We start from the raw sequence: 57,671 nt of genomic DNA, 5'->3' as shown, positions 1-57,671 counted from the left end.
TGGCCTCGCTATCAGGCGGCCATTCTAACACTCGGTGATTCACGCGGCATTCACATCGCGTAAGTACATTGAGCAGCAACAACTCAAATTCGAGCGAGAGCCACAGTGAAGCTAATAGGCCGTTTTTTTCTAATCTTTGTTCTGACCCTGATTATTTTGCTTGGTGCGGTGGTCGTTCTACTGTTTAGTTTTGACCTCAACCGCCTCAAGCCAGAGCTTCAACAGCTAGCCGCCGAACACGGCGCTGAGCTTCGTTTAGATGGTGATTTAAGTTGGCAGTTGTGGCCACACCTGGCTCTTAAAATTGCAGACAGCAGCCTGTACAACCCCGAGGCCCAACAGCTAGCCTCGATCGAACTGGCATCCTTGCAAGTCGCCATTGCACCGCTTTTAAAAAAGAAAATTGAAGTTGAAGCGCTGACTCTGCACGGGCTCGAACTCAATTACATTATTGACCAACAAGGCCAAAATAATTGGCAGACTCTGCTAACAGATAGCAGCACACCAGCAGCTTCGCACTCAAACAGCAGCGATAATAAAACATCGGGCAACACCGCTCTCGACCTAAGCATCGCCAATATCGACATTCAGCGCCTAAAAGCAAACTATGAAGACAGGCAAAGTTCGGATAAAGCCGGCTTAAATCTCAGCACCTTGCAGCTACGCAATGTCGGCCTCGACGGTAGAAAGATGCCAATTGACATTGTAGCCAGCGCAACCAGCTCTATGCTGCAGGCGCCGCTGCAGCTGCAGGCCAAAGGCCAGGCGAGCTACGATCAGCAAAGTGGTCACTATACACTCAAACTCGAAGCGCTAGAGCTGCTCTATCGTCAAGCTCAGGCAAATATCAAACTTGCCCTGCAACAAACTGCGTCTGCACTACCGGACCTGCAGATGGAACTAAGTACCGCTTCAGCTAGGCAGTGGATAAAAGCCTTTGACGCCGAGCCAAGCAGCTTAAAGGCGGGTGTGTTACAGCACACACAGCTCAATATTTTGGCAAGCAAGGATTTTGAGCTCATTGAGATCGACGGCAAGCTCGATAAAACCACCTTTGCCGGCAGACTCGCAACGTCGACCACCAGCCCCAAGCTGAGCAGCTCCCTCGCCTTAGGCAAATTCAATGCTGATGATTATCTGCTGCAAGCGGACGATAGCAGCTCAACAACTGAGGCCAGCTCTGACGAAGCAAGCGAGACGACCGCTCTGCCTTTAGAACTGCTGCGTGAATTGGATTTTGTCAGCGAGCTGACAATGGAGCAGCTGCTTTGGCGCGAGCAGCAAATAACCGAGCTGCAGGTTAAAGCCGAAGCTAAACAGGGCCTGATTGAGCTGCCTGTCGCGAAGTTTAAAATTAACGGCGCCCCGGCAAGCTTTCACGCCCTGGCTGATGCCAGGGGAAGCGAGCTGAGCAGCAAGCTCGGCGGCGAACTTAAGGCTCTGCAACTCAAAGCTCTGCTTGAAGAATTTGCAGACTTTCACAACATAGACGGCAGCTTTGATTTGCAGCTTCAGGCACAAACTCGCGGCAAAGACAGCCATCAACTCAGCCAAAACTTGAGTGCCCATATATTCGGCGAGAGCCCGGAGCTCAAACTCAGCCCGCTAAATCTACTGCAGGCCTTGTGCCAGAGCGCTGCTCGCCTCGAGGGTCGCGCTGTCGGCAATACCCAGTGGCCGGCCTACACCCTGTTTGATAACAGCCGCTTTGAAGCCGAGTATGCCGGGCAACAGCTAAAATTGCTTAAGCTCGACGCAGGCCTGGCCGAGCTGCGTACCGAAGCCAAAGGCCAATATTCGCTCGCCGATGGCAAGTTTGACTTCCCCATCCAGCTTCGCCTCGACAAAAGCTTTGCCGCGGTCGACGCCTGCCGCGAAGTCAGCTCAAAATGGGATAACCAGGTGCTGCCTTTGCGCTGCAAAGGCAGCATTGATCAGCTCGGTATCAAAAGCTGTGGTCTCGACCGCAGTTACCTGCAAGATATTGCCGAACAGCGCTTAAACAAAGAAAAAGAAAAGCAAATAGACAGGGTCGAGAAGGAACTGAGTGACGAAGCTGAAAAACTGCTAAAAAAGCATTTAGACGACGATAATATCAATAAACTCAAGCAGCTTTTTCGCTAGAATAGAAACATGAAATTTTTATTAAACTGCCTGCCCTGGCGCGTATTGCTACTCAACCTGCTTCTCGGCTTCTCTTTTTGTGTTGACGCCAAAAGCGACATTGAAGCCCAGCGCGCCAAAATAGATACCATGGCCGAACAGACTCTGGCCGAATTCTACGCTGCGGATCCCGCGAATAAAGAGCTGATCACAAACGCCGCGGGATACGGAGTATTTAGCAATGCTCATGTCAGTGTGGTTTTAGCCAGCTTAGGTGGCGGTAACGGCGTTGTTTATTACAACCAGGGCCAGCACAAGGTCTATATGAAAATGGCCGAACTCGGCCTCGGCCTCGGCGCCGGAGTCAAAGATCAGCGTTTTATTATTGTATTTTCGAACCCAGATACCATGGAAAGTTTTTGCGATAAAGGTTGGTTTTTTGGCGGCCGCGCCGATGCAACCGCACAAACCCTGGAAAAAGGCGGCTCGTTTGATATCGAAACCGCAAGCCACGGCATACGTATCTTTCAGTTCAGCAAACGCGGTTTAGTACTGGAAGCAACCGTCAAGGGCAACAAGTTCTGGCGCGATGAAGATTTAAACTAAAACGTTTTATTGGCGTTAAGCCGGCGCAAACACTTAACTCGCGTTGTTGCTTGCGGGCTTAAATACAAGCCACTCATTTCCCGCTTCTGGTTTAGATGGAATCAATAAGGCCAAGAACAAAGAGCACAGCGCAAAACCGGCGCCAACCCAAAACACCAGACTGTGGTTGTAGACCCACAGCACACCGAGTAAAGCCGGGATAAATACCGCAGCAATGTGGTTAATGGTAAAACTCACGCTGGCTGTTGCTGCAATATCTCGTTCATCTGCAATTTTTTGAAAATATGTACTGATGGCAATCGCCAGCGCAAAAAACATATGATCAATAACGTACAGCGCGGCGGCAACTTTTGAGTCATTTACCAAAGCGTAACTACTAAATACGGCAATAAGGCCGAGGTATTCAATAATCAGTACACGCCGCTCACCCCACTGACCAATAAAACGGCCGATACGGCGAGCAAAAAACAGGTTAAACAAATAGTTAACAATAAAAAGCGCACTGATATCGCTGACACTGTAACCAAATTTTTCAACCATTAAAAAACCGGCAAATACAACAAAAATCTGCCTGCGCGCACCACTCATAAAGACCAGCGCATAATACAAACCGTAGCGCTTCCTAAAAATAAGCTTTTTGTGCTGCTGAGCTTTTTGCTCAAATAAAGGAAAGCGTGCCCAAAGCAATAACACAGCAATAAGGCCAAGGCCGCCGACACTTGCGTAAACCCAAAGGTAATCAACGCCCCAGTAGCCCATTAGCAGCCAAATCAAAGCGTAAGCACTCAGCGATGCAAGGGCTTTTACACTCAAAGCTTTGCCCATAAATTCAGCAGTGTGCTCTTTTTCCAGCCACTGCAAAGTCAGGCTTTTATTAATTGTCTCGTAGTAGTGAAAACCAATGCTCATCAGCACGGTTGTACAATAAAGGCCAATGGAGAACGGGAAGAAGCCGGTCAGCAGTACTCCGAGCATCATCAGCACCAAGCTCAATAAGGCCAGGCGCTGTTCGCGAATAATCAGCAGTAGAAACACCGCTGTAAAGGCTAGAAAACCGGGCACCTCGCGCAAACTCTGCAAGATGCCGATTTCGACCCCGCTAAAGTTTGCGCGCTCAATAACAAAGTTATTCAGTAATACCTGCCAGCTCGCAAATCCAAAGGCCATCAAAAAAACCATGGCCAATAACAGCTGTTGGGGCTTTAGCTTCTTGTCACTTGGGCTTAACATCTCGACCTCCCACTTAGGCCGGCCATGCTAACAGCTACTGGAACTTTAGACGATGCGTATTTTTTGTCTCTGCCTGACACTTATACTGTTTGCTTGCAGTCAAAACCCTAACAAAGTTGAACCTGTAAGTGCTGAAGACGTAGCGCTCAACAAGTATCAGCAACAAATTGAACAAATAAAAAGCGATGCAGCGCACGCAGACTACACTGCCCTGCGCAAAGCTTATAGCCTGACAGCGCTCTACCAACCCTGGGACAGCAGCGAGCACGAAGCGGGCCTCGCCATCTTAAATACACTTGCTGAAGACAACTACGGCTTTTGCCTGCAGCTGTCGCAGGCGTTGTTACAAAAAAACTACACTAGCCTAATGGGGCATTTTGGTGCATGGAACTGCAACAAGTTACAAGGCGACTTTGATCAAGCCAATTTTCACCGGCAGGTTATTCAAGGGCTGATGCAAAGCATTAGCGCTAGCGGCGATGGCAAACAGCCGGGCTCTGCTTGGCTTGTCTACAGCGAAACCGAAATGCGCGATTACATTCGCCTAAAAAGCCTGTTGATGTTTAACCAGGAAGCCTTTATTGAAAACGGCCGACACTTGCGCCGCGCCTGGTGTACCGACCCGAAAAACGCCGAAGCGGTGATCGAGCTTTATTTTGACTTAAGCCCGGCTTTATTTACTAAACTAGCGCCGCCAGAGTTTCCGGCTCCGAGTTTTCAGTAACTGCGCTGGGCTTACTGAAACTCGTTAAAAACGCCATCTTGCCATTCAAATAAGCGCGGCATCATTGACTCGCCGCGCCAGAACAAAGCCAGTTGCAACTCATTTTTTAAGGCCTTGCTGAAGTACTGATAGGCTTCTAACTCACTGAGGCCATCGCGACTAAGCAAAGCAGAAGGTGCAAGAAAGTGCTCTTTGAGTTGAAATATGCCCGAACCCTGCCATTTAACTTGCGCCTCCATCAGGGTCCAGAAACGATAAAAAGCCAACTGCTGCTGCATATCGTTGCGCAAAGCCACAATCTGCTCGGCAAGCTCCGCTGATAAAAACTTGTGTGGTCGGCGCCAGTGCTGCCCTCTGCGCTGCCTGTCTTCGATATCCAGGCCCAGATTAAATTCGGCAATGGCAAAAGCAATCGCTTTGTCGCAGTGACTCAAGCTGAAGTGCCAGCTCGAAGAAGGCAAAACGGGCTTGCCGCTTGCCTCTATTTCAATCACAACATCGCTAATGTCGCAGGCCTGTTTTTTAGCCAGCTGCTGTTTCAGCAACAAACGCGCAACGGCAAAAATCCAGCGTTTATCCGGTGAGCGCATGCACTCAAAACGCGTTAATTCATCTGGGCTCAAACAGGCTCGCGCCTGAGCTTTTAGCTCGTGCGACAAATGGCCATCTAAATAAAAAACATAAACACAGGGAAAATTCATCGAGCAAGGCTAACACAGCAGCTACAAAGCAGCGCAACAAGCAGCCAAACAAAGCATGCACAACCACATATTGCTGCCAAAAAAAACGCCGTAAATCAGCTAAAAATCGGGGATTATTTGAATAAATTGGAACTTTTGCCCAAGCAACGAGCACAATAACGAAAAGCGCGCCACTTTGGTTCAAAATGCTTAATTTTTCATTTAAACGTATGAGAAGCGGTGTTACATTTGCCCCGATTTAGGGCTAAGTTCTCTGATCACTATTAAAGCTCCACTCCAAAGGGCTTGCTCCAAAAGTTACAGAAAGGATGTAATGATGAAAAAAATTGCACTGGCTACAACCATCGCAGCTCTCACTTGCTCTGCTGCATTCGCTGATACCTACCGCGCTGAAGTTGGTCTGACCATCGACCAGTACTCTCCAGATGCCGGCGATGACTTCAATAAATACACTTTGTTTGGCGATGTTTATTTCCAAGATGTTGACGCAAGCGTCGGCCCCCGCAACGAAGCACCATTTTTGAATAAAGCATCGAGTGTTGGCCTCGACTACACCAATGTTGACCAAGACAATGTTGACGATGCTTTTGCTCTAGATGGCCGCTTTATCATTGGCGAAAAATGGATCGTTGAAGCCATGTACGGCGACAACGGCGGCGACGTTGTTGACTACGGTATCGGTTTTGGTTGGTACCTGAACGATATGATGGACCTGGTCTTTATTTATGACACCACCGATGCCGATAATGCGCCAGACAACCTAACGGCCAGAATGCACGGCGTGGCTGGCCAACTCGGCTATACCGCCTACCTCGGCTACATCGATACCGACGATGATTCAGGTAGCAAGATTGGTGGTGACCTGACTTATTACATCAACAACGATCTCGGCATTGGTGCAATGATCGACTATGCCTCTGTTGGTGATAACGACGCAACTGATTGGGGTATCTATGCAGACTGGTTTGTTGCCCCGGCCTTTGATCTGCGCCTAGACTACAGCACTGCGAATGACGGCGACGATTCAGAGATCGGTCTGACTGGCTCTTTCCGCTTCTAAGCGTTTCTATGTAAGCGCCCGCAAGGGCGCTTTTGTTTTATCTGAGTTTTTACTTCCCTTAAGCTTTAGTATTTAATGCGCCTTTGATGCTTGTATGGCCAAAGGATTGCTCGATGCCCTCCCGTCTTTTTAAACCCCTGCTGTTACTACTTATTGCGGTACTTACATCTGTACTGCTCAGCTGTCAAAATCAGCACTATAATTTGCCAGCGCTAAGCGAAGAAAAAAATCAGCTTAAATTACCCGGCAAGATTGTTTGGCACGACCTATTGACCGAAAGCCCGGAAAAAACTCAGCATTTTTATGAGCAATTGCTCGGTTGGCAGTTTGAGCCGGTGAGTCTAGAACTTGGCAACAGCGAACTGCCCTATACTCTGATTCGCAACAAAGGTCGCCTAATAGGCGGCATGATAGATCAGCGCAAAATCCGCGCTAAAGTCGATATCAGCCAGTGGTTTACGCTGATGTCCGTCACTGACATCAAAAGCGCTGTGGCTACGGTAAAGAGCATGGGCGGTCGCACTCATGGCAATATTGTTGAACTCGGTGAACGCGGCAAAATTGTCGTTATCGAAGATAAACAGGGCGCGCTCAGTGCACTGCTCGAAACGCGCTACGGCGACCCTGCCGACAAGGGCTTCCCGCGGGTTGGCGACTTTCTTTGGAATGAACTGTGGACAAGCGATATAAATCAAGCTCAGCAGTTTTATCAGAGCCTTGCACCGCTAAAAGCCGAACAGCATCATCTCAGCTACGCCTATACAAGCTTTAGCTCGCAGGGGCAAAAGCGCTTTGGCGTGATGGCCCAGCCTATTCCAGACTTAGAACCCGTGTGGGTTAGTTATGTGCGTGTGCAAGACGAAATCAGCCTCGACAAAATGCTGAGCAAAGTTGAACAACTTGGCGGCGATATTCTTGTAGCCAAACAAAAACGTGAAATCGGCGGTCATGTGGCACTGATTCGCGACCCGTCGGGCGCTGGCCTGGCTCTGCAAACCTGGCCCAAAGCGGGGGAAGAATAATGCTAAGCTCAATGTCCCGACTATTTGTATTGCTTGTTTTTTGTTTTGGCCTAAGCAGCTGCTCGCAGCCTCAGGTTTACGGCAGCATCACCATGAGCAAGGGTTTTAATTCCTACGGTGGCGGTTATCGCGGTTCCGGCGGTTATGGCAGTATCACAATAGGCGGGCGCATCCGTTAGATTTTTGCTAAGCATCTATGGGCGCTAGCTTGCGAGCTCACAGCGGTTGCGGCCGAGCTCTTTGGCTTGATAAAGCGCGGCGTCAGCGCGCTCAAAACAGTGCTCTATTTGCTCGTCACTGTTTAATTGTGCCAAACCAAAACTGATAGTTATTTGCAGCGGCTCACCTTTAAATTTCAGCGAGGATTTTTCAACCAGGGCACGAATTTTATCGAGTACTTTCAACGCTGCATCAAGCTCGGTATTGGGCAACAACATTACAAATTCTTCACCACCGTAGCGCGCAATAAAGTCCGTGTTGCGCAGGCGCTTGGCGATAACAGACGAAATAAGCTGCAGCACCTTGTCGCCGGCCTGGTGGCCATAGTTGTCGTTAATACGCTTAAAGTGGTCGATATCACACACCGCCAGTGTTAGCGGCAAACCATCGCGGGACGCACGCTGCCACTCCTGATAACTTCGCTCTGAATAGGCCTCTCGATTCGGCAACGAAGTTAGGGGGTCGTGAGTGGCCAGGTGACGCTGTTCCGCCAAAGCTTGTTTTGTCGCCTCGCTTTCCTTTTTGAAATGCTGCACTTGCTTGACCAGCGTTTGCAATTGCTCTTGCAGTGCATCTTTGGGTTGGGCTTGCCACTGCTGCAGCGCGTCGTGAATAAACTGCAAACTCGAGCTCACTTCGCACTTAAGCACATCAACTTTATCCGTTGCCTCAACCGAGGCTTTCATGCGCTCAACCCCCTGTTGTACTTTGTCGGCGAACTGCGCGGCTTCACCGTTTTGATTTTTCTCTTTTTCAACGGCGGCCGCGAGCGCTTCGCCAATATCGCCAAGCTCTTCTTTGAGTTGGTTTAGATACAGGCCGAACTCGTCTTCGGCCTGCAAATAACGCAAGGTCAGAATATCGCGTATATCTTCGAGGGTGATGGCCAATACGTACCAGTCCATGCCGCGGGCAAGGCGGTGGCGCACAATATCGATGCGGTGACGAATATTTTCATTCGGCTCAATATTATCGACAAGCTTGGCAAGCGTGCGATTGATACGCTCGGCAACGGCGGCATAACTGTCTTCATCCTGAACCAGTGTTGCAGCACTGTTAGCCAGCGCAGTGTCACTTATTGGGGGGGCTTGAGCTGGAGCCTGTTCTGGTATGTGCAAGGCTTGCTCGTCACTGTCGCCCTGTTCAGATATCGGTGTTTTCTGTGTTTCAGGCTGAGCTTGCTGCTCAACTCTGAGACTGCGCCCGCCTTTCAGGCGCTGCCAGAGACCCGGAGCATCGTCGCTGGCCGCTTCGAGCGCAAGTAACTGCAGTTTGGCTAGCTCCTCCAGAGCTGGCGCGTATTGGCGAAAATTACTCAGGCGCTTGTTTAGCGCTTTGTGAAAACCGGTTAAGCTTTTTTTCAGGTCGTTGGGCAGTTGCAGGCGTTGATATTGATCCAGCAGTAACTGCATTGCCTGCACCGCTTTGCTGTTTTCGTGGCTGCGCTGCTGCTCAAATTGCTGCACCGCGCGCTGGACTTGTTCGAGTTGCTCGATGGCTTGGGCGCCGCTGCCACCGCGCATAATTTCTCTTAAGCGCAGCACGGATGCATCGAGTTGGGTATCCATGCCCGATGCAGCCGTCGCCAACTGCAGCATGGTTTTCTTCAGTTGCTCTAATTGGTAAGCAAAGCGCTTCTCAGTTTTTTCCTGCTCATCAAGCGCACGTAGATATTTGTCTTTATAGCTGTTTGCGCTGCTCATGGCCCACCTAGCGAAACTTAACTTAATAAGTTTTAGCCCAGATCAGGGCTTGCTGCCTGTAGCAACTCAAATACAACACGTAAATACTCAAACAGTGGGCACAAAAAAGCCGCGACAAGCGCGGCTTTTTCGGTACACAAGGTTCAGTACAAAGGGTGCAGCGCTTATTGAATACCGCGCTCTGCGGCAATTTTAGCGGCAAGCCAGCTGGCAATATCGAGCATTTGCTCATAGCTTCCAGCCATAGACGTGGTAATGCGATAGCGGCCATCAACAAAGATCTCTGGTGTACCGGCAATAGCAAAGGCGCGCGCACGGCCATCGGCCTGGTTAACCATGCTTTTTACCGTCCAGTTGTTGTACATTTTTTCAGCTTTTTCGCGCTCGACACCGAGGCTTTCAAACATGGCAAAAATATCGTCTTCTTTTAACAGCGCTTTATAAGCGGCCTTTGGATCACTGGCCTTGTTGTGAATCGCTGCAAACATCGCATCGGCGGTTTCCTGGCCCACACCGAGCTTTTTACCAGTGAAATAAACTTGCGCGCGAATTTTGGTGTCTTTGTTCCAAACTACCGGGTTTTTCACCAGCTCGACGTAATCGGCTTTTCTCTCAGACCACTTTTTCGCAGCGACTTCAAAGCGTGCGCAGGCGGGGCAACCAAAACGAAACACCTCGGTCACTTCAACTTTGTCTTCGCCAACAATCGTGGGTACTGGCGCTAGAAGCTTGGTGTAGTGTTTGTTTTCAACATATTTTTCCGCAGCTATGGCCGAGCTTTTGTCTTCAGCACAGGCGGCTAGAGAGACAAAAAAACCAAGCAACAACATCCAATAACGCATAGGGACTCCTGAATCTTAGGTTTAGCGCTTGAGTATAAATATAAATAAGCTAAATGACGTCAAGCTGAACATAAAAATGCCCGCTTTAGCGGGCATTTGTGAGTTATATCTTAGACTCAGTAGAGACCGGAGATATAAGCTGAAACGGCTTTGATCTCAGCATCGCTCATATGTTCCGCAACAGAGCGCATAATTTTCGCTTCGCCATCGGTCGAACGCTCACCGGAACGGAAAGCCAGCAATTGCTTTTCAATGTACTCCGCGTACTGGCCGCTCAAACGAGGGAAACCGGCAGGCGGATTGCCCTGGCCACGCGGGCTGTGGCAACCGGTACAGGCCGGCACCTTGGTTTCGAGATTGCCGGCGCGATACACCTGCTCACCAAACTCAAGTGCGCTGACCACTTCACCCGAATTAAGCTTTAACTCTGCATCTTTGGCTCCGGCCAACTGAGTGCTTTTGCTGCTGAAAAACGCGGCCATATCGGCGAGTTGCTGATCACTTTTGCCGTCGAGCTGGCCCACCATCTCTGGGATATTGCGCTCACCATCGCGGATCATCTTTAACTGGTTAGTGAGGTACTTCTCACCGAGGCCCGCAATTTTAGGGAACATCGGAGAAGGGCTGTTGCCGTCGCTACCGTGACAAGCTGCGCAGGGCGCGGCCATTGCTTCGCCTTTTGCTGCGTCGCCGGCAGCCATGGCAGATGTAGCAGACATCAGCAGGCCTGCGCTTAGCAAAGAAGCAAAGAGTTTGTTTTTCATCGAATCTAGACGCTCTTAATAAAGGAAATCGGTTCTTCCACAGCCGCTGTTGCAGCGACTCTGCTTTCATTTTTATAGCTTGGACCGCATTATATACCGCCCTGACCGATACGGCTAAGCCCTCGACCCGCATGTCCAAGATTAAGTTTCAATCTGCGCAATATTTAACCAGCGCGCCGTCAATTCGTGAATGTCCGGCCGAAACCGGCGTTGAAGTTGCCTTTGCGGGGCGTTCAAACGCCGGCAAAAGCAGTGCCTTAAACAAGCTCACACGCAACGGCAAGCTCGCTCGCACCAGTAAAACCCCGGGCCGAACCCAACTGATCAACTATTTCAACCTCAATAAAAGCGAAGATTTACGCTTGGTCGACCTGCCTGGCTACGGTTTTGCCAAAGTGCCTTTGGCAATGAAAAAAGCCTGGGAAAAAAATATGAGTGAGTACCTGCAAAAACGAGAGAGTTTGCAGGGGCTGATTATTGTTATGGATATCCGCCACCCGCTGCAAGAAGGTGACGTGATGATCTTAAACTGGGCCGTTGAAGCCGAGCTGCCGAGCCACATCTTGCTAACCAAAAGCGACAAGCTAAAACGCGGCGCCGCCAAAAATACGCTGTTGGAAGTTGAGAAGAAGCTTCGCGAAGCTCAAGTTGAAGACCTTGTCAGCGCACAGACATTTTCATCGCTCAAGGGCGACGGTGTCGACAAGCTTGAGCAGCGCATTGCCAGCTGGATGATGGTAGAAGGTCTGTTTGACGAAAACTAAGCCGTGTTACACGCAGTACAACAGTTCGTTGGCAACACTGATGGCTTCGTCGTTGTGCTGCTCTTGGTCTTGCTCTTCTCGCTGTACTTGTTCGGCGGCCAACTGAGCGATAACGGCCTGCGCCTCTTGCTGCTCTCCGTAATATGGGACGTGCATCTCTAAATCTCCAAACTCAATATTTGTGCAGTTGATGCTAGTTACACTGTCAATTTGAGTTTTGATCCACATCACTGCGTTGGAGACAGTTTTTAAAGCAGCGCCCGGCAGAGAATATTGCTTGATTAAGCGCAAAAACGAGCTTTTATTGCGCTCTTTTGCATCCTTGCAAGCGGCTCAGTACCTAAGTTCCTGTAGGCACCGCTCTTTTGCGTCCTTGCAAGCGCTCATTACCTGAGTTCCTGTAGGCACCGCTCTTTTGCATCCTTGCAACCGCTCAGTACCTGAGTTCCTGTAGGCACCGCTCATTTGCATCCTTGCAACCGCTCAGTACCTGAGTTCCTGTAGGCACCGCTCATTTGCATCCGTGCAAGCGCTCAGTACCTACTTCCTGTAGGCATAAAAAAGCCCGCGTTTTTGGCGCGAGCTAAAGCTTACTTTGGGGGGAAGTACACGAAGTCATGGAGAAACTTCATGTTCTGCTTACTCAGATAGCTGCCGCTGAGAAAAGTTCACTTCTTTTTAAAAAATTAATGCGCTTCATCCCAGTTGTCACCGGACCCGGCTTCGACCAACAGCGGCACACTTAACTCTATCGCTGAGCTCATCAGTGCACAGAGTTTGTCTTTAACTTCTTCCAGCTGGGTTTCGGCGACCTCAAGTACCAGTTCATCGTGTACCTGCATAATCAAATTGGCATCAACTGTACTTTGCTGCAGCCATTGATCCACTTCGAGCATGGCCAGCTTGATAATATCCGCGGCACTTCCTTGCATCGGCGCGTTGATCGCAAGCCGCTCCGCCGCCTGCCGGCGCATGCCGTTGCGTGCGTTAATCTCGGGCAAATACAAGCGGCGGCCTTTAATGGTTTCAACCCAGCCCTGCTCCGCCGCTTTGACTTTGATATTGTCCATATAGTCGGCGACACCGGGGTAGCGGGCAAAATAGGTATCTATATACAACTGCGCATCGACTCGACTGATATGCAGCTGTTTGGCCAAACCAAAGGCACTCATGCCGTAAATTAAACCAAAGTTGATTGCTTTGGCATTGCGCCGCTGTTCAACACTTACCTCATCCAGTGCCACATCAAACACTTCGGCAGCGGTAGCTCGGTGAATATCGAGGCCCTGCTCAAACGCCGAGCAAAGGCCTTTGTCAGCACTTAAATGCGCCATGATGCGCAATTCAATTTGGCTGTAATCGGCCGCGACGATTTTGTAACCCGGCCGAGCGATAAAGGCCTGGCGTATGCGCCGCCCCTCTTCTGTTTTGATAGGAATGTTTTGCAGGTTGGGGTCGCTGGAGCTCAAGCGCCCAGTGCTGGTAACCGCCTGGTGATAGGATGTGTGCACGCGGCCCTCGGCATCGACCAGCGTTGGCAGCTTATCCGTGTAAGTGCTTTTTAACTTGGCTAAAGCGCGAAACTGCATAATCTGTGCAGGCAGCTCGTAATCCAACGCCAGTTCCTGCAGGACTTCTTCAGCCGTCGACGGCGCGCCCTTCTTGGTTTTTTTAATTACCGGCAAGCCGAGCTTATCAAATAAAATAGCGCCGAGCTGTTTGGTGGACGCCAGATTAAATTCTTCTCCGGCCAGTTCGTAGACCTTGGCTTCAATCTCTTGCATGCGCGCTGCATGTTGCTGGCTTTGCAGGCGCAGCTGATCAGAATCGAGCAAGGCGCCATTGCGTTCGGTGCGGCTCAACACTTCGAGCAGGGGCCGCTCAAGCTCTTCGTAGAGAGCGAGTAAATCCGGCTCTTTTTCTAAGGCTTCATAAAGTTTTAAGTGTAAACGCAAGGTGATATCGGCATCTTCGGCGGCATAAGGAGCGGCCTGCTCAAGATCGATTTGATCAAAGGTCAGTTGTTTCACACCCTTACCGGCAATATCTTCGAAGTGAATTGTCTTCAAACCGAGAATACGCTCAGCCAAGCTGTCCATATCGTGGCGCCCGGCGCTGCTGTTTAACACGTAGCTCTCAAGCATGGTGTCGTGGCGTATGCCTTGAAGCTCAATACCGTGGTTTAGCAGTACGTTCCTATCGTATTTAAGGTTCTGCCCAAGCTTAGCCAGGCTGGCATCTTCCAATACAGGTTTCAAAGCTGCCCACACCGTCTCTTCGCTGAGCTGTTCCGGAGCACCGACATAGCTGTGTGCAAATGGCACATAGGCGGCCTCTCCTGGCTCTACAGCAAAACTGACTCCAACCACTCTCGCTTGCATATAGTTAAGTGAGGTAGTTTCAGTATCAAACGCAAACAGCTCGGCAGACTTTAACTTTTTTACCCAAGCATGCAGCGATGCCTCATCTAAAACACAGTCATAGTGCTTGTCGATTTCTTCAGCCTGAACCACCTGCCCATCGGCGCCACTTTCTAACTCATCAATCCAGGTTTTAAATTCGAGCTCGGTAAACCAGCTCAGCAGGGTCTCTTTGTCGACGGCCCCGGGCTGCAGCTGCTCCACATCCTGCTCGAGCTCGAGGTCAGTTTTGATCGTCGCCAATTCGTAGGAGAGATAGGCGCTGTCTTTGTGCTGCTCGAGCTTTTTGGCCATGCTCTTGCTGCCGCGAAAGTCCAGGCTGGCAATTTCATCGAGGCGACTGTATATGCTGTCGAGACCACCCAAACCCTGCAATAAGGCCAGGGCGGTTTTTTCTCCAACCCCGGGAACACCGGGGATGTTGTCGACTTTGTCGCCCATTAGCGCGAGAAAGTCGATAATAAGTTCTGGAGCAATACCAAACTTTTGCTCGACACCGGCAATATCCATAACGGTTTCCGTCATCGTATTCACCAGGGTAACTTGCTCATTGACCAGCTGAGCCATATCTTTATCGCCTGTCGAAACAACAACCGGCAAACCTTTGTCACTGGCTTGGCGCGCATAGGTGCCGATAACATCGTCCGCCTCCACACCTTCAACAATGATTAGCGGTAAGCCCATCGCCCGAATAATGCTGTGCAGCGGCTCAACTTGCTCACGCAAATCGTCGGGCATCGGCGGGCGCTGCGCCTTGTATTCACTGTAAATCTCGTCGCGAAAGGTCTTACCTTTTGCATCAAAAATAACTGCAACAGGGCTTTCGGGATAATCCTTCTCTAGCCGCTTGAGCATCGCCACCACTCCTCTAATTGCTCCGGTTGGAAAGCCTTGAGCATTGCGCAGGTCCGCTTTGTACATTGCGTGAAAAGCGCGATAGAGATAAGAAGAACCGTCTACGAGTATTAAAGGGGCTTGCGACATAAAAAGAGAAGGCCTTAGTAAGTGGAGGCGCAAGCATATACAAAAGCGCGTTTAAGTCCGAGCACCGAAATTAAATGACAGACAAAACTGTGCAGAAACAGCGCAATGTGTGCATAGAATTTGTTTTTCTAAAGAAGGGTAACACTTGTAACGGTAACATTGATTAAATGTCACACAGATCACATTTTGAGCACCGAATTGCGCAGAACCCCACAAAATAAGGCCTGTAACGTTGATTCAACTTATAAAAATACCAGCCTGCATAAAAAACGCACTTGCAATAACCAAAAAAATCGTTACTATGGGTAACACAAGGTAACAACTTGTACGAGAAAGCTCACATTCGAGCTCATCGGTAACCAACCCAACTCTCACAAGGAGAATTTTTAGATGAAACTTTTAGCCGTACTCAGCGTCTTATTTGCCGCGAATAGCGTACTGGCTGGTGAGGTTGGTACCCCAAATCCTTCTAGCGAAGTGAAAGCTGAAAAAGTTGAACTCGCTCTGGCGGACAAAGGTGCCGGCACAAGCTGGTCAGTCGAGCCCCTGAAATTCCAGGCCACCGCTCATCAAACCGCTGAATTAAACAAACGCGTTGATCAAATGAATGCAGAGATCTCTGCCAACCTCGACGCGCTGATTGCTGAAAAAGTAGAAGCTTCTTTAGCAAATTAAGCACCCAGGGCGAGATCGCCCGGTAGCGTTTTTTAAGGGAAACAGAGGTCGACCGACTCAGTTTCCTCTTGCAGCCAGATTTATAGGTGTATGCAAGGAAGGGCAACTGCCTTCTAGGTCAAGTTGAGTTATACGTCTCCACGTCTCCGGGCCGCGCAGAGCTGAGTAGTACTGCAAAGCCCACCCCCTTGCTCAAGTAGAGCTGGTAGTGCTACTTAGGCAATTTTATAGAGGCCCCCATGGCAACATGCGGGGCCTTTTTTTATATCCATGGATGGATGGTATAGCGCGGAATCACGGATGATTGGAGCGCATATATCCACGGATGAAGGTATAGCGTGGAATCACGGATGATTGGAGCGCATATATCCATGGATGGATGGTATAGCGCGGAATCATGGATGATTGGAGAGCATATATCCACGGATGAAGGTATTTCGCGGAATCGCGGAGATTAGAGCGTGTCTACCTAAAAAGAAGCAGAGCAAGCTCAACGCAGAACCGGCTATACGGAGCTAAAGCTCTATGCAGCGCTGAAAACCATCGGCAATGCTCTTCATATAAGCAACGTAAGCACTGCCCTCAGCCGGCACTGAAAAACGGGCCGCAAGTAAATCTACTTCAACAAGCTGCATATCAATACGCGCGGCCAATTTCTGCGCCGCCTGAAACTCGTCGACATCGGCAATCAAACAGCTCAAGCCCCGGGCCTGGGTTTTTAGTTCGTAGAGCTGACGCGCGTGCAGCTGCTGATCGGGCAGTTGATTCACGGCAAACTTCTGTTTGAGGCCGAGTTCGTTTACATAGAGCCCCCAGGCATCGTGATAAACGGCAAAAGCCTTATCTGAACTGCTAAACAGAGTCTTCGCCCGGTGGTATTCGCGATCTAAGTCGCTGAGTAAATTGTCGAGCTTTTGTTTAATCTGTGCTTGCTGCTTAGGGTAGTGCTGAATCATCTTCTCAGCGATGCGCTCGGCAAACTGCCGGCTGTGTACAAAACTCAACCACAGATGAGTTTCCTGCCCGTGTTGATGGGCGTGGTTATTTGAAGAATGCTTATTTGCAGAATGCAGTTCCGCATCAGCAAGTTTGTCTAGCGTAAGCAAATGTTGATCATCAACCTGCTTCTCTACCGCTTTGGCAATTAGGCTTTCAAACTCGGGGCCAACCCAAATAAAAAGCTCCGCCTGCTGCAGTTTCAACAAGTCACGCGGTTTTAAGGCATAATGGTGAGGAGAGTCACTGGGGCCTAATAGTGCATCGCTGCGCACCGATTGCGGCGCTAAATCACTTGCGAGCAATTGCAATGGCCGTATCGAGCTTAATACGTCCGCACGAGACTGAGTAGAGAGAAAAAGCTGGCCGAGCAGCACAATAAGGCTAACAACCAGCCCGCGGGTTTCACTAAGTTTCAAAATCGAAGCCGTAAAACGATATATAATATCATAACCTGCCCTATTTTGAGCGACTCATGCCAAGCCAAGTTTTGCGCAGCCACAATTCTCAAAGCCTCGACCAAGCTCTGCGCGCCGCTCAAAAAGCCTGTGAGCAAGACGGTTCAAAATTCACCGAGTTGCGTGAACAGGTGCTGCGCATTATTTGGCAGGCGGGCAAACCGATAGGCGCCTACGAGATTATTGCCGAGCTAGAACAACTTAGCGGGCGAACAAAAATTGGGCCGCCTACGGTTTACAGGACCTTAGAGTTTTTACAGAGGCTCGAACTCATTCACCGCGTGCACAGCCTCAATGCCTTTCTCGCCCGAAATCAAACCAGGGCGGGCAGCATGCCGGCCCTATTTATTTGCCGCAAATGCAAGCAGGCAAACGAGGTCGTCAACAGCGTTTTTCAACAGGCTGTCAATTTGAGCGCCAACGAAATGAAATTTCAGGTAGACGAGCAAATGTTAGAGGTACTCGGCCTCTGTCAACACTGTCGCCGCAGCGACGAAGCGATAAAAACAAGTCAAACAAGTTTTCGAAACTCATGAGCCAAGCTGCTGAAACCCTTATCAGCCTCAAACAGGTGTGTTTGAGCTTTGCCGAGCAAACGGTGCTCGACAACATCAATCTAAGCATTCACCGCAATGAAATCATCAGCATTATCGGCCCAAACGGCGCCGGGAAAAGCTCGCTAATTAAGATTATGGCCGGGCTGGTTCCGGCAAGTTCCGGCACACGTGAACAACACGGTCAATTTGTGCTCGGCTATGTTCCGCAAAAACTGAGCATGGACAAATCCATGCCCATTAAAGTCAGCCGCTTTTTAAGCCTCTCGCGCGCGCCCAAAACAAGCTACCACGAGGCCTTAACTATCGTCGGTGCCGAGCAGCTGTGGTCCCGGCAGATGCACGACTTAAGCGGCGGTGAATTTCAGCGCGTACTGTTCGCGCGTGCACTCGCGCGCAAGCCCGACTTACTACTGCTCGACGAGCCGCTGCAAGGTGTCGATATCACCGGCCAGGTCGAACTCTATGAACTTATAGGTAAAATACGCGGGCAACTTAACTGCGGCATCGCGATGGTCAGCCACGACCTGCATTTAGTGATGGCGCAGACAGACAGGGTTTTGTGCTTGAATGGGCACATCTGCTGCGAAGGGCAGCCGGAAAGTGTCAGCCAGCACCCCGAATATTTGAGCTTATTTGGCCAGCACGGATCACAAAACCTCGCGGTCTACACCCACCATCACGATCACCACCACAACCTGCACGGTGATGTAGAGCGCTGCAATTCAAGTTGTCACCATGATTGAACTGTTTTTATTACCCCTACTTACCGGCTTGGTATTGTTATTTAGCCTCGCCCCGCTCGGCTGTTTTGTACTGTGGCGGCGCATGGCTTTTTTTGGTGACAGCATTGCCCACAGCATGTTGATCGGCGTCGCCTTAGCGCTCGCCTTCGAGCTGAATATCAGCCTCGCAACGCTGCTGTTGGCCGCCTTTATCGCCTTGTTAATGGCGGCCTTTGGCCGAGATGGAAAACTGCCCCGCGATACCCTGCTCAGCATAATTTCTCATTCGAGCTTAGCCGTCGGCCTGCTCGCGATGAGTGTTTTTGCCGATCAGCGGCTCAACCTGATGAGCTTTTTAGTCGGCGACATATTGAGCGTAAATAGCAAAGACTTACTTACCGTAAGTATCTCTTCATCCCTGTGCCTGGCTTTGCTTATCTATTACTGGCGCGCGTTGCTCGGGCTTGTGATCAGCAAAGAATTGAGCCAGGTTGAAGGCGACAACAGCGCTTGGCTCAACGCCCTGTTGATGCTGATTACCGCGCTGGTTATTGCCATCGCTGTGCGCATGGTTGGGGTCCTGCTAATCACGGCTTTGATGGTCATCCCAGCGGCCTCTGCGCGGCTTCTCAGCCGCTCACCTGAAGCGATGGCTCTACTCAGTGTTGCTTTTGCAACGGCGGCGCTGTGCTTGGGCATGGCGCTGTCGTTTGTATTTAACAGTGCAACTGGGCCAACCATCGTCAGCGTAGCTGCGCTGCTACTTTTGTGCACCGCAGCGCTAGGCAAAATTCGGCCCCGTTAACTTACGCCTCTGGCTCAGCGGCAAGATATTTATCTTTTAGCTCAACGTAGTTCGCTGCCGAGTAACAAAAAAAACTGAGCTCTTTTTCAGTTAGGGGCCGAGCTTTTTTTGCCGGGCTGCCGACATAGAGGTAGCCACTCTCAAGCTGCTTGCCCGGCGGCACTAAAGCCCCGGCAGCGATAACTGTCTCATCGGGGACAACAGCCCCGTCGAGTACGGTCGAGTTAATGCCGATTAACACTCTGCTACCGACAGTGCAGCCGTGCAAACAGGCGCCGTGGCCTATGGTGACATCGTCGCCAACAATGACCGGATGCCCTTCGGGGTTGTAGCTACTTTTGTGGGTAATATGGAGTACCGCGTTGTCCTGTACACTCACACGGGCTCCAATACGGATGTAGTTCATATCGCCGCGAATCACAGCGCAGGGCCAAATGGAGCAGTGATCGCCAATCTCAACATCGCCAATAACCACGGCCGAGTTATCGATAAAAACCGCCTCACCGAGTTTAGGTTCTGTGGATAAATACTTACGGATCGCGGCGACTTTTGGGCTATTACTCATTGTTTCAGGCATAAGGCTTATTTGCAGACAGTAAAACAGTTACTATGCCGAGCGAAATAAGAGCAGGCAAGAACAGAGGTCAAAAGTGCTGTTAGCTAATCACAAAAAGCGCTTTATCGCGGGCGCAAGCTGCCCGAGCTGCAAACAAATCGATCACGTTCAAGTGTGGGCTGAAGACGGTGTACCGGTTATGCACTGCGTAAGCTGCGGTTATACTGAAAAACAGAATCACGACAACAGCTCAACAAGCTCTGAAGGCGGTGATGTTGAGCCTCTGCGCTTTGTTGACCAATTTGTTGACGCAAGTGCTAAAGACTAGCACCGGCAAATACCAACAAGCGCTTTCGCCACTCAGTGCAGCGCGTAGTTTGAAGGGTTGTAACTGACCTTGAGTTCGATTGACGAGTCCCCCGCCAAGCAGGGCCAGTCTTCCAACAGATTGCGAAAACCATCAACCTTGTGCAGTTTGACATAGTTTAAAAATGCCTCGCCCTGAAGGGCTTGAGCGTCTTCAAACAAAACGTCGATATGGTAGTGCACAGCCAGATCCAGCTCATTTGAAAATTCTTCGCCGAGCAGGCTGTGCACAATGATGTTACTTAAAGTCATGTCCATCGGTGTCAGCGGCACGCCGTGCTGAAGCAAAATGCGGTCGTTGACCTCTTCCATCAGCCGGTGCGCGTAATAGGCCTCATCAATCAGCGCCTCTACACCTTCGTGTTGATCCATTAACTCTGGCGGGCGACTAAAAAACTGGTAACAGCTCTCTAGCATGGCCTCAACAAACGGCTCTATACCCGCCTGCACTGCCACGTCGCTTAGAGCTTCAAGAAAAGCCGGAACATGTTCGACATACTGTTGTAAAAACTGCTGCAGGGCGCTTTCACGCTTTTCTCCAGGCAGTTCAATCGAGCGATGCAGACGCGATAATCGCTCATTCACAAAGCCTTTTAAACTTCCCAAGTCTTTGTCTCTATCGTGAGCACTGCGGATAATCTGGCGAATTTTTTCTAATGAGTCTGTCTGCATAATTTTTACAAGGCTGTCTTGTACCCGAATCCGTGCACCGACCTCACATCCCTGTTAACAAGCTTTGATAATAATGTTCTGAACTTTAAGCCTCACTAAGCTTAATGCCTAAAGCCGTATCTGACAAAAAAGTCGACACTTATAGCGAATTGTACTTAATTTCCATTACAGAATAACCGTCACTGCAGCGCGACAAGTTCTCACTTTTGCAAGGCTCTGCCTATACTCGAATTAAGTTATCAACAAACCAGCATGACAATAATGCATACCGCTAGGTTTGTTGTAGAACAGTAAAACTGCACCTTCTAAAAACAATAAGAGATTTGGCCTAAATGGAGATGGCTAATGAGGTGGATCGTATCTTTGCCCTGCGGCTTGCTTTTGTTTCTGCTGAGCCTGTCTACACACGCCAGTGAGTGGCAACTAAATATGACCGAAGGCGTTACCTCTATTAGTAAAGAGGTATATAGCTTGCACATGCTCATTTTTTGGATTTGCTGTGCTATCGGTGTTGTTGTTTTTGGGGTGATGTTTGTATCGATGTTTCTACATCGAAAAAGTCGTGGGGTAAAATCCGCAAACTTCCACGAAAGTACAGTATTAGAAATCATCTGGACGACAATTCCATTTATTATCTTGATCGCAATGGCGTTCCCTGCGACAAAAAACCTAATTGATATTTACGACACCGAAGACGCTGATATCGAAATACTTATCACTGGCTACCAGTGGAAGTGGCGCTACGATTACCCCGCTGATGGTGTCAGCTATTTTTCCAACTTAAGCACACCGCTTGAGCAGATATATAAAAATGCTGCCAAAAACCAGCACTACTTACTCGAAGTCGATAACGCTCTGGTTATCCCCGCCGGAAAAAAAGTAAGGTTACTTGTTACCGCCGCCGATGTGATTCACAGCTGGTGGGTACCCGATTTAGCCGTAAAACGCGACGCCATACCCGGCTTTATCAACGAGGCGTGGACTAAAGTAGACAAAATTGGCACGTATCGCGGCCAGTGCGCAGAGCTCTGTGGTAAAGATCACGGTTTTATGCCCATTGAGGTAAAAGTCGTCAGCCAGCAAGACTACGAATTATTTATTCAAGAAAAGAAAAAACTTGCCGCAGATATTGCTGAAGCGGCAAACCAACAATTCGACTTCGATGAGCTCTACCGGCGCGGCGAAAGTGTTTATCAACAACACTGCGCCACCTGCCACCAACTAGATGGCAAAGGCCTGGGTATTTTCCCCGCCATCGCAGGCTCACCAATTGCAACTGGCCCCGTTAAAGAGCATTTGAATCGTGTTCTCAACGGCGCCGGCGCCATGCCCGCTTTTGGCGAGCAGTTAAGCCCCGTCGAAAGTGCTGCAGTCGTTACCTTTCAGCGCAACGCTTTTGGCAACAATATGGGTGAGCTTGTGCAACCTATAGATATCGTCGAATTTAAACAGGGCCGATGAGGAGAACACGATGGCACATGGTCCCGCACCCGGCATAGGTCGCTGGCTCTTCACCACCAACCACAAAGATATTGGCACCATGTACCTGTGGTTCAGCTTTGCGATGTTTTTTGTTGGCGGTTTATTTGCGCTGGTTATCCGTGCGGAATTGTTTGAACCCGGCCTACAAATAGTCGAACCAGAGTTTTTTAACCAAATGACAACCTTACACGGTTTGATCATGGTTTTTGGTGCAGTTATGCCAGCCTTTGTGGGCCTTGCCAACTGGATGCTGCCACTGATGATCGGTGCGCCTGACATGGCGCTTCCGCGCATGAATAACTGGAGTTTCTGGATACTCCCTTTTGCTTTTAGCATGCTCATAGGCACCCTTTTTATGCCTGGAGGTGCTCCCAATTTCGGCTGGACTTTTTACGCACCGCTATCCACAACCTACGCGCCACCTAGTGTGACTGTGTTTATCTTTGCCGTACACATAATGGGCGCCAGCTCAATTATGGGCGCTATTAATATAATCGCGACAATATTAAATATGCGTGCGCCGGGCATGAGCATGATGAAAATGCCGCTGTTTGTCTGGACTTGGCTGATTACCGCGTTTTTGCTGATTGCGGTAATGCCGGTCTTGGCAGGTGTGGTAACTATGATGCTGATGGATATCCACTTCGGCACATCATTTTTTAACGCTGCGGGCGGCGGCGATCCGGTTCTTTTTCAGCATGTATTTTGGTTTTTTGGCCACCCCGAAGTCTACATCATGATTTTGCCAGCCTTTGGTGTGATCTCAGCCATTATCCCCACCTTTGCACGTAAACCGCTTTTTGGTTATAGCTCGATGGTGTATGCGACCGCTTCTATCGCATTTCTGAGTTTTATTGTCTGGGCTCACCACATGTTTACTGTTGGTATGCCATTAGCTGGTGAGCTAATTTTTATGTACGCCACCATGCTGATCGCCGTTCCAACAGGCGTAAAAGTCTTTAATTGGATAACGACAATGTGGCGTGGCGCCATGACATTTGAAGCGCCGATGCTGTTTAGCATCGCTTTTGTAATTTTATTCACCATCGGTGGTTTTAGCGGCCTGATGCTAGCGATTGCACCGGCTGATTTTCAGTACCACGATACCTATTTTGTTGTAGCGCACTTTCACTATGTATTAGTTCCCGGGGCGATATTTTCAATCACCGCTGGCGTTTATTATTGGCTGCCCAAATGGTGTGGGAAAATGTACAACGAGACACTTGCAAAAACACACTTCTGGATTGCTTTCATTGGCCTAAATATTACTTTTTTTCCAATGCACTTTAGCGGCCTTGCAGGCATGCCAAGGCGTATACCAGATTACAACCCACTGTGGGCAGACTGGAATATGATTTCCTCGATCGGCGCTTTTTTATTTGGTGCGGCACAAGTTCTATTTTTATTTATCGTAATCAGAACAATATTCAGCGGTAGGCCTGCGAGCGATCAAGTATGGGAAAGCGCCGAAGGGTTGGAGTGGTCGGTAGCATCTCCTGCGCCCTATCACACTTTTATCAAAGCCCCAGAGATCTAGTGTGAAAACTCAGGCAGATAAGCATATACAGCGACTATCGTTCAAACTGGCTTTGCTGGCGTTTTTAATGTTTATGTTTTGCCTATTTGTTTTACCGCCGCTGTATCAACTTTTTTGTGAAGTTACTGGGCTAAATGGAAAGACTTCCAATCAAGCTTATATCGCAAAACAAGATATCGTAGACCATAGCCGAAATATTACCATCAACTTCATTGCTGTATCACATAACAATCACATCTGGACTTTCAGTGCCCCCGAGCAATCGCTTGTGGTACACCCGGGGCAAATTACCACTACAAAATTTCGTGTAGAAAATACAAGTGGCCGATGGATAGCCGTACAAGCCGTACCTAGTATGGTACCTATTAATGCCACTAACTATTTTAATAAAACAGAGTGTTTTTGTTTTAACCGGCAGATCCTCGCGCCAGGAGAACAGTCCGATCTTGGACTTCAGTTTATTGTTGACTCTGAACTACCCAAAGCAATCAAAAGTTTAACCTTAAGCTACACACTGTTTGATATTAGCGAAGCATCGAGTAAAGAAATTCAAGCCGAACAACAACATCGTATTGGCTTAAACCTAAGTCGTGTAGATAACTTAATTACACTACCGAACGCCAGCGAACAGAACACGGAAGGCAATGCCTATGGCCGATAACAAACCTGACTATTATGTTCCAGAGCAAAGTAAATTACCGATTTTTGCAAGCCTTAGCCTATTTTTATGTGTTGTTGGTTTAGCTAATTGGCTTATTGAGCTCGGCGAAGGCAAAAATGGTACTTCGTCAAATATCTTCCTTCTCGGCTTACTGATGTTTGTTTTTGTTTTGTGGCGATGGTTTGAGCAGGTTATTGAAGAAAACAAGCAGGGCCTAAACAGCGAGCAACTGAAACGCTCTTATATCTGGGCTATGGCCTGGTTTATTTTTTCGGAGTTTATGTTTTTTACAGCCTTTTTTGGCGCCTTGTTTTACGTTAGAACATTTTCACTTGATTGGTTGAGCACAGGCCCAAGCTCCGAGATGCTGTGGAACAACTTTGAAGCGCAGTGGCCGTTGATGCAAACACCAGATATGGCTCTGCAAGGTGAACAAGCCACCGTGCTTGGGCCTGAACAAAATATGGCGAACCCCGGATTTCAACATTGGATGTCCTGGTTACCATTTTGGAATACGGTACTGTTGTTAAGTTCAAGTATTACCGTACATATGGCTCACAGTGCTTTAAAGCGCGGAAAAAACGGCCGCCTGTTCAACTTCTGGCTTGCACTTACTGTTAGCCTGGGTTTGCTCTTCCTGGTTGTTCAAGCCGAAGAATATATTCATGCCTATAACGATCTCGGCCTTACTCTAAGCTCCGGCATCTACGGCGCCACATTTTTTATGCTAACCGGTTTTCACGGTGCACATGTGTGCCTTGGTACATCTATGCTGCTAGTGCAACTAATGCGAAATACGGGGTACTGGCGTTGGCGATTGTTTGCTGTAGCAGCTCTATTTATTGCTTTTTATATCGCATTTAATGTCAACGGTTTTTCGCTTGGCTATCGCCTCGCTTTAGTTGCCTTGGCGGGTCTGGTACTGACAGTTATTGCTGTAGTGAAGACACGACAAGTCTTTCAAAAAGATGACTGTTTTGGTTTTGAAGCTTCAAGTTGGTACTGGCACTTTGTAGATGTCGTATGGTTAGCGTTATTTATTTTTGTATATTTGCTGGCCTAACAATGTGTTGCTCCCACGGAGCCTTAGACACCAACCGGCCGCTACTTAGGCCCCATGCAACGATGCTTAATAACAACGAGGCCGATATAACTCTAAAGGTTAGGCTTTTTATGCATCGCTTATCAGTACCTGTATCTTTGATTAGGAAAAATGCTGCGCTGCTTAGGCTAACAACAGTGACAATAAATAAAACAACAACAAGCAGCTTAAGCATTTTCTATAGCTATGAATAAAAATTCATATAGGTATAAACACAACTGGCGCTTAACTTTTTTTGCGTTGATATTTTTCCCCATATTAATCGCCCTTGGTTTTTGGCAGATTCAGCGCGCTGAAGAAAAACTACAAATTCAAAAGCGCTGGTTAGATCAACAGAACACGGCTTCTATTGATTTAAATGTTACCGACCTTAACAGTGTAGCGAACTATACGAGGCTTACAGTAAGCGGGCGCTACATAGTTAACAATTATTGGCTCCAGGAAGGCCGAAGCTTAGCCTCTCGCCCGGGCTACCACGTAATTAGCCCTTTTGAACTAACAGACGGCCGAATTATTCTTATAGACCGGGGTTGGATCAAGGCCAATATGGATAGGCGTATTTATCCGCAAGTATCAAGCCCAAGTTCAATACTTCGCCTAAGCGGCCTTGCATATACACCAAGCTCTAACCCCCTGATTCGTGAAAACCTGGAGACTCAAACTCATTGGCCTAAACGTATCGTTCAGATAAATACAGAGCTGATGCAAAAGCAACTGCTTCGCGATCTGTTAACTTATGTACTTGTACTCGATGATCATCACCAGAGCGCCTATCAGTACAATCAAACTGTAGTAAATATCAGCCCCGATAAACACCGCGCCTATGCCATTCAATGGTTTATGCTTGCGTTAGTTTTAGTTGCTGCATGGTTCTACGCCTCTTGGGAGCGCCCCTGTGAAAAACCAAAACTCTGAGTTAAATATCAGTTTAAAAACTGCTTTCGCTTGCACAGATGAAGTCCGTACCGGCAAGAAAATACCAGTACTGTTAATACTTATTTTGATAAGTGTGCTGCCTATTGCACTAGCGTATATTAGTTTTTACACCGGCTTTTTATTTCCTAAGTCGACAGTAAACAGTGGCCGTTTTATCGACCCCGCGGTATCACTACACAGCTTACTCAATCAACAAGAGTGGCAACGATGGAACGATGACAAAAAATGGCGGCTTGCTTTTTTCATTAGCAATACGTGTGACGAATCGTGCCAACACCAACTATATACAAGCCGTCAGGTTCACATCCGCCTCGATCAGCGAAGTAAACGCGTCGAGCGAGTCGTATTTGCTTACCCCAGATTTTTTGAATCAATGCTCTGGCAAGCACTTAAAACAAAACACCCCAGGCTAAAGATGGTTAAGATTAAAAACATCGAGGATTGGTTAGCTCAACACCAACTACCTGAAAATCAATATTACCTTGTCGATCAGCAAGGCATGTTAATGATGGCCTATAACAAACAAACAGGTAATGAGCTGCTAAAAGATATTAAACGAGCACTAAAGTATTCCATTGACTACCAACAATGAAACACAACGCATTTAAGATAATCAGCTGTACTATTGTTGTACTCGCAGGCTGCGTCATTGTTCTTGGTGCTTATACCAGGCTTGTTGATGCCGGCCTGGGTTGTCCGGACTGGCCAACATGTTACGGCCACTTGTGGGTACCTATTACTGAACACGATATTACGCAAGCGACACTCAACTACAAAAACACCCCTGTCGATTCAAGTAAAACCTGGCCCGAACAACTTCACAGGATAATTGCTTCTTGCCTTGGGCTTATAATCTTCGCAGCATTTTTTATTGCCTATCGTTTAGAGAACCGCAAAGAACTTATTTATCTTCCAGTATTACTATTCAGTGTAATTATATCTGTTGTCGCCGCAGCACTTAGCAGCTTGCCATTTGAATACGTAAGTATTTTTTTACTGCTGTTATATGCAAGCGCTATTTACTGGCTAAACACAACAACGAATTTTAGTAAGTTACTATTAGCTTTGAGTGCGGTCGCCGGCCTGGTTCTACTGCAAGGTTTATTTGGTATGTGGACAGTGACCTTGAAACTTTGGCCTCAAGTTGTAAGTGCCCATCTACTCGGAGGGTTTTTAATACTTGCTCTGAGCCTATATTGCAGCAGCCTTTTATTTGTTAAAGAAAAACACAACAACAAAAGCTCACTGGTTTACGAGTTTTGGTGGCATCTTAGTTTAACGCTCTTACTTGTTCAGATAAGCTTGGGGGCATGGACTTCAAGTAATTACGCAGCACTTGCGTGCCCAGATTTCCCACTATGCCAGAACAAAATCTTTCCAGAAATGGATTTTTTTCAAGGTTTTAATTTTTTGCAGAATATCGGCCCGAACTACCTAGGCGGCCAACTCGATAACTTTGCTCGTACGGCGATACATTGGAGCCATAGACTTGTCGCGCTACTGCTCAGCGGCTCGCTTATTGTGCTCTGTGTTAAATTAATCAAACAGGGGAATAAATATACTTCCCGACTAGCGAGTGCCTTATTAGCGCTGTTGCTAACTCAGTTGGGCTTGGGCATAAGCAATGTTTTACTTGCCCTGCCCCTAACTATCGCCGTAGCCCACAACGCGGTTGCCGCACTGCTGTTTGCAAGCTACACCGCGCTGTACCTGCGCCGCCGTGAACTGAACTAGGGGCTCTTGTCGCTAAGATTTTTTCTGTAACGCTTCAATAACCGGGCTTGTGTCTGGCTCAATATGTCGCCAAATTTTAAAACTTTGCGCAGCTTGACCAACTAACATACCGAGGCCATCCGATTTTTTTTCTACGCCCAAAGCCTGAGCCCAGCGCAAACACGGTGTCGCTTCTTTTGCATAAAGCATGTCGTAAACGGCAGTTTCACTGTCAACAAGCTCTGCGGGCACTGGAGGCATTTCACCATCTAAACCGGCAGATGTTCCGTTAATCACCACGTCAAACTTGGCTTGATTTTCCAGCTCAGCATAACCCAAGCCTATGACATCGCCGTAATTTGAAAAACGCCGAGCTAAATCTTTGGCCTTTTCGGCGGTTCGGTTGGCAATAACAATTTGTGCAGGCTTTTGTTGCAACAACGGTAACAGAACACCTTTAACGGCACCGCCAGCTCCTAATAACAAGATTCGTTTGCATTGCAGCGGCCAGGCTAAACGCTTAACAATATCGTTAACCATGCCAAGACCATCAGTATTGTCACCGAGTATTCGGCCGTCTTGCTGAAAACTGAGTGTGTTTACGGCGCCAGCAAGTTGAGCGGCCTCGCTTAATTCATCGGCGATGGCAAAAGCTTCCTCTTTAAACGGTACGGTCACGTTCATGCCTTTGCCACCTACGCGGGCAAAGTCTCGCACGGCGGATTCAAAATCCGCCTCGTCTACTTTAAGTTTGTCATAGCGCAATTGCTGCTGACACTGCTCGGCAAACATTGTATGTATTTCAGGGCTGCGGCTGTGCTCTATCGGATTGCCGACAACAAGATACTTGTCCATTACAACCATTCCTTTGCTTGCAGATAATGCTCGTACAGACGCGCCTCTTCGCTGCCCTGCTCGGGTTGCCAGTTGTAATCCCAACGCACCAGAGGTGGCATACTCATTAAGATGCTTTCCGTGCGCCCCCCGGTTTGCAGGCCAAAAAGCGTGCCCCTGTCATAGACAAGGTTAAACTCAACATAGCGCCCGCGGCGGTAGAGCTGGAAATTGCGTTCGCGCTCACCCCAGGCGTCATCTTTTCGCCGCTCGACAATCGGTACATAAGCATCACAATATGAAGAACCCACGGCCTGCATAAGCGCAAAACTCTGCTCAAAACCGAGCTCATTAAGATCGTCAAAAAATAAGCCGCCAACACCGCGCGGCTCATTTCTGTGCTTTAGGAAGAAGTATTCATCACACCACTTTTTGTAACGGCTATAAACGTCATCACCAAAAGGGCTGACAGCGTCTTTAGCAACTTGGTGCCAGTGCCGGCAATCTTCATCGTTGCCGTAGTACGGGGTCAAATCCCAGCCGCCGCCAAACCACCAAATCGGCTCTGCGCCCTCGCGTTCCGCAATAAAAAAGCGCACGTTGGCGTGGCTTGTCGGCACCCTCGGGTTAAGCGGGTGAATAACCAGCGATACGCCCATCGCTTCAAAACTGCAGCCCTCGAGCTCGGGTCGATGAGCTGTCGCAGACTTAGGTAAAGATGCCCCCATCACGTGGCTGAAATTTACCCCACCTTTTTCTATCACTGCACCGTCGGTAATGACACGGCTTTCTCCGCCGCCACCCTCCTCACGCTGCCAGGTTTCAGCTGAGAATCTGGCTTTACCATCGAGTGCTTCTAAACGCGAACAAATTTGATTTTGCAGCTCGCGCAAATAGCTGAGCACCGCCTGCTTGTCGGGTTTACTCATGAGTATCCTGTTTAGCTTGTCTGCCAAGAAAAAACGTCAGCGATACCGCTCGCCACTGACCGCGTCGATTATACGGGAAGCGCCACTGTTTGAACCTATGCGCCCCGGAGCGATGTGAACTTTATCTGCAAAATAGCGCCGCACGCGCATCGCATTAACAGCCGAAGGCAAGCCGGCCGGGTTTGCAGAAGTCGATACGATGGGCCCTTCAAACGCCAAACTAAGGGCCCGCACAACAGGGTGCTCACTGATGCGAATAGCAACACTGCGGCTATTGCCAGATATGAAAGACGGCACTAAATTCAAGTGAGGAACCAGCCAGGTGGTAGCCTGCTGCTGAGGTGCGAGCACGCGCGCTCTGCTCACTGGGTCGAGCTTATCTAACAAAAATGCAAACTGTTGAGCTCGCGCAGCAATAAGGATAAGCCCCTTCTCCACGGGCCGCTGTTTGAGCTCCAGTATGCGCTGTACGGCGTGAGCATTAAATGGGTCACAGCCAAGACCCCAGACACCCTCGGTGGGATACGCAATCACCTCACCGTGCTTAATTGCGTAAACAGCTCGGCGCAGTTTGGGGTTGGAAAGATAGTTCATATGGCTCTGCGAACACTGACATCGCTTTGATCAAAAACACGCAGACGCTACTGTTAAACAAAATAAAACTCAAGCCTCATAGCCGAACATAACCCATGCCAGTGTTTTCAATGTGGCCACTGAGTTCAAGTTCTAGCAGAACTTCGCTTAATTCAGCCAAGCTTAACTGACTGCGTTCTAATACCGTGTCGATGCTACTGAGTTCCCAGCCAACGCTTTCCAGTACTTGCCGCTGCCTGCCCTCAAGTTGCTCTTGTGCTTCTTCGGCAAATAGTTGTTGTTGAAACCACGGCTGCCAATGACTTAGGTTTGTTAAGATATCGTCAACACTTTCAACCAGTGCTGCACCTTGTTTTATCAACTGGTGGCAGCCCCGGCTTAACTCACTGCGAATAGAGCCCGGGATCGCAAATAGCTCCCTATCCATTTCCAGTGCAAGGCGGGCGCTTATCAGAGACCCGCTTTTTAGCGCCGCTTCCACAACCAAAGTCGCTATGCTCAAACCGACAATAATGCGATTTCTCAGTGGAAAATGGTGGCTCAGCGCGGCCATTTTCAAAGGCTGTTCACTGACGACGGCCCCGCCCTGTTGCACAATTGACTCAAGCAAAGCGGTGTTTCTTTGAGGGTAGGGTTTCAACAGGCCCGAACCCAGTACAGCAATGGTTGCGGCGCCCTGGGCAAGAGGGCCAGCGCAAGCCGCGTTTAAAGCACCTCGATGAGCTTCGGAATCGATACCCAGCGCCAAACCGCTAGTAACAACATAGCCTCTGCAGGCCAGCTCGGCGGCGAATTCTGCAGCCAGCGCTCGCCCTGTTGGGCTCGCTTTTCTTGCCCCAATTACCGCGACCTGCGGTAAGCCAAGTGTGTTAACGTCACCTCGAACGTACAGCAAAAGCGGGGCATCACAGCTTTCTTTTAATAACTTTGGGTAAAGCTCGCTCTCTATACTCAGCAACTGAATATCGTGTTGCTGACTGAGCTCCCACTCTCGCCTGACCTTGTCAAAGTGCTCACCGCGACCACTTTTATAAGAACACCACGCTCGCAGAGTTTCTGCAGACATCAGCTCGCGAAGCTGGCTTGGCTGCGCCGCTTCAATAGAGCTAAAGCACTCAAAATTTTTAAATATATTTAAGCGGGAACGATGGCTGAAATTGGGCAATAGCTGCAGTGCCAGCGCACTGATCTCTGCTGGAGGCATTATCATCCTTGATAATCATATGAAGGCAGTAACAATAGCGCGGGCCGGCATCCTGCCAACCCGAACAAATAATTTTAAGGGTTACGTACGATGTCTTCGACCGAAATACCCTGCTCAGCATCCATAACCAGTGCCAAGCTTACTTTTTCAAACGTGCGGAAAACCATCACTAAACCGGCGCGCTCATCTGGCAACTTAACCCGATCGCCGGTCACTCTGTCGGTAATGTGGTTACCGCGTTTAAAAATGGCAAGCACATTGCCAACTTCCAACTGCTCGCGGCTTCCGCGGTTAATTACCACCACGTCGAGTTTACCTACTTGGTTTACACCGCCCTCAACAGCCAAAATCTGACCTTCAACATCGCCAAGTGGAGACGAAGGGAAAAACGTTGAATCAATCGAGCGCTCTTCATCGCGGAGCAACCTGTCGCCAATACGCATCTCTTCCGTCGTGCGGGTAACCGCCATCGTTGAGATTTCACCATTGACGCGCTCAATCATGCCTGAACCGATATCAATCGCCTGCACACCGAGGAATTCATCGGTCACCGGATCGATATAGACTTCACCTTCGCGATAAATACCATAACCTGTGTTTTCACCATCCACGCTACCGCGAACATAGGCTTTATCACCGGCACCTACAATAAGGTGCTCGTTCAAACCACTGATAACGTAGGGCGCCAACTGCAACTCTTGTTCGCTGACCACACGGCTGCGCGATAGAAAACTATTGATCTCATCGAGCGGTATCGTTTCAATGGCCTCCCCCTGACTGACAACGTGAGCCTTAGGCTCCAGCTTGAATATGCGGCCAGATGTATCGAGTGTTAGACGTTTTTCACCGTCTAAATAAATCAGACGGATAACGTCGCCGGGGTAAATAAGGTGGGGGTTGGCAATCTGAGCATTAACATGCCAGATTTCGGGCCAGAGCCAGGGGTTTTTCAGGAAAGTTTCACTAATGTCCCACAGCGTGTCGCCTTTGACTACGGTATGCGTATCGGGCATATCCTCCTGCCATTGCGGCTCGTCGGCGCTGAGCGGCGCGCTGAGGGCCAGCGCGGCCATCATTCCTGTCAGGTACTTTCTCATGAGTTATTGTCCCATAGTATTCGGCGGCGTGGTCAGAAATCGGTATACTATTAGTTCTGAGCCCGATGGCTGTAACCCCAGTTTAGACTTGTTTGAACAAGGTGCAGGTGGAGCGCGGCGCTACTTCGGTTTCGAAAATTCAGTATAAACCCTTCTCCATCATAATGTTAGCTGGGAAACTTAGCTAAGTACTAGAAGTTTGTCACGTAATGGCACTATTAAATATTCTCGAATTTCCCGACCCTCGCCTGCGCACGGTCGCTTCTGAAGTAAAGCAGGTAGACGACAAAATCCGCAAGTTGGTCGACGACATGTTTGAAACCATGTACGAAGCGCCCGGTGTCGGCCTGGCTGCTACCCAAGTGAATGTGCATAAGCGTGTTATCGTCATTGATGTCAGCGAAGACAAAGACCAACCGTTGGTGTTTATCAACCCACGTATCGAGGTCCTTGATCAAGACGAATACAGCTACGAAGAGGGCTGTTTGTCTGTTCCCGGCTTCTACGAAGAAGTGACCCGGCCACAGCATGTGCGGGTGCACGCGCTAAATAAAGATGGCGAACCATTTCAAATTGAGCCCGAAGGTTTGCTTGCCGTATGTATTCAACACGAAATCGATCACCTCGACGGCAAGCTCTTTGTTGATTACATCAGCAATATGAAACGTCAACGCATTCGCAAAAAACTGGAAAAACAACATAGAGCGCGCGCTTAACACCTATGCCCCTTAAAATCATTTTTGCCGGCACACCGGTTTTTGCAGAGCGCCACCTGCAAGCGCTAATCGATAGTGAACACAAGGTAGTAGCGGTCTATACCCAACCGGACAGACCCGCAGGACGCGGCAAAAAACTAAGTGCCAGCCCGGTGAAACAGCTCGCTCTGACTCACGATATTCCGGTGTTGCAACCTCAAAGCCTCAAAAGTGATGAGGCTCAAGCTGAACTCGCCGACCTTGGTGCAGATCTTATGGTGGTGGTCGCATACGGGCTTCTCTTGCCAAAGGCTGTGCTCGACACACCGCGGCTGGGCTGCATCAATGTTCACGGCTCCATCTTGCCCCGCTGGCGAGGGGCTGCGCCAATCCAACGCGCCGTCGAAGCGGGTGATAAACAAACAGGTATCACCATTATGCAGATGGATATTGGCCTGGATACCGGTGCGATGTTATTTAAAGCACTGTGCGACATAGACAGCGACGAGACTAGCGCCAGTCTGCACGACAAGCTCGCTGAAATTGGCCCCCCGGCACTTATTAAAAGCCTCAGCCTGTTGGAACAGGGCCTTATTGAAGCCGAAGCACAGGATGACAAGCTCAGCAATTACGCTGCAAAAATCGATAAACAAGAAGCGTTGATCGACTGGAGCGAAACGGCCGAACTTATCGAGCGAAAACTGCGCGCTTTTTTCCCTTTCCCAGTCTGTTATTCCGAACTCAATGGCCAGCGTTTTAAGATTCACAAAGCCACTCTGATCGATAACAACTCTGTCGGCGAAGTCGGTGTACTGAGCGTCGTCGGCGATTCTGTCGAGGTTCAGTGTGGCCGGGGCAAACTCAGCTTAGAACAGATTCAGTTGCCCGGTAAAAAAGCTATGGCAGTGCAAGATTGGCTCAACGGCCTTAACCACCGCCTTCCCGCGACTAAGTTTGAACAAGCATGAACGCTCGCGTCGCTGCCGCACAAATACTCGCCCCGGTACTTCGCCAAGAAGCATCACTGCAAAGCTTGTTCGATAAGCAGATAAACAAACTCGACGCAAAAGATCGGGCATTTTTTCACACTCTCGTCTTCGGTTGTCTGCGCCACTATGAAAGCCTAAGCTTCTATTTAACCAAGTTGCTCAGCAAAAAACTCAAAAATAAAGACGCCGATGTGCAAGCTCTGCTGCTGCTCGGCCTATATCAGCTCGCGTATCTGCGCACACCGGATCACGCCGCCATCAGTGAAACGGTAAACGCCGCTCAAAAACTGAAAAAGCCCTGGTCAAAAAAGCTCGTTAACGCAGTATTGCGCAACTTCCAGCGCCAGCAAAAAGATCTCGAACAACAAAAACAAGGCAGCGACCCCGCACTCTACAACTGCCCGGCATGGATGTTAGCGCTCTTCCAGAAAGATTGGCCCGAGCAGTGGCAAAAAATTTGTGAGGCGATGCAAAGCCAGCCACCACTGACTCTTCGCTGCAATATCAACGCTCAAAGCCGAGACCGGCTCGCCGAGGAGCTTCAGCAACACGGTATTCACACCAGCAACTGCAGCTTCAGCGATGTCGGGCTTGTTTGCGACAGCCCCAAGGTATTTGAGTTGGACGCCTTTCGTCAGGGAGCCTTTAGTGCGCAAGATGAGGCCGCTCAGCTCAGTGCCGAACTATTGCAGTTGGCGCCCGGCCAGCGCGTACTGGATGCCTGCGCGGCCCCAGGCGGTAAAAGTGCTCACATCGCAGAAAAACAGAGCGAACTCGCTAAACTCCTGGCGCTTGAAATTGATGCTGAGCGCGCCGAACGTATTAGTGAAAATTTTGAGCGGCTCAAGTTGCACAACAAACTTGAACTTAAGGTCTGCGATGCAAGTGCGCTGCAGCAGTGGTGGGACGGCGCAGCCTTCGATCGCATTCTGCTCGATGCACCTTGCAGCGCAAGCGGTATTATCCGCCGCCACCCGGATATTAAATGCCTGCGGCGCAGCGACGACCTGCAGCAGCTGAGTCAGCTTCAGGCACTTCTACTTGGCAAACTTTGGCAATGCCTAAAACCCGGTGGTATTTTAGTTTACGCAACCTGTTCAATATTCAAGCGTGAAAACGAAGAGCAGATCTCTGGTTTTTTAGCAGAACAACAGGATGCCCAGGAGTTGGTTATCGACGCTAACTGGGGAGAAAAACGCGATTACGGACGTCAGCTGTTCCCTCAGTCAGGTAGCCATGACGGCTTTTATTATGCGTGCTTACAAAAAAGCCAATAGTTTGGGAAAACTAACTAAACGATGAAGATCATCATACTCGGCGCCGGACGCGTCGGTGGCACGCTTGCCACCCATTTAAGCAGCGAGGCCAACGATATTACCGTTGTCGACAGCGACGATGTGCGCTTGCGCTCCCTGCTTGATCGCATCGATATCGGTGTTGTAAATGGCCACGCTTCTCACCCAGATGTACTAATGCAGGCGGGCATTGAAGATGCCGACATGTTGATTGCGGTCACCGGTATTGACGAGATCAACATGCTCGCCTGCCAAATCGCCCACAGCTTATTTCGTACACCAACCAAAATTGCGCGTATTCGCGCTACCGAATACGCAAGCTACGAGGGCCTCTACAGCGATACAGCCATTCCCGTTGACGTCATCATCAGTCCGGAACAGTTGGTAAGTGATCACATTAGCCGTTTGATCCAACAGCCCGGTGCGCTGCAAGTTATGGACTTTGCCGACGGCCTGGTTCAGCTTGTCGCAGTGCGAGCCTACTTTGGCGGGCCGCTGGTTGGTCAGGAACTGCGCTACATTCGCAAACACATCCCCAATATTGATACCCGAGTTGCAGCTATCTACCGCAACAACCGCGCCATGCTCGCCAGCGGTAACACGGTGATCGAAGCCGATGACGAAGTGTTTTTTATCGCCGCCAAAGAAGATATCAAAGCGGTTGTAAGTGAGTTTCGGCGGGCCGACAGGCCCTACAAGCGCATCATTATTGCCGGCGGTGGAAATATCGGCCACCGCCTCGCGCGGCAACTCGAAAAACAGTATTCGATCAAGGTGATCGATAACAGTGCCGAGCGCTGCGAATACCTCGCCGAGCACCTAAGTCAAACCGTTGTGCTCAAAGGCAGCGCTTCTGACCAGGAACTGCTAACGGCTGAAAATATTGAAGACAGCGATGTTTTCCTCGCCGTCACCAATAGCGACGAAGCCAATATTATGAGCTCCATGCTCGCCAAGAAGCTCGGTGCACACAAGGTAATCACGCTGATAAACAAACATGCCTATGTCGACCTGGTTCAGGCCAGTGATATTGATATCGCTATTTCGCCGCAGCAGATAACCATAGGTACCTTGCTTACCCACGTGCGGCGCGGTGACATTGTCAATGTGCACAGTTTGCGGCGCGGCGCGGCAGAAGCGATTGAGGTCATCGCTCACGGCGATGAGCGCAATTCCAAAGTTGTCGGCAAAGCCATCGAGGAAATTGACCTGCCCGAAGGTGCCATGATTGCAGCCATTGTTCGCGAGTACGAAGATAGAGGTGAAACCAGGCAAGAAGTCTTAATTGCTCACGACGACCTCATTATTTTGAGCGGCGACCACGTTATTGTATTTGTGGTCGACAAGCGCTACACCCGCGATATTGAGCGTTTATTCCAGGTCGGTTTTACCTTCTTCTAACTTTTGACAGGCTGATTAAGTGCACTACGCGGTTATCTCAAAAATTCTCGGCATACTGTTGATGCTGTTCAGCCTGACCTTACTGCCCCCAGTTCTTGTATCGCTTTATTATCAAGACGGCGCACTGCTGAGCTTTTTAATTTCATTTGCCATTACTTTTGTCACCGGCTTGGCGGTATGGATGCCCGTCTATCGGGTGCGCAAAGATCTGCGCACCCGCGATGGTTTTTTGGTAACCGCACTGTTCTGGTTGGTACTCGGCGGTTTTGGTTCGCTGCCATTTATGCTCGCAGACTCACCATCACTGTCTTTAGTCGACGCCATGTTTGAGAGCATCAGCGGCCTGACCACCACCGGCGCAACCATCCTTACCAATATTGATAGCCTTCCCAAGGCAATACTCTATTACCGCCAACAGCTGCAGTGGCTCGGCGGTATCGGAATTATTGTCATTGCCGTTGCCATCTTGCCCATGCTCGGTATCGGCGGCATGCAGCTTTATCGCGCGGAAACTCCCGGGCCAATGAAAGACAGTAAACTGACACCGCGCATTACTGAAACAGCCAAGGCGTTATTTCTTATCTATTTAACACTGACCTTGGCTTGTGCTTTGGCCTATTGGCTCGCAGGCATGTCTGTTTTTGATGCTATTGGTCATTCGTTTTCAACCGTAGCTATCGGCGGCTTTTCTACTCACGATGCCAGCATGGCTTGGTTTGACAACCCCGTTATTCTTATTATCGCCATGGTATTTATGGTGCTCGCCGGAATTAATTTTGCGCTGCACTTTTTTGCCTGGCGCGTGAAAAATATCCGCCATTATTTTCGCGACCCGGAACTGCAGTTTTACCTTAGTATGCTGGCTTTGGGGCTTAGCGTAACCATTGCTTATCTGTGGTACAGCGGTACTTATGACCTCGAGACCAGCGCCCTATTTGGCGCATTTGAATTGATTTCGATTTTGACAACAACGGGTTTTGGTGTCGCTGATTTCAGCGTATGGCCTACTTTCTTACCGATGTTTATCTTTTTGTTTGCATTTATGGGCGGCTGCGCGGGATCTACTGGAGGGGGCATCAAGATGATCCGTATTTTGCTGATCATCAAACAGGGCGCGCGCGAGATTAACCGGCTAATTCATACCAACGCCGTAATCCCGGTCAAGATTGGCAATAAAATCGTTTCCGATCGTGTTGTCGACGCTGTCTGGGGGTTTTTTGCGATGTACGTTATCGCCTATTTAACCTTGTGTATTCTTCTGCTCGCCACCGGCATGGACTTTTTAACCGCCTTTAGTGCCGTCGGTGCGTGCATCAACAACCTCGGCCCGGGCCTTGCAGATGTAAGTGCTCACTACGGAGAGATCAACAACGCTGCCAAGTGGCTGCTTTGTTTCGCCATGCTACTAGGCCGCTTAGAGGTGTTTACCCTGCTGGTATTGTTTTCGCCCTTGTTCTGGCGCCCTTAGCGCGCATACAGCTTTTTGCCATCGCCCTTAACTGGCTGCTTTTTGAAGCGTTTGTATTCCCATTGATACTGGGCCGGAGCTTCCTGAACTAAAGCTTCAACACTTTTATTTAACGCCTCTAGGCTTTCGCTTAGTTCTGCACTGTAGATGTTTTCATCCGGCTTGCGAAAATGCAGCTCAAAGCCTCCGTCTACCCGCTTGGCAAAGGCCATCACTGCTTTACACTGAGTGCGTTTTAACAAGCCGTGGATTAAAGTCATTGTGTAGGCTTGATGGCCAAAAAAACCGCTAAATTCGCCGCCTTCATCGGGTACTTGATCTGGCAAGATGCCCGTCATCTCACCCGCTTTGAGGCGACCGAGCAATGCCGCAACGCCGCGCTTATTGGTTGGCACCAACTGCGCACCGCTGGCTTCGCGACTATTTTTTATAAATTCTTCGAGCAAAACTTGTTTAGGTGGCTGATACAAACTGCTAACAGGCGCATAGCGAGGGATGTATTTGCCCAAAACTTCCCAGTTGCCCAAGTGAGGCCCGAGAACAATCAAACCCTTGCCCTGCTCAAGCGCTTCGCTGACAAGCTCTTGACCATCGATTTTTTTTATTCGCGCCTGCAACCAGGCTTGATCGCGACGCCAAACCACAAGCATTTCAAGTGACAACTTGGCTGTTTCAATTAAGCTGGCTTTAGCTAAATCACGCCGTTTGTTGAGCGGCCGAGAAGCGAAACACAGTTCGATATTTCTTTCCGTCACCCAGCGCTCACGGCCATTCAGCGCCCAAGCGACATGCCCCAAGCCAGCGCCAATAGCCCTCGCCCAACTCAAAGGCATGGAGCCTAAAGTCTTCAACACCGCGTAACTTAGTTTTTTCTGAACAACAGAAGCCAAGAGTCTCGCCTCAGGATGAATATGCGGCGCTAGTTTGCCAGAAAAGACTCAAGTCCTCGACGCTTATCAACGCTGTTAAGTAATAAATAGATCAATCAAAGCAAGCAACTTGCGCGTGGCCGCAGTATCGGGAAAGGGCTATAATTGCGCCCTTTGTCGGCTGTGGGTCTGCTTCTTGACCTAGAAGTGAGCACCTACAAACATTCAGCCGATCCACTCAAATAAACAAGGTATAGATGTGTCTGACGTAGACGTAAGCACCTTTCAGGGCCTTATCCTCGCCCTGCAAAACTATTGGGCCAGGCAGGGCTGCGTGGTTCTCCAACCGGTGGACCTCGAGGTCGGTGCCGGAACTTTCCACTCTGCCACTTTTTTACGCGCTATCGGCCCTGAAAATTGGAGCAGTGCCTACGTTCAACCATGTCGACGCCCGACAGATGGCCGTTACGGCGAGAACCCCAACCGCTTGCAACACTACTACCAATTTCAGGTAGTGATGAAACCGAGCCCGGAAAATATCCAAGAGCTCTACCTCAACAGCCTCAAAGAACTGGGAATCGACCCGCTTAAACACGATATTCGCTTTGTTGAAGACAACTGGGAAAGCCCTACGCTAGGCGCTTGGGGTCTCGGTTGGGAAGTGTGGCTCGACGGTATGGAAGTTACCCAGTTCACTTATTTCCAGCAGGTTGGCGGTCTTGAGTGTTACCCGGTCACCGGTGAAATCACCTACGGGCTCGAGCGCATTGCAATGTACCTGCAAAACGTCGACTCGATTTACGACTTGGTGTGGACCACTGGCCCCGACGGTAAAGCCGTCAGTTATGGGGATGTCTTTCATCAAAACGAAGTTGAGATGTCGGCGTATAACTTTGAACACGCTGACACTGAGTTTTTATTTCAAAGCTTCGATAAATACGAAAGCGAAGCCCAGCGCCTTATTGAACTTGGACTGCCCCTGCCCGCCTATGAACTTGTTATTAAAGCGTCACACAGCTTTAACTTGCTCGACGCGCGCTCAGCCATTTCTGTAACGGAACGTCAACGCTTTATCTTGCGTGTACGCACCCTCGCCCGCGCTGTTGCCCAAGCGTATTTTGACGCGCGCTTAAAGCTCGGTTTCCCACTCGCAGACAAAACACTTCGCGACGAGGTTATCAATCGCAGCCAAAGTGATCAGGACAAAAAGGACAAATAGATGAGCAGTAATTTTTTGTTTGAACTCGGTACAGAAGAGCTGCCGCCGAAGTCCTTGTTGAGTTTAAGTGAAGCCCTGGCTGCAAGTGTTCAACAGCAGCTCAAGGCTTTGGGGCTTAAATTCGAAAGTTTCGACAGCTTTGCTAGCCCGCGGCGCCTTGCCTTCCTGGTTAAGCAGCTCGACGAGCACACCCCGGTTTCAGAAGTTGAAAACTTTGGCCCGCCAGCCAAAGTAGCCTTTGATAAAGACGGCAACGCCACCAAAGCTGCATTGGCTTTTTGCCAGCGCAACGGTGTCAGCATTGACGAGGTTAGTGTCGCTTCAGACGGCAAGGTTGAAAAGCTCGTATGTAAAGTTACAAAAGGTGGCGAGCTTAGCTCGGAATTATTACCGGGAATTGTTGAAAGCGCCCTGGCCGAACTGCCCATCGCTAAACGCATGCGTTGGGGCAGCAGCCGTACCGAGTTTGTTCGCCCGGTGCAGTGGCTTGTCTTTATGCAGGATGATCAGGTTCTGAATTGCAGCCTGCTGGGCAAAACCGCCGGTAATACAACTCGCGGCCACCGCTTTCACAGCAGCGGTACAATTGTTATTGACGATATTACTAACTATAAGCAAATTCTGCGTGAGCAGGGCAAAGTTATCGCTAACTATGCTGAGCGCCGCCGCTTAATTAAGCAGCAAGTTGAAGCTGTCGCAAATAATTTAAACGGCCGGGCTGTTATTGACGATGACTTGCTCAATGAGGTCAGTGCCCTAGTTGAATGGCCCGTTGCGCTCGGCGGCAGTTTTGATAAAGAGTTTTTATCGGTGCCACCGGAAGCACTAATTAGCTCAATGAAAGAGCATCAGAAGTATTTCCATGTTGTCGATAACGACGGCCAGCTACTGCCTAGTTTTATTACCGTTAGCAATATTGAATCGGACGATTACAGTGCCATTGTTAATGGCAATGAGAAAGTTATTCGCCCTCGCCTGGCTGACGCCGCATTCTTTTTCGCCACCGATCTAAAACAGAGCCTGGAAAATCGCCGCAGTAAACTCAAAACCGTTGTGTTTCAGGCAAAACTTGGCAGTATCTTTGATAAGAGTGAGCGTATCAAAGCGCTCGCCAGCTATATTGCCGACAAACTCGGCACTGATGGCAGCGCTTCCGTGCGCGCAGCTGAACTATGTAAGAGCGACCTGGTCAGCGCCATGGTCTACGAGTTCCCCGAGATGCAGGGTATCGCCGGCTATCACTATGCGTTAAATGACGGCGAAACCAAAGAAGTTGCGCTGGCCATTGATGAACACTATTTACCGAAATTTGCCGGCGACAAACTGCCTTCCTCACGTGCTGGGGCTATCGTCGCGTTAGCTGACCGCCTGGACACCATTACCGGTATTTTTGGTATCGGCCAACACCCGACAGGATCTAAAGATCCTTTTGCGCTTCGTCGGGCCTCAGTATCCGTACTCAGGTTAATTGTTGAGCTTGAACTAGAGCTCGACCTGGCTGACTTAGTAAAATTTGCCGCTTCTCAGTTTAACGACCTGAGTAAAATCGAAAGTGTTGTTGAAGATGTTTTATCTTACGTTCTTGAGCGTTTTAAAGCTTGGTATGAAGAAGCCGGCATCGACGCTGAAGTATTTTTAGCCGTAAACGAAAAGCAGTTAAGTGCTCCACTTGATATTCATCGCCGGGTATTAGCTGTAAGTGAATTTGCCAAAGGCAGCGATGCCGAGGCGCTCGCTGCGGCAAATAAACGTGTTGCGAATATTTTATCCAAGCTTGATAAACAGCCTCAAGGTGAGATAAACGAAGCCCTTTTGACTGAGGCTGCAGAAAAACAGCTCTGGGAAAATATGAGCGCTCTGCAAGCTAAGTTGCAAGCTCTGTTTATGGCCAAAAAATATTCCGAAGCACTGGCTCAGCTCAGCACTTTGCGGCCGTTCGTCGATCAGTTTTTTGAAGACGTTATGGTAATGGCTGATAACGAGCAGCTAAGACAAAACCGCCTTAATTTACTTAGGCTACTGCGCACAAGCTTTCTTGAAGTCGCAGATATCAGCTTATTAGCCGTTAAACGCTGACACCAATAAGGGGCTTAGCCCCTTTTTTTAGCCCATAAATTAGCCTGGATGCTTATCGTGACAAGCTCACTTAATTTTGTTCGCTCTAGCCTGTTCGCCGCAGGCTATTTTGTTTTTACAACTTGCTATGGTTTGCTGAGTTTATTTCTGCGTGTGGTGCCCGCTAAACAAGCTCACGCAATCATTATTAGCTGGACTTACGTCATTCTGTGGTGGGCTAGAATCTGCTGTGGTATACGCTGGCGCATAGTCGGCTTGGAAAAACTTCAGGATATAAAGAACCAGCCAGTTGTTGTGTTATCAAAACATCAGTGCGCCTGGGAAACTTTTTTCCTACAAGGGCTTTTCTGGCCTGCGGCAACCGTTCTCAAAAAAGAGCTGTTAAAGATTCCTTTTTTTGGTTGGGGCCTTGCCGCACTTAGACCAATCGCCATCGATCGCTCCAACCCCCGGCTGGCACTTAAGCAGGTAAAAGAAGAGGGTCAACAGCGCTTAAAGTCCGGTATTAACCTGATTTTATTTCCCGAAGGAACACGTGTTGCAATTGGCCAAAAAGCAAAATACGCACGCAGCGGCGCCGATATAGCGCGCGAAGCAGGTGTAAAGGTTATTCCTATTTGTCACGATGCCGGGCGCTACTGGGGAGACAATAAACAGTTTGTGAAAAAACCAGGCTGTGTCACTGTGGTTATCGGCAATGCGATAGATAGCTCTACTTTAGATAGTAAGAGCATCACCCAAGAAGTAGAGAGCTGGATTGAGGCAACACTCGAAAAAATTATAAAAAAAGAAATTTAATAAATAGTTGAATAATTACTAACTAAATAAAAAAGCCGGCAAATTGCCGGCTTTTTTATGATTAAAAACGATAATCATATATCAGAGAAATGCCTGACATTTTTAGAGCATCATCCGAGCTTTCTACAAGCCTTTTGAACTCAATATTAAAATTGCTTTTATGGCTAAGAGTAAAACCTGCCCCCCAGCCAATACTCAGGCCACTATAAGAGTCAGAACTAATAACGGTGTCATCTGCACGAGCCGTTACATCAACCCCAACGCTACTATAGCCGAGCAAACCATAAAGTTTAGCGTGTTGATTAGTAACTTCCGGGCGCCAGTAAAGCGAAGCGTAATACTTCAAAGCATATTCGTAATTAGTATTTTGGTTGTCTTTAATGCCTGTGCCCAGGCGGGCTTCAGCCCCTAACCAAGGGCTATATTTATACCCGCCCAGAACATCTATTTGAGTAAGAGTAAGGTTCGGAGTCGGATACTGTACTTCAGGGTTACCAGCCCAAGGAACCCTATCACTTTTTATACCGGTATCCATAACAGATATACCGCCACCGGCGTAAAAGCCTTTGCGATTATCGGCCTGAACCAGAGTTGCACTTGTAGCCACTGCAACCAGGGCCAAACTCAATAAAGACTTTTTCATGTAAGCACTCCTTTAATCTTATAAGGCTTTTTATACGCTATACGTCCAGATTAGCAACATTCAGGGCGTTTGTTTCAATAAATTCGCGACGTGGATCTACTTGATCTCCCATCAGCGTTGAAAAGATCTGATCTGCAGCAATCGCATCTTCGATGTCGACCCTGAGCATACGGCGGGTTTCGGGGTCCATCGTGGTCTCCCACAATTGCTCGGGGTTCATTTCCCCGAGGCCTTTGTAGCGCTGGATCATATAACCCTTGCGACTCTCGTGCATAATCCAGTTCAGAGCCTCGCCAAAGTCACTGACTTCGCGATTGCGCTCGCCTTTTGCCACATGGGCACCCGACTCTAACAAACCTTCTAGTTTTGCGCTGAGTTCGCAGATTTTTTGATAGTCCGAGCTTTCAAAGAAGTCTTTGTTGAGCACGTAGCGATTCTCGATACCATGAGCCACCTCGTTAATCACAATATCCAGGCTTTGTGTCTCTTTATTTTCTACGGCCTCTAAGCTGTAACGGTGGCTGTTGATACGCAAGTTATTTTTATCAATCAGCTCTTGCAGCTCTTGCGCCCAAGCCGCCGCTTTCTGAGCATCTTTCAGAACTACTTCATCGACTTTGCCAAGGCTCAACAACTGTTGCAGCGCGAGCTCTGGATATAGAGCACTTAGCTTAGTAACAATGCCGTTAATCGCTCTGTACTCGCGCACAAGCGCTTCAAACTGAGCCCCAGGTAAAGCTGGAGCATCAGCGCTTGTGTGCAAGGTAGAGCTTTCTATCGCTGCATTGGTTAGGAAATCCAGCAGTGCGTCATCGTCTTTTAAGTACTGCTCTTGCTTACCTTTGCTGACCTTATACAGAGGGGGCTGGGCAATATAAATATGGCCACGCTCAACTAACTCACGCATTTGACGGAAGAAAAAGGTTAATAACAAGGTGCGGATATGGCTTCCGTCGACATCAGCATCCGTCATAATAATAATGCTGTGGTAGCGCAACTTATCAGGGTTAAATTCATCTGCACCAATGCCACAGCCGAGCGCGGTAATCAAAGTACCTACTTCTGCAGAGCTGAGCATTTTGTCAAAGCGAGCTTTTTCGACATTCAGAATCTTACCTTTAAGCGGCAGAATCGCCTGCGTACGCCTGTCCCTACCCTGCTTTGCAGAGCCTCCCGCAGAGTCACCCTCCACCAGGTAGATTTCAGAAAGCGCAGGGTCTTTTTCCTGACAGTCTGCGAGCTTGCCCGGTAATCCGGCAATATCCAATGCCCCTTTGCGGCGTGTCATCTCTCGAGCTTTGCGGGCAGCCTCTCGAGCTTTTGCAGCTTCAAGCATCTTACTGACAATTGCTTTTGCTTCCTGCGGGCTTTCGAGCAGGTAGTCACCTAGAGAGGCGCCCATTTCTTGCTCTACAGCACTTTTAACTTCAGAACTAACCAGCTTGTCTTTAGTTTGAGACGAAAATTTCGGGTCGGGAACTTTGACGGAGATAATTGCCGTTAAACCTTCACGAGCGTCGTCACCGGTTGTTGCAACCTTCTCTTTCTTTGCCATGCCCTCTTTTTCGATATAGCTGTTTAGGCATCGAGTTAAAGCAGCGCGGAAACCAGCAAGGTGAGTCCCGCCATCACGCTGAGGAATGTTGTTGGTATAACAAAAAATGTTTTCTTGGTAGCTGTCATTCCACTGCAGCGCTACTTCGACACCCACACCATCTTCTTCCCGCTGAGCGCTGAAGTGAAATACTTCATTCAGCGCTGTTTTATTGCTATTCAGGTGCTCAACAAAGGCGCGTAAGCCGCCTTCATACTCAAACGCTTCTTGTTTGCCACTGCGTTCATCTGTCAAAACAATACGCACACCTGAGTTCAAAAAACTCAGTTCACGCAGGCGTTTGGCCAGGATGTCGTAGTGAAACTTGATATTGCTAAAGGTCTCAGTAGAAGGCTCGAAGTGAACTTCGGTACCGCTTATTTCAGTCTCACCTATAACGGTAAGAGGCGCTTCAGGTACTCCGTGGTGATAGACCTGCTGATGAACAGAACCAGCTCGACGAATAGTTAGCTTAAGCTTGCTACTCAACGCGTTGACCACACTCACACCAACGCCGTGCAAACCGCCGCTGACTTTGTAGGTATTGTCGTCAAACTTACCGCCAGCATGCAGTACTGTCATAATAACTTCAGCAGCGCTAACACCCTCTTCGTGCATCTCAGTAGGAATACCGCGGCCGTTATCACTCACACTAACACTTTCATCCGGGTGAATGGTTACGCGAATCTCAGAACAGTGCCCTGCCAAGGCCTCATCAATACTGTTATCGACAATTTCAAAAACCATATGGTGAAGCCCGGTTCCATCATCGGTGTCACCTATGTACATCCCAGGACGTTTGCGAACAGCGTCCAAACCTTTCAGTACTTTAATACTGGAACTGTCGTAGTCGTTTGCGATTTCTTCTTCACTCATCAAATTTTTCTTCCGCAGTTATCGTTCCATGTTTCACGTGAAACCATCGAGATTCTGGTATTAACTTGAGAGAGTCATAACTCTCTTTATGCACCGTGCTAATAAAACACTGTGCGGCTTGCTGCTCTAAATGAGCCAACAAAAAATCCAAGTGCTTGCCATCTAGTTCCGAGGCTAAGTCGTCCAACAAATACAGAGGGGAGAACGAATGCACATCTTTAAAACAAAGACCTAAGGCTAAATACAAACAAACAATTAGGGTTTTGGCCTGGCCTCGACTGAGTAACTCTGCTGCTGCCTGTTTACCAAGCTTGAACTTAAGATCAAACTTGTGGCTTCCAGAAGCTGTAAAGCCCTGGCGCCTATCCCTATCACGCTGCTGTTTAAGCGACTCAAGCAGCATGTGCTGAACTTCGCCCCGATCTTGATCAGCCCAGATAAAATCAGGCCAACCACTTCGAAAGCTCATACTAAGATCAGCTAAAGCAGGCGCCCCGTCAATTAAAAGCGAACTGAGTTTGTTAGCAAAATCTGTTGCGACCTCTGCCCTACATGCCTCCAATAAAACCGCTTGCTCTACTAGAAGCAGGTCCCACTGATCAAGCTCCGAATCCCTTAGTTTATCACGCCGAAGAAGCATATTCCTTTGTTTTAAGCAACGTTGATAAGCTTTCCAGGCTTCATGAAAAGATGGTTTCACGTGAAACACAAGCCAATCTAATAAACTACGTCTTTGCGATGGTGGCCCGAGCAGCAAATCAAAACTAGAGGGCTGCAACGCCAAGCTGGGCAGTAAGCGAGCTAATACAGATGAGTTTTTAACAGCCTGCCCATTCAACTTAAGCTCACAAGCAGATGGCTTGCGACGACTGACGCCGAGACGATTAATATGAGACTCGGAGAAACTTTCAAACAGGGCAAAGACTAGGTTTTCGTGAGCCTCGCTGTGAATCGTATAATTTAGTTTGTGAGAGCGGAAAGAACGGTTGTTACATAGCAAAAACACCGCCTCAAGCAATGACGTCTTACCCGCACCGTTAAGTCCATAAAAGAAATTAAACTGCGGGTGTAAGACGAGATCACAATGACGGACGTTGCGAAAGTCAACGAGCTTGAGTGTTTTAAGTTTGGCCACAGGTAACAGCTATATATAAAAAAGCCCGCATAAAGCGGGCTTTTTTGCTTTTTAACAAGAGTTAAAGGCGCATAGGCATAACAACATAAGAAGCCTGATCATCTTCAGCATCTTGAATAAGTGCCGAACTATTGGCATCACTCAAAGTGATCTTGGCTTTCTCACAGCTAAGCACGTTAACAACATCAAGCAGATAACTAATATTAAAACCTACTTCCAGGTTTTCACCCACGTAATCCACTGCAACGTGGTCTTCAGCTTCTTCTTGTTCGGGGTTGTTTGCCACTAGCGTAATTTGGTTGTTTTCTACCAGAAGTCGCACACCGCGATACTTCTCATTAGATAGAATCGCTGTACGGCTAAAAGCCTGCTTTAACTCAATGCGGTCGCCAATAACAATCTTGTCACCACCGCGGGGAATAACCTGAGAATAGTTAGGGAACTTGCCTTCGACAAGCTTAGAGGTAAAGGTAAATGCAGCTGTTTTAGCACGAACGTGATTTTTACCTAAGATAATCTCAACCTGCTCGTCACCATCGGCAACAAGGCGGCTCAACTCGATAACACCTTTGCGGGGCAAAATAGCCTGCACTAAAGATGAAAAGTCAGCCTGCTCCAGCTCCGTCGAAGCTAAGGCCAAACGGTGGCCGTCTGTGGCAACAACACGAAGCTTGTTTTGCTCAAGTTCCCACAACATACCATTGAGGTAGTAGCGTACGTCCTGCTGAGCCATCGCAAAGCCAGTTTTGTCGATCAAAGCCTTAATGCTCGCCTGGGAACAGCTAAAACTATGCTCCTGCGTACCCTCTTCCACTGCAGGGAATTCACTCGCAGCCAAAGTGCTCAGAGTAAAACGGCTCTTGCCACTCTTTAATACAACCTTTTGCTCGTCGAGTACAAAATCAATTTGCGAGCCGTCGGGTAAGGCCCTGCATATGTCGATAAATTTCTTTGCTGGTACGGTGATTTCACCATTGCTGCTGTCTGCTTCGAGCTGTAGGCGTGCAACAATCTCAACTTCAAGGTCGGTACCGGTCATACTCAACTGACCATCTTGCACACTTACCAAAATATTCGCCAAAACAGGCAGAGTGTGGCGCCGTTCAACCACACCTCCGACCATAAGCAGGGGTTTAAGTATGGCTTCTCTTTGTACTGAAAACTTCATTGTAAGTCCCTTAGGTCGTTAGGGTTCGCAGTAAATTTTTAACGTCTTCATGAATATCGGCATCGCTGTCGATAAGCTCTTTTACTTTTCTGCACGCATGCAGCACAGTTGTATGATCTCTACCGCCAAAGGTTTCACCAATTTCAGGAAGACTGTGATTAGTCAGTTCTTTAGCTAAATACATAGCGACCTGACGAGGCCTGGCAACCGAACGACTGCGCCGCTTACTGTGCAGATCTGAAATCTTGATTTTATAGTACTCGGCAACAACACGCTGGATATTATCAATGCTCACCAGTCGATCTTGCAGAGCCAACAGGTCTTTAAGTGCTTCTCGCACTAATTCAACGCTGATCTCCCGCTGAGTAAATTGGGCGTTGGCGATAACTCGCTTTAAGGCCCCCTCAAGCTCACGAACATTTGAACGTATTCTCTGAGCAATAAAAAATGCTGCATCATTCGGAAGATCCATTTTTGCTTGCTGAGCTTTACGCATTAATATCGCCACTCGGGTTTCCAGCTCAGGGGGCTCAATTGCTACGGTTAAACCCCAGCCGAAGCGGCTTTTTAAACGCTCTTCAAGACCAGCTATTTCTTTGGGGTACTTATCGCAAGTAACGATAATCTGTTGGCCCCCTTCTAACAAAGCGTTAAATGTATGGAAAAATTCTTCCTGGCTGCGCTCTTTCCCAGCAAAAAACTGAATATCATCAATCAATAAAGCATCTACCGAACGATAAAAACGCTTAAAGTCGTTAATGGCATTCAGTTGCAGAGCCTTAACCATGTCGGCAACAAAACGCTCAGAATGTAGGTAAAACACCTTTGCATCCTGACTTCTGGCTTTTAATGCATTACCGACCGCGTGCATCAAGTGCGTTTTACCGAGCCCTACTCCACCGTAAATAAACAGGGGGTTATAAGCACCACCGGGGTTTTCGGCAACTTGAGAGGCTGCAGCTAACGCAAGTTGGTTTGATTTACCGGTTACAAAGTTATCAAAAATAAAATCGTTATTAAGATTACTTTTATGAGCTATACCGCCTTCCAGGTCAGTTCGACTAACTCGAGTGCCGGCATCGAGATCTTGCTGATCGAGCCCAAGCTCTGTTTGTACTTGAGGTTGATCGAGTACCGGCGGAGGAGCTGGCGCAACTGCGACAGGCTCGACCAAAGCGGTGTTGCTAAACTCTTGCCTGGGCTGAGCTGAAAACAGCTCAGTGGCGGGCTTATTAAATGCGGTGTTTGTATCGTGCGCAGCAACAGACGCGTAAGCGCCTGGTCCACCGGGTACCGAGAGCGGCTGCTCATCTCTAGCGCCATTAAACGAAGACGCAGCAATGTTTGTATTTTCAACAACAGGGCGGCTGACGGCACTCGGCACCGTGCGCTGCACGCTCGCGCTACCTAATTCGACTTTGATCGGGTGCTCTGGGCTGAACTGACGGCTCAGATCTTCAATACGAGCGCGATATTTATCATTGACCCAATCCAGGACAAAACGGTTAGGTGCAAGTAGCTCTAAGGTATGCTCATCCAACTGTTGAGCATTCAAAGGCCTGATCCAGGTATTAAATTGCTGCTCTGGGAGCTCTGAACGCAATTGATCGACGCAGGCTTGCCAAATTTGTTCTAACAAAGCTTATCTCCAACAATAGATTTGGCAGTTTCCCTGTCACACGTAGACGAAGTGCAGACTTTGAATGGAGCAGATGTGTGGATAACTAAGCTAAGGCTTTAGCTGATAATTGCCAAACGGCCGGACATTCTACGTGAGCCCTCTATTTTTATCCACACGTTTTTTCATCTTCGCTCAACAAAAGCTAAAAAAAATTTTTTAATTTAAAAAACAACAAGTTATATAAAAATAAATATTATCTTGACCTATTAAATCAAAACAAATCTGTGGATAAACCAGTGAATAAAAAGTAGTTAATATGTTTATTAGCTGTTCAAAAAGCCTTGCAGAGCGCATTTTTCCACACACTTACCCCCCTAGTGCTGACGCTTAGATTTGTTTAATAAAGTTGATTGCAATTTAACCGAGCATCGCATAGAATCGCGCGTCCTTTTACGAGGCCAGGCCAACTGCCGGGCCATGAGACCCAGGTCCAACTTCAAAAGAAGATTGATATGAAACGTACATTCCAACCCAGCAACCTGAAACGTAAGCGCACTCACGGTTTCCGTGCTCGTATGGCGACTAAGAACGGTCGTAAAGTTCTGGCTCGTCGTCGCGCTAAAGGCCGCAAGGTTCTTTCTGCTTAATAAAGGCCCAGCCTTTTACTTAAGCATTGTGAACTCGGGGTGAGCGTCTCGTCAGAAACCGGTAAACAGTCTTTTGGCAAAGAACAACGCCTGCTGACTAAAAGCCAGTTTCAATATGTTTTTGACCAGGCCCCGATTCGCGTCTCCCACCCCTCTCTTCTTATATTGGCAAAACCCAATAAGCTTGCTCATGCACGCCTGGGCTTAGTTATCGCCAAAAAACAAATTAAGCTCGCCGTTCGCCGCACTCGTATCAAGCGTTTAATCCGCGAAAGCTTCCGCTTGAGAGCGGAGAAACTTCCGCCAATAGATGTTATAGTGCTCGCGCGCAGCAGCGCCGACACGCTTGAAAACAGCGAAGTGACCACTATCCTCAACGGTCTATGGAAGCGAGTAAGCAAAAAGCAGCACAAACTGCTGCAACAAGCCCAAGCTCAACAGTAAAAACGATCATGCAGCGCATGCTTGTTGCTTTGCCCTGTTTGCTGATACGTATTTACCAGTTGTTTATCAGCCCCATGCTCGGCCCTCACTGCCGCTTTAATCCCAGCTGTTCGACTTACGCCTATGAAGCATTGCTCAAGCACGGTCTTCTTCGCGGCAGTTTGTTGAGCTTAAACAGAATTCGCAAATGTCACCCTTGGCACGAGGGCGGAGACGACCCCGTGCCGGGAACGGAAAAAATTAAAACTACTAAGGTCAAACTGAAATGAACCGCCTTCGCTACGCACTGATGGCCGCCATTGCTGTTGTTTCGTACTTATTGTTTATGCAGTGGAACGACTTCAGCGAAAAGCACAAACCTCAACAAGATGTTGAAACTGTCAGCAGTGCTCCAGCTCTAGCTAGCCCCCCCACAGTGCCTGCGGCTGAGGTCGATCAAAGCAATGACCTTCCCGTTGTGCAAACAGCAGAGCAAAAAGTAACACAGCAGGATGCAACTCAAGCTCAACTTATTCACATCAGCACGCCAGAGCTTGAAGTAAAAATTGACACGCTCGGCGGCGATATCGTCTATGTCGGCCTGCCGCAATTCAAGGTCAGCCTTGATTCCGATGAAAACTTCGTACTCCTAAACAGGGGCGCAAACGATATCTACGTTGCACAAAGTGGTTTGGTTGGCCCCAACGGTACCGATCGCAGCGCCTATGATCGCCCGATTTACAAGAGCGAAAAATCTGAATTTAAGATGGCTGAGGGTCAAGACACACTCAACGTCGACTTAAGTTTTGTAAAAGACGGTGTCGAACTGACTAAGCGCTTCAGCTTTAACCGCGGTTCATACTTAATCGAACTCGACTACCTAGTCAAAAATAACACTGAGCAACTTTGGCGCGCGGCGCCCTATGGGCAAATCCGCCGCACCGACTACGATGTGCCGGCCGATGTTGGCATCGGCGTCAGCCCCTTTCTCGGCCCCGCCATTACCACCGCAGATAAGAATTACGCAAAGTTCAGCTTTAGCGACATCGCCGATGAGCCCGAAAAAGAAAGCATAGACGGCGGTTGGTTGGCCATGGTTCAGCACTACTTTATCAGTGCCTGGGTCCCCAATCAGGAAACTGAAAACACCTATAGCTTGCGCAAGCAAAGCAACAGCAAGCTCTTTATTTTTGAATACGTCGGTTCGCTGGTCAGCATAGAGCCAGGACAGAGCGGCGAAATCAAAAGCGAGTTTTACGCGGGCCCCAAAAACTTGCGCACACTTGAAGCAATTAGCCCCCACCTGGATTTAACCATCGACTACGGCTTCTTGTGGTTTATCGCTAAGCCACTATTTTTTGCGCTGGATTGGATCTATGGTTTTGTCGGCAACTGGGGCGTCGCCATTATTTTGCTGACGCTCGGAATCAAAGTGGTGTTCTTTTACCCTTCGGCCATCAGTTATCGCTCGATGGCCAAGATGCGCAAGTTGCAGCCGATGATGGCCGAACTCAAAGAGCGCTACGGTGACGACAGACAGAAAATGTCTGCCGAACTGATGAAGATCTACCGCAAAGAAAAGGTAAACCCGCTCGGCGGCTGTTTGCCGATATTGCTACAAATGCCGGTATTTATCTCTTTGTACTGGATGCTGATGGAAAGCGTTGAACTGCGCCACGCTCCTTTTGCACTGTGGATCACCGACCTCAGTGTCAAAGATCCGTTCTTTATCCTGCCATTGATTATGGGCTTTACTATGTGGATTCAGCAGAAGCTGAACCCGACACCGCCAGACCCAATGCAGGCCAAAATTATGCAGTGGTTGCCCGTTATCTTTACGGGTTTATTCCTGATGTTCCCAGCCGGGCTCGTGCTTTACTGGGTTGTCAACAATACCCTGAGCATCGCTCAGCAGTATGTTATCACCCGTCAAATTGAGCGCGGCGATTCTAAATAATGGCTAGCGCCGATACGATTGTCGCCATAGCCACCGCACCCGGTCGCGGTGGCGTCGGCATCGTTCGTGTTTCGGGCCCCAAAGCACAAGAAATCGCCGCCGCGTGCACGGCCAAACAACTGCAGCCGCGCCACGCCAGCCACTGCGACTTTCTAAACGCCGATCAGCAATGTATCGATCAGGGCTTGGCCCTGATCTTCAGCGCGCCAAACTCCTTTACCGGCGAAGATGTATTTGAGTTTCAAGGTCACGGCGGCCCCGTTCTACTCGATATGATTGTCGAGCGCTGTATTGAACTCGGTGCTCGCCCCGCGCGCCCGGGTGAGTTCTCCGAGCGCGCCTTTTTAAACGATAAGCTCGACTTAACTCAGGCAGAAGCGATTGCCGATCTGATTGACGCCAGCTCGCGCGAAGCCGCCAAACAAGCGGTGAACAGTTTGCGCGGCGCCTTTGCCGAGCAGATAGACAAGCTTGTCGACGAGCTAACTCACCTGCGCATGTATGTCGAATCCGCCATCGATTTCCCCGAGGAAGAAATTGACTTTCTCAGCGACGGCGTTGTTGAAAGCAAACTCAACAAGGTACTCGCTCACTTTGCAGAGGTACTCAATAAAGCACAACAGGGCTCAACCTTGCGCGAAGGCATGAAAGTCGTACTCGCGGGAAAACCCAATGCCGGTAAAAGCACCCTGTTAAATGCTCTCGCCGAAAAAGAAGTCGCCATTGTTACCGATATAGAGGGCACGACCCGAGATACGCTGACCGAGCACATTCATATCAACGGCATGCCGCTTCACTTAACCGACACCGCCGGCATTCGCGATACCGACAATGAGGTTGAGCGCATCGGCATCGAACGGGCATGGGCGGCAATAGAGAGTGCTGACCGTATTTTATTACTGGTCGATGCTAGCGCTTGGTCCGATCGCCAGCTTCACGCAGATTGGCCGGAATTTTTTGAGCGCGAACAGTTAAAACACAAGCTCAGCCTGGTATTTAACAAAATAGATTTGTGTCGCGAAACGCCATCTAGCAGCGACCAGATTCCAAGCTTTCAACTAAGTGCCAAAGATGGCACAGGGCTCGAACAACTGCGCCAACACTTGCTCGATACTATGGGGCTGAGCACACTCGCCGAAGGTGGCTTCAGTGCGCGTCGCCGTCATCTGGATGCTCTCAAGCGCGCCCAAGAGCTCTGCCAGCACGGTTTACTTCAGCTCGAACACTTTTGCGCGGGCGAGCTGCTCGCGGAAGACTTGCGCCAAGCCCAAGAAGCCCTGGGTGAAATAACTGGGCGAGTCAGCCCCGATACCCTACTCGGGCAAATTTTCTCTTCGTTCTGTATCGGCAAGTAGCTCGCAAGAGCACTGCCGCTTGCGCCCTCCCCTCGTCCGAGCTACTTGCAACACTCGCCTCAGTTTTGAACTAACAGCTGCGGGCTCACTCTACAGCCCTGCGGCAAAACAGCTGGCGACAAATTTATCTGATCAAAATAACAGTTTAATCACAACATATAAGCTACTTAGAGCACCCACTTACCAACAACTTCAGAATTATCCACAGCCAACTAGCAGCACTTCAACAGCTTCTGAATAAGCTTATTCCGCGTACTTATGTAGCAACAAAAAAAGTTAGTAAAACCAAGGAGATAAGTGGGCTATCAAGCTGTGTCCAAAAATGTGGATAAAAAAGAAATACGCGCCACTGAGGATAAGTGCCTATTTCATACAGAGCCTACAAACAGCAATTATCAGCTCCATACCTAAAACGTACATGAGTTATTATCGCTGCAAGGCTATGATTTAAATAGAAAAAACAGGGTTATACACAGAACTTATCCCCCTATATAACAACAACAACAATAAAACTACTTACATATATACATACATATATATTTATATACTTAATTTATTAATAGCTGTTTATAGTTCTTTTTTTGTACAACTTCTCTATAATGCACCGCCCTTAATCAGCACCCTTCTCGCTATGAATTATCCTGAGAGCTACGACGTTATAGTCATTGGTGGTGGTCACGCCGGAACAGAAGCCAGCCTTGCTGCTGCTCGTATGGGCTGTCGCACCTTATTGTTGACTCACAATATCGATACCCTGGGACAGATGAGTTGCAACCCTGCTATAGGTGGTATTGGTAAAAGCCATCTAGTCATGGAGGTTGACGCTCTCGGTGGAGCAATGGCTCTAGCGACCGATAAAGCCGGGATACAGTGGCGCATACTTAACAGTCGCAAAGGCCCTGCAGTGCGAGCAACACGTGCACAGGCGGATAGAGCGCTGTATAAAGCCGCAATTCGCGCAAGTTTAGAAAACCAGCAAAACCTGGATATCTTTCAACAAGCAGCAGACGACTTAATTGTCGACGGCGAAACAGTCTGCGGTGTCGTCACCCAAATGGGGCTCAAGTTCCGGGCGCAAAGTGTCGTATTAACGGCGGGCACCTTTCTCGGCGGGCGCATTCATATAGGTCTGGAAAACTACAGCGGCGGTCGCGCTGGAGATCCACCGTCGATTGCGCTTGCATCACGGTTAAGAGAGCAGCCTTTAGATGTGCGCCGGTTAAAGACCGGAACACCGCCGCGCATTGATGCGCGCAGTGTCGATTTCAGTGAACTCGAAGAGCAGTGGGGAGACAGCCCTACCCCTGTAATGAGTTATATGGGCTCGCAGGATGACCACCCACAGCAAACCTGCTGCTGGATCACCCATACCAATACAAAAACTCACGACTATATTCGCCAGGGCTTTGAGCGCTCCCCGATGTTTACCGGGGTGATTGAAGGCGTGGGCCCCCGCTACTGCCCGTCGATAGAAGACAAAATTAATCGTTTTGCCGATAAAGACAGTCATCAAATCTTTATTGAACCCGAAGGTTTGAACACCAACGAGCTCTACCCCAACGGTATTTCAACATCCCTGCCTTTTGATGTGCAGATGAACTTTGTTCGCTCTATTAAAGGTTTTGAGCAGGCCCATATCACGCGCCCGGGTTATGCGATCGAATACGACTTCTTTGATCCGCGAGGCTTAAAAGCAAGCCTTGAGACGAAGAGCTTGCAAGGTTTATTTTTTGCTGGCCAGATAAACGGCACAACGGGTTACGAAGAGGCCGCTGCGCAGGGCCTGCTTGCCGGGCTGAACGCGGGTTTGCGCGCGCAGGAAAAAGAAGCTTGGTGCCCTGAGCGCGACGAGGCCTATGTCGGTGTACTGGTTGATGATTTGATTAGCATGGGCACCAATGAGCCGTATAGAATGTTCACCAGTCGTGCGGAATATCGTTTGCTGCTTAGGCAGGACAACGCCGATGTGCGGCTGACGGCTAAAGGTCGTGAGCTCGGCCTCGTCGACGATAAGCGCTGGGCCAGTTTCTGTACCAAGAAAGAAGCGGTCGAACTGGAAAATCAGCGTTTAAGAGATACCTGGATTCAAGCCGGCTCCGTTGAAGCTGCTCAATTGGAAAACAAGCTGACGAGCAAAATCAACCGCGAGTATTCGCTAATGGATTTGCTCAAACGCCCCGAGCTTTGCTACCAGGATCTCAAAGATCTAAAAGGCACTGGTGTCAGTGATGAAGCGGTAGCTGAGCAGGTAGAAATTACCGCCAAGTACAGCGGTTATATCGACAGGCAGCAAGGTGAAATAGACAAGCTTCGCGCTCAGCAAAACACTTTGATTCCCGAAGACTTTGACTACAGCTCAGTTGAGGGTTTGAGCAATGAGTTGCAGGAAAAGTTAGGCGCTGCT

55 protein-coding genes and 1 pseudogene (1 of these 56 only partly in view) are annotated in these 57,671 nt (G+C 49.0%); 34 read left to right on the top strand and 22 right to left on the bottom strand.

The genetic code is table 11. The annotated features are described in order from the left end of the window. The first annotated feature begins 105 nt into the window (after positions 1–105). Both CFK45_RS12100 and CFK45_RS12095 read left to right on the top strand, forming a co-directional pair. Positions 106–2,124, top strand: a complete 2,019-nt coding sequence (locus tag CFK45_RS12100; protein ID WP_096086700.1) for an AsmA family protein — start codon at positions 106–108, stop codon at positions 2,122–2,124. A 9-nt stretch (positions 2,125–2,133) separates the two neighbouring features. Then, on the top strand, positions 2,134–2,709 hold the full coding sequence (locus tag CFK45_RS12095) for a lipid-binding SYLF domain-containing protein (protein ID WP_096086699.1): 576 nt from the start codon (positions 2,134–2,136) through the stop codon (positions 2,707–2,709). Positions 2,710–2,742: 33 nt separating this feature from the next. Here CFK45_RS12095 and CFK45_RS12090 read toward each other — a convergent pair whose 3' ends face one another. Beyond that, on the bottom strand, positions 2,743–3,939 hold the full coding sequence (locus CFK45_RS12090; protein ID WP_096086698.1) for an MFS transporter: 1,197 nt from the start codon (positions 3,937–3,939) through the stop codon (positions 2,743–2,745). A gap of 52 nt (positions 3,940–3,991) precedes the next feature. Between CFK45_RS12090 and CFK45_RS12085 the strand changes: the two genes are divergently transcribed. Beyond that, the gene (locus CFK45_RS12085) at positions 3,992–4,663 is read left to right on the top strand and encodes a DUF4919 domain-containing protein (protein WP_096086697.1); all 672 of its coding nucleotides are present in this window, start codon (positions 3,992–3,994) and stop codon (positions 4,661–4,663) included. 11 nt (positions 4,664–4,674) lie between these two features. On the opposite strand, the gene CFK45_RS12080 is transcribed toward CFK45_RS12085, so the two are convergent. Continuing rightward, on the bottom strand, positions 4,675–5,364 hold the full coding sequence (locus CFK45_RS12080) for a 4'-phosphopantetheinyl transferase family protein (protein ID WP_096086696.1): 690 nt from the start codon (positions 5,362–5,364) through the stop codon (positions 4,675–4,677). Positions 5,365–5,680: 316 nt separating this feature from the next. On the opposite strand from CFK45_RS12080, the gene CFK45_RS12075 reads away from it, so the two are divergent. The 3 genes from CFK45_RS12075 to CFK45_RS18480 all read left to right on the top strand — a co-directional run bounded on the left by CFK45_RS12075 (position 5,681) and on the right by CFK45_RS18480 (position 7,625). After that, positions 5,681–6,424, top strand: a complete 744-nt coding sequence (locus CFK45_RS12075) for a putative porin (RefSeq protein WP_204378467.1) — start codon at positions 5,681–5,683, stop codon at positions 6,422–6,424. A 113-nt stretch (positions 6,425–6,537) separates the two neighbouring features. Continuing rightward, positions 6,538–7,446, top strand: coding sequence for a VOC family protein (locus CFK45_RS12070; protein WP_096086694.1), 909 nt, complete (start codon positions 6,538–6,540; stop codon positions 7,444–7,446). An 11-nt stretch (positions 7,447–7,457) separates the two neighbouring features. Next, positions 7,458–7,625, top strand: coding sequence for a hypothetical protein (locus CFK45_RS18480; RefSeq protein ID WP_158224688.1), 168 nt, complete (start codon positions 7,458–7,460; stop codon positions 7,623–7,625). Between the two features lie 24 nt (positions 7,626–7,649). On the opposite strand, the gene CFK45_RS12065 is transcribed toward CFK45_RS18480, so the two are convergent. The 3 genes from CFK45_RS12065 to CFK45_RS12055 form a co-directional block, all read right to left on the bottom strand. After that, positions 7,650–9,368 carry a GGDEF domain-containing protein gene (locus CFK45_RS12065; protein WP_096086693.1) on the bottom strand — a complete coding sequence of 573 codons (1,719 nt, stop codon included), beginning with the start codon at positions 9,366–9,368 and terminating at the stop codon, positions 7,650–7,652. Between the two features lie 164 nt (positions 9,369–9,532). After that, positions 9,533–10,210: a thiol:disulfide interchange protein DsbA/DsbL gene (locus CFK45_RS12060; RefSeq protein ID WP_096086692.1), complete on the bottom strand. Its 678-nt coding sequence runs from the start codon at positions 10,208–10,210 to the stop codon at positions 9,533–9,535. Positions 10,211–10,326: 116 nt separating this feature from the next. Further along, the gene (locus tag CFK45_RS12055; protein WP_096086691.1) at positions 10,327–10,974 is read right to left on the bottom strand and encodes a c-type cytochrome; all 648 of its coding nucleotides are present in this window, start codon (positions 10,972–10,974) and stop codon (positions 10,327–10,329) included. A gap of 131 nt (positions 10,975–11,105) precedes the next feature. On the opposite strand from CFK45_RS12055, the gene yihA reads away from it, so the two are divergent. Next, positions 11,106–11,738 carry a ribosome biogenesis GTP-binding protein YihA/YsxC gene (gene yihA / locus CFK45_RS12050; RefSeq protein WP_096086690.1) on the top strand — a complete coding sequence of 211 codons (633 nt, stop codon included), beginning with the start codon at positions 11,106–11,108 and terminating at the stop codon, positions 11,736–11,738. 6 nt (positions 11,739–11,744) lie between these two features. Here yihA and CFK45_RS18475 read toward each other — a convergent pair whose 3' ends face one another. Beyond that, positions 11,745–11,894 carry a hypothetical protein gene (locus CFK45_RS18475; RefSeq protein WP_158224687.1) on the bottom strand — a complete coding sequence of 50 codons (150 nt, stop codon included), beginning with the start codon at positions 11,892–11,894 and terminating at the stop codon, positions 11,745–11,747. A 530-nt stretch (positions 11,895–12,424) separates the two neighbouring features. Beyond that, the gene (polA, locus tag CFK45_RS12040; RefSeq protein ID WP_096086688.1) at positions 12,425–15,142 is read right to left on the bottom strand and encodes a DNA polymerase I; all 2,718 of its coding nucleotides are present in this window, start codon (positions 15,140–15,142) and stop codon (positions 12,425–12,427) included. Between the two features lie 390 nt (positions 15,143–15,532). On the opposite strand from polA, the gene CFK45_RS12035 reads away from it, so the two are divergent. Next, a complete protein-coding gene (locus CFK45_RS12035; protein WP_096086687.1) occupies positions 15,533–15,817 on the top strand; it encodes a hypothetical protein in 285 nt (94 codons plus the stop codon). 515 nt (positions 15,818–16,332) lie between these two features. Here the strand turns inward: CFK45_RS12035 and CFK45_RS12030 are convergent. After that, complete coding sequence (locus CFK45_RS12030) at positions 16,333–17,232, bottom strand: metal ABC transporter solute-binding protein, Zn/Mn family (protein ID WP_158224686.1); 900 nt, start codon at positions 17,230–17,232, stop codon at positions 16,333–16,335. A gap of 56 nt (positions 17,233–17,288) precedes the next feature. Here CFK45_RS12030 and CFK45_RS12025 point away from each other — a divergent pair, with 56 nt between their 5' ends. Genes CFK45_RS12025 through CFK45_RS12015 form a run of 3 tightly spaced genes read left to right on the top strand, consistent with a single transcriptional unit; the run spans position 17,289 to position 19,355 of the window. Beyond that, positions 17,289–17,807 carry a Fur family transcriptional regulator gene (locus tag CFK45_RS12025; protein ID WP_096086685.1) on the top strand — a complete coding sequence of 173 codons (519 nt, stop codon included), beginning with the start codon at positions 17,289–17,291 and terminating at the stop codon, positions 17,805–17,807. Next, complete coding sequence (gene znuC / locus CFK45_RS12020) at positions 17,804–18,571, top strand: zinc ABC transporter ATP-binding protein ZnuC (RefSeq protein ID WP_096086684.1); 768 nt, start codon at positions 17,804–17,806, stop codon at positions 18,569–18,571. Before CFK45_RS12025 ends, znuC begins: the two co-directional genes overlap by 4 nt. Next, positions 18,564–19,355, top strand: a complete 792-nt coding sequence (locus tag CFK45_RS12015; RefSeq protein ID WP_096086683.1) for a metal ABC transporter permease — start codon at positions 18,564–18,566, stop codon at positions 19,353–19,355. The genes znuC and CFK45_RS12015 overlap by 8 nt, the downstream gene beginning before the upstream one ends. 1 nt (position 19,356) lies before the next feature. On the opposite strand, the gene CFK45_RS12010 is transcribed toward CFK45_RS12015, so the two are convergent. Continuing rightward, the gene (locus CFK45_RS12010) at positions 19,357–19,920 is read right to left on the bottom strand and encodes a gamma carbonic anhydrase family protein (protein ID WP_239923666.1); all 564 of its coding nucleotides are present in this window, start codon (positions 19,918–19,920) and stop codon (positions 19,357–19,359) included. Between the two features lie 85 nt (positions 19,921–20,005). On the opposite strand from CFK45_RS12010, the gene CFK45_RS12005 reads away from it, so the two are divergent. After that, positions 20,006–20,239, top strand: a complete 234-nt coding sequence (locus CFK45_RS12005) for a YheV family putative zinc ribbon protein (protein WP_204378466.1) — start codon at positions 20,006–20,008, stop codon at positions 20,237–20,239. A gap of 32 nt (positions 20,240–20,271) precedes the next feature. Here the strand turns inward: CFK45_RS12005 and CFK45_RS12000 are convergent, their stop codons facing one another. Then, the gene (locus tag CFK45_RS12000; protein WP_096086681.1) at positions 20,272–20,949 is read right to left on the bottom strand and encodes a hypothetical protein; all 678 of its coding nucleotides are present in this window, start codon (positions 20,947–20,949) and stop codon (positions 20,272–20,274) included. Positions 20,950–21,294: 345 nt separating this feature from the next. On the opposite strand from CFK45_RS12000, the gene coxB reads away from it, so the two are divergent. From coxB to CFK45_RS11980, 5 genes and pseudogenes are all read left to right on the top strand, one after another. Further along, positions 21,295–22,410: a cytochrome c oxidase subunit II gene (gene coxB, locus CFK45_RS11995; protein WP_096086680.1), complete on the top strand. Its 1,116-nt coding sequence runs from the start codon at positions 21,295–21,297 to the stop codon at positions 22,408–22,410. Between the two features lie 10 nt (positions 22,411–22,420). Beyond that, positions 22,421–23,968 (top strand): cytochrome c oxidase subunit I, encoded by a 1,548-nt coding sequence (ctaD, locus tag CFK45_RS11990; protein ID WP_096086679.1) that lies wholly within the window; start codon positions 22,421–22,423, stop codon positions 23,966–23,968. A 1-nt stretch (position 23,969) separates the two neighbouring features. Further along, the gene (locus CFK45_RS11985; RefSeq protein ID WP_158224685.1) at positions 23,970–24,629 is read left to right on the top strand and encodes a cytochrome c oxidase assembly protein; all 660 of its coding nucleotides are present in this window, start codon (positions 23,970–23,972) and stop codon (positions 24,627–24,629) included. Continuing rightward, positions 24,613–24,933: pseudogene (locus tag CFK45_RS18900) on the top strand (cytochrome c oxidase subunit 3); the annotation flags it as partial. The gene CFK45_RS11985 and the pseudogene CFK45_RS18900, both read left to right, overlap by 17 nt. Further along, complete coding sequence (locus CFK45_RS11980) at positions 24,910–25,692, top strand: cytochrome c oxidase subunit 3 (protein WP_414630753.1); 783 nt, start codon at positions 24,910–24,912, stop codon at positions 25,690–25,692. The pseudogene CFK45_RS18900 and the gene CFK45_RS11980, both read left to right, overlap by 24 nt. On the opposite strand, the gene CFK45_RS11975 is transcribed toward CFK45_RS11980, so the two are convergent. After that, complete coding sequence (locus CFK45_RS11975) at positions 25,667–25,906, bottom strand: DUF2909 domain-containing protein (RefSeq protein WP_096086677.1); 240 nt, start codon at positions 25,904–25,906, stop codon at positions 25,667–25,669. The two genes, CFK45_RS11980 and CFK45_RS11975, sit on opposite strands and share 26 nt — an antisense overlap. An 11-nt stretch (positions 25,907–25,917) precedes the next feature. On the opposite strand from CFK45_RS11975, the gene CFK45_RS11970 reads away from it, so the two are divergent. The 3 genes from CFK45_RS11970 to CFK45_RS11960 are packed head-to-tail and all read left to right on the top strand — an operon-like array spanning position 25,918 to position 28,401. After that, the gene (locus tag CFK45_RS11970; protein WP_096086676.1) at positions 25,918–26,646 is read left to right on the top strand and encodes an SURF1 family protein; all 729 of its coding nucleotides are present in this window, start codon (positions 25,918–25,920) and stop codon (positions 26,644–26,646) included. After that, positions 26,627–27,259 (top strand): hypothetical protein, encoded by a 633-nt coding sequence (locus CFK45_RS11965; RefSeq protein WP_096086675.1) that lies wholly within the window; start codon positions 26,627–26,629, stop codon positions 27,257–27,259. Before CFK45_RS11970 ends, CFK45_RS11965 begins: the two co-directional genes overlap by 20 nt. Next, positions 27,256–28,401: a COX15/CtaA family protein gene (locus CFK45_RS11960; protein WP_096086674.1), complete on the top strand. Its 1,146-nt coding sequence runs from the start codon at positions 27,256–27,258 to the stop codon at positions 28,399–28,401. The genes CFK45_RS11965 and CFK45_RS11960 overlap by 4 nt, the downstream gene beginning before the upstream one ends. Positions 28,402–28,413: 12 nt before the next feature. Here the strand turns inward: CFK45_RS11960 and aroE are convergent, their stop codons facing one another. From aroE to CFK45_RS11935, 5 genes are all read right to left on the bottom strand, one after another. Further along, positions 28,414–29,244 (bottom strand): shikimate dehydrogenase, encoded by an 831-nt coding sequence (aroE, locus tag CFK45_RS11955; protein WP_204378465.1) that lies wholly within the window; start codon positions 29,242–29,244, stop codon positions 28,414–28,416. Continuing rightward, the gene (gene hemF / locus CFK45_RS11950; protein WP_096086672.1) at positions 29,235–30,143 is read right to left on the bottom strand and encodes an oxygen-dependent coproporphyrinogen oxidase; all 909 of its coding nucleotides are present in this window, start codon (positions 30,141–30,143) and stop codon (positions 29,235–29,237) included. Before hemF ends, aroE begins: the two co-directional genes overlap by 10 nt. A gap of 36 nt (positions 30,144–30,179) precedes the next feature. Then, the gene (tsaC, locus tag CFK45_RS11945) at positions 30,180–30,737 is read right to left on the bottom strand and encodes an L-threonylcarbamoyladenylate synthase type 1 TsaC (protein WP_096086671.1); all 558 of its coding nucleotides are present in this window, start codon (positions 30,735–30,737) and stop codon (positions 30,180–30,182) included. A 76-nt stretch (positions 30,738–30,813) separates the two neighbouring features. Next, positions 30,814–31,941, bottom strand: a complete 1,128-nt coding sequence (gene dprA / locus CFK45_RS11940; RefSeq protein WP_204378464.1) for a DNA-processing protein DprA — start codon at positions 31,939–31,941, stop codon at positions 30,814–30,816. A 74-nt stretch (positions 31,942–32,015) separates the two neighbouring features. Beyond that, positions 32,016–33,038 (bottom strand): LysM peptidoglycan-binding domain-containing protein, encoded by a 1,023-nt coding sequence (locus tag CFK45_RS11935; protein ID WP_096086670.1) that lies wholly within the window; start codon positions 33,036–33,038, stop codon positions 32,016–32,018. 209 nt (positions 33,039–33,247) lie between these two features. On the opposite strand from CFK45_RS11935, the gene def reads away from it, so the two are divergent. The 5 genes from def to CFK45_RS11910 are packed head-to-tail and all read left to right on the top strand — an operon-like array spanning position 33,248 to position 38,886. Further along, positions 33,248–33,754: a peptide deformylase gene (def, locus tag CFK45_RS11930; RefSeq protein WP_096086669.1), complete on the top strand. Its 507-nt coding sequence runs from the start codon at positions 33,248–33,250 to the stop codon at positions 33,752–33,754. A 5-nt stretch (positions 33,755–33,759) separates the two neighbouring features. Next, positions 33,760–34,701 (top strand): methionyl-tRNA formyltransferase, encoded by a 942-nt coding sequence (fmt, locus tag CFK45_RS11925; protein ID WP_096086668.1) that lies wholly within the window; start codon positions 33,760–33,762, stop codon positions 34,699–34,701. Continuing rightward, complete coding sequence (rsmB, locus tag CFK45_RS11920) at positions 34,698–35,999, top strand: 16S rRNA (cytosine(967)-C(5))-methyltransferase RsmB (protein WP_096086667.1); 1,302 nt, start codon at positions 34,698–34,700, stop codon at positions 35,997–35,999. Before fmt ends, rsmB begins: the two co-directional genes overlap by 4 nt. A gap of 21 nt (positions 36,000–36,020) precedes the next feature. Further along, the gene (gene trkA / locus CFK45_RS11915) at positions 36,021–37,418 is read left to right on the top strand and encodes a Trk system potassium transporter TrkA (protein WP_096086666.1); all 1,398 of its coding nucleotides are present in this window, start codon (positions 36,021–36,023) and stop codon (positions 37,416–37,418) included. Between the two features lie 19 nt (positions 37,419–37,437). After that, a complete protein-coding gene (locus CFK45_RS11910; protein WP_096086665.1) occupies positions 37,438–38,886 on the top strand; it encodes a TrkH family potassium uptake protein in 1,449 nt (482 codons plus the stop codon). Here CFK45_RS11910 and CFK45_RS11905 read toward each other — a convergent pair. Beyond that, positions 38,883–39,776, bottom strand: coding sequence for a lysophospholipid acyltransferase family protein (locus CFK45_RS11905; RefSeq protein ID WP_096086664.1), 894 nt, complete (start codon positions 39,774–39,776; stop codon positions 38,883–38,885). The genes CFK45_RS11910 and CFK45_RS11905 overlap by 4 nt on opposite strands. A gap of 238 nt (positions 39,777–40,014) precedes the next feature. On the opposite strand from CFK45_RS11905, the gene glyQ reads away from it, so the two are divergent. From glyQ to CFK45_RS11890, 3 genes are read left to right on the top strand one after another with little or no spacing between them, the layout of a single operon-like run. Beyond that, positions 40,015–40,974, top strand: coding sequence for a glycine--tRNA ligase subunit alpha (gene glyQ / locus CFK45_RS11900; protein ID WP_096086663.1), 960 nt, complete (start codon positions 40,015–40,017; stop codon positions 40,972–40,974). Further along, complete coding sequence (glyS, locus tag CFK45_RS11895; protein ID WP_096086662.1) at positions 40,975–43,050, top strand: glycine--tRNA ligase subunit beta; 2,076 nt, start codon at positions 40,975–40,977, stop codon at positions 43,048–43,050. A 57-nt stretch (positions 43,051–43,107) separates the two neighbouring features. Then, positions 43,108–43,848 (top strand): lysophospholipid acyltransferase family protein, encoded by a 741-nt coding sequence (locus CFK45_RS11890; protein ID WP_239923662.1) that lies wholly within the window; start codon positions 43,108–43,110, stop codon positions 43,846–43,848. 61 nt (positions 43,849–43,909) lie between these two features. Here the strand turns inward: CFK45_RS11890 and CFK45_RS11885 are convergent, their stop codons facing one another. The 5 genes from CFK45_RS11885 to dnaA form a co-directional block, all read right to left on the bottom strand. Then, entirely contained in the window at positions 43,910–44,491 is a 582-nt protein-coding gene (locus CFK45_RS11885; protein ID WP_096086660.1) for a porin family protein, read from the bottom strand. Between the two features lie 37 nt (positions 44,492–44,528). After that, the gene (gene gyrB, locus CFK45_RS11880; protein WP_096086659.1) at positions 44,529–46,961 is read right to left on the bottom strand and encodes a DNA topoisomerase (ATP-hydrolyzing) subunit B; all 2,433 of its coding nucleotides are present in this window, start codon (positions 46,959–46,961) and stop codon (positions 44,529–44,531) included. Further along, entirely contained in the window at positions 46,954–48,096 is a 1,143-nt protein-coding gene (gene recF, locus CFK45_RS11875) for a DNA replication/repair protein RecF (RefSeq protein WP_158224684.1), read from the bottom strand. Before recF ends, gyrB begins: the two co-directional genes overlap by 8 nt. Positions 48,097–48,157: 61 nt before the next feature. After that, the gene (dnaN, locus tag CFK45_RS11870) at positions 48,158–49,264 is read right to left on the bottom strand and encodes a DNA polymerase III subunit beta (RefSeq protein WP_096086657.1); all 1,107 of its coding nucleotides are present in this window, start codon (positions 49,262–49,264) and stop codon (positions 48,158–48,160) included. A 10-nt stretch (positions 49,265–49,274) separates the two neighbouring features. Next, positions 49,275–50,903 carry a chromosomal replication initiator protein DnaA gene (dnaA, locus tag CFK45_RS11865; protein ID WP_096086656.1) on the bottom strand — a complete coding sequence of 543 codons (1,629 nt, stop codon included), beginning with the start codon at positions 50,901–50,903 and terminating at the stop codon, positions 49,275–49,277. Between the two features lie 494 nt (positions 50,904–51,397). Here dnaA and rpmH point away from each other — a divergent pair, with 494 nt between their 5' ends. The 6 genes from rpmH to mnmG form a co-directional block, all read left to right on the top strand. Beyond that, positions 51,398–51,532 (top strand): 50S ribosomal protein L34, encoded by a 135-nt coding sequence (gene rpmH, locus CFK45_RS11860; protein ID WP_067157157.1) that lies wholly within the window; start codon positions 51,398–51,400, stop codon positions 51,530–51,532. Positions 51,533–51,571: 39 nt separating this feature from the next. Beyond that, complete coding sequence (gene rnpA / locus CFK45_RS11855; protein WP_096086655.1) at positions 51,572–51,976, top strand: ribonuclease P protein component; 405 nt, start codon at positions 51,572–51,574, stop codon at positions 51,974–51,976. Positions 51,977–51,984: 8 nt separating this feature from the next. Further along, positions 51,985–52,245 carry a membrane protein insertion efficiency factor YidD gene (yidD, locus tag CFK45_RS11850; RefSeq protein WP_239923661.1) on the top strand — a complete coding sequence of 87 codons (261 nt, stop codon included), beginning with the start codon at positions 51,985–51,987 and terminating at the stop codon, positions 52,243–52,245. Beyond that, positions 52,242–53,912: a membrane protein insertase YidC gene (yidC, locus tag CFK45_RS11845; protein WP_096086653.1), complete on the top strand. Its 1,671-nt coding sequence runs from the start codon at positions 52,242–52,244 to the stop codon at positions 53,910–53,912. Before yidD ends, yidC begins: the two co-directional genes overlap by 4 nt. Beyond that, positions 53,912–55,267 (top strand): tRNA uridine-5-carboxymethylaminomethyl(34) synthesis GTPase MnmE, encoded by a 1,356-nt coding sequence (gene mnmE / locus CFK45_RS11840; RefSeq protein ID WP_096086652.1) that lies wholly within the window; start codon positions 53,912–53,914, stop codon positions 55,265–55,267. The genes yidC and mnmE overlap by 1 nt, the downstream gene beginning before the upstream one ends. 631 nt (positions 55,268–55,898) lie before the next feature. Further along, on the top strand, positions 55,899–57,671 hold the 5' portion of the coding sequence (gene mnmG, locus CFK45_RS11835; RefSeq protein WP_096086651.1) for a tRNA uridine-5-carboxymethylaminomethyl(34) synthesis enzyme MnmG. It continues 117 nt past the right edge of the window; 1,773 of the gene's 1,890 nt are visible here — the first part of the coding sequence; the start codon lies at positions 55,899–55,901; the stop codon falls past the right edge of the window.

Source organism: Agaribacterium haliotis (assembly GCF_002312815.1).
Taxonomy (GTDB): Bacteria; Pseudomonadota; Gammaproteobacteria; order Pseudomonadales; family Cellvibrionaceae; genus Agaribacterium; species Agaribacterium haliotis.
Note: the sequence above shows the minus strand (reverse complement) of the source record. Positions and strands in the feature narration are given on the sequence as shown.

Coding starts and splice junctions, on each gene's coding strand:
- CFK45_RS12080 (WP_096086696.1), bottom strand. CDS start 5,364: ATGAATTTTCCCTGTGTTTATGTTTTTTATTTAGATGGCCATTTGTCG.
- dprA (WP_204378464.1), bottom strand. CDS start 31,941: ATGCCTCCAGCAGAGATCAGTGCGCTGGCACTGCAGCTATTGCCCAAT.
- CFK45_RS12015 (WP_096086683.1), top strand. CDS start 18,564: ATGATTGAACTGTTTTTATTACCCCTACTTACCGGCTTGGTATTGTTA.
- dnaN (WP_096086657.1), bottom strand. CDS start 49,264: ATGAAGTTTTCAGTACAAAGAGAAGCCATACTTAAACCCCTGCTTATG.
- CFK45_RS11885 (WP_096086660.1), bottom strand. CDS start 44,491: ATGAAAAAGTCTTTATTGAGTTTGGCCCTGGTTGCAGTGGCTACAAGT.
- yidC (WP_096086653.1), top strand. CDS start 52,242: ATGAACCGCCTTCGCTACGCACTGATGGCCGCCATTGCTGTTGTTTCG.
- CFK45_RS12035 (WP_096086687.1), top strand. CDS start 15,533: ATGAAACTTTTAGCCGTACTCAGCGTCTTATTTGCCGCGAATAGCGTA.
- polA (WP_096086688.1), bottom strand. CDS start 15,142: ATGTCGCAAGCCCCTTTAATACTCGTAGACGGTTCTTCTTATCTCTAT.
- yidD (WP_239923661.1), top strand. CDS start 51,985: ATGCAGCGCATGCTTGTTGCTTTGCCCTGTTTGCTGATACGTATTTAC.
- CFK45_RS12075 (WP_204378467.1), top strand. CDS start 5,681: ATGAAAAAAATTGCACTGGCTACAACCATCGCAGCTCTCACTTGCTCT.
- yihA (WP_096086690.1), top strand. CDS start 11,106: ATGTCCAAGATTAAGTTTCAATCTGCGCAATATTTAACCAGCGCGCCG.
- def (WP_096086669.1), top strand. CDS start 33,248: ATGGCACTATTAAATATTCTCGAATTTCCCGACCCTCGCCTGCGCACG.
- CFK45_RS11935 (WP_096086670.1), bottom strand. CDS start 33,038: ATGAGAAAGTACCTGACAGGAATGATGGCCGCGCTGGCCCTCAGCGCG.
- CFK45_RS12065 (WP_096086693.1), bottom strand. CDS start 9,368: ATGAGCAGCGCAAACAGCTATAAAGACAAATATCTACGTGCGCTTGAT.
- CFK45_RS12010 (WP_239923666.1), bottom strand. CDS start 19,920: ATGAGTAATAGCCCAAAAGTCGCCGCGATCCGTAAGTATTTATCCACA.
- CFK45_RS11970 (WP_096086676.1), top strand. CDS start 25,918: ATGAATAAAAATTCATATAGGTATAAACACAACTGGCGCTTAACTTTT.
- tsaC (WP_096086671.1), bottom strand. CDS start 30,737: ATGAACTATCTTTCCAACCCCAAACTGCGCCGAGCTGTTTACGCAATT.
- CFK45_RS11975 (WP_096086677.1), bottom strand. CDS start 25,906: ATGCTTAAGCTGCTTGTTGTTGTTTTATTTATTGTCACTGTTGTTAGC.
- CFK45_RS18475 (WP_158224687.1), bottom strand. CDS start 11,894: ATGCACGTCCCATATTACGGAGAGCAGCAAGAGGCGCAGGCCGTTATC.
- CFK45_RS11980 (WP_414630753.1), top strand. CDS start 24,910: ATGTTTTTTACAGCCTTTTTTGGCGCCTTGTTTTACGTTAGAACATTT.
- CFK45_RS12070 (WP_096086694.1), top strand. CDS start 6,538: ATGCCCTCCCGTCTTTTTAAACCCCTGCTGTTACTACTTATTGCGGTA.
- rsmB (WP_096086667.1), top strand. CDS start 34,698: ATGAACGCTCGCGTCGCTGCCGCACAAATACTCGCCCCGGTACTTCGC.
- rpmH (WP_067157157.1), top strand. CDS start 51,398: ATGAAACGTACATTCCAACCCAGCAACCTGAAACGTAAGCGCACTCAC.
- trkA (WP_096086666.1), top strand. CDS start 36,021: ATGAAGATCATCATACTCGGCGCCGGACGCGTCGGTGGCACGCTTGCC.
- znuC (WP_096086684.1), top strand. CDS start 17,804: ATGAGCCAAGCTGCTGAAACCCTTATCAGCCTCAAACAGGTGTGTTTG.
- CFK45_RS12095 (WP_096086699.1), top strand. CDS start 2,134: ATGAAATTTTTATTAAACTGCCTGCCCTGGCGCGTATTGCTACTCAAC.
- hemF (WP_096086672.1), bottom strand. CDS start 30,143: ATGAGTAAACCCGACAAGCAGGCGGTGCTCAGCTATTTGCGCGAGCTG.
- CFK45_RS11960 (WP_096086674.1), top strand. CDS start 27,256: ATGAAACACAACGCATTTAAGATAATCAGCTGTACTATTGTTGTACTC.
- CFK45_RS18480 (WP_158224688.1), top strand. CDS start 7,458: ATGTCCCGACTATTTGTATTGCTTGTTTTTTGTTTTGGCCTAAGCAGC.
- mnmE (WP_096086652.1), top strand. CDS start 53,912: ATGGCTAGCGCCGATACGATTGTCGCCATAGCCACCGCACCCGGTCGC.
- CFK45_RS12060 (WP_096086692.1), bottom strand. CDS start 10,210: ATGCGTTATTGGATGTTGTTGCTTGGTTTTTTTGTCTCTCTAGCCGCC.
- coxB (WP_096086680.1), top strand. CDS start 21,295: ATGAGGTGGATCGTATCTTTGCCCTGCGGCTTGCTTTTGTTTCTGCTG.
- aroE (WP_204378465.1), bottom strand. CDS start 29,244: ATGGTTGTAATGGACAAGTATCTTGTTGTCGGCAATCCGATAGAGCAC.
- CFK45_RS12085 (WP_096086697.1), top strand. CDS start 3,992: ATGCGTATTTTTTGTCTCTGCCTGACACTTATACTGTTTGCTTGCAGT.
- glyS (WP_096086662.1), top strand. CDS start 40,975: ATGAGCAGTAATTTTTTGTTTGAACTCGGTACAGAAGAGCTGCCGCCG.
- gyrB (WP_096086659.1), bottom strand. CDS start 46,961: ATGAGTGAAGAAGAAATCGCAAACGACTACGACAGTTCCAGTATTAAA.
- CFK45_RS12090 (WP_096086698.1), bottom strand. CDS start 3,939: ATGTTAAGCCCAAGTGACAAGAAGCTAAAGCCCCAACAGCTGTTATTG.
- fmt (WP_096086668.1), top strand. CDS start 33,760: ATGCCCCTTAAAATCATTTTTGCCGGCACACCGGTTTTTGCAGAGCGC.
- CFK45_RS12025 (WP_096086685.1), top strand. CDS start 17,289: ATGCCAAGCCAAGTTTTGCGCAGCCACAATTCTCAAAGCCTCGACCAA.
- CFK45_RS12055 (WP_096086691.1), bottom strand. CDS start 10,974: ATGAAAAACAAACTCTTTGCTTCTTTGCTAAGCGCAGGCCTGCTGATG.
- ctaD (WP_096086679.1), top strand. CDS start 22,421: ATGGCACATGGTCCCGCACCCGGCATAGGTCGCTGGCTCTTCACCACC.
- CFK45_RS12000 (WP_096086681.1), bottom strand. CDS start 20,949: ATGCAGACAGACTCATTAGAAAAAATTCGCCAGATTATCCGCAGTGCT.